A 42701-nucleotide genomic window follows, 5' to 3' on the forward strand; every position below is an offset into this window, starting at 1 on the left:
GAACAGCCAAGCCGTGCGTAATCTGGTGTCGCCGACCTATCGCGTAACGGATACGTCTGACATGGACGTGCTCGACTTCACCGTCAACCGCGAACTGTTTGACTTGCCCGGCGGTACCTCGGGCTTCGCCGGTGGCGTACAGTTCCGCCATGAAAATCAGCTGGAAGAGCCGCTCAATCCCGGTGGCATTTACCAGGGCCTGGGCGCGACGTTCATCACGGGTAACCGCAACGTCAGCGGTATTTACGGCGAATTCGACGCGCCGTTGCTCGAGAGCTTGGAAATGGACGTCTCGGGCCGCTTCGACCATTACCCGAACATCGGCAATGACTTCTCGCCAAAGGTCGGCTTGAAGTGGAAGCCGTTCGATTGGCTGGCGCTACGCGGCACCTATTCGAGGGGTTTCCGCGCTCCGCAGTTCGGTGAAAGCGCCGGCAGCTTCAGCGCGGGCTTCACCAATGATTCGGTCGCGGGTCTGGGCGCACCGGCTTCCTTCCTGAATGCTCACGGCAACGATGCGTACGTAAGCAACCCCTACGCGATCGAATTGGGTAACTCGGGTAATCCCAATCTGAAGCCAGAGAAGTCGGCCAGCTTCACGTTCGGAGTGGTGGTGCAGCCGACGAGCTGGTTGAACGCCTCGTTGGACTACTACAACATCAAGAAGAGCAACGTGATTGTGCCAGCCGACGTCGGCCCTGCCTTGGCAAACTACTTCGCCAACGGCACGGTGTTGCCAGGCTACACGATGGAGTTCGATACGCCCGATCCAGCGCATCCGGCGGCTCCGCTGCGCCCGATCTTCATCGGTGCGGACTACGTCAACGGCAACTGGCTGAAGACCACGGGTCTGGATCTGGACTTGCAGGCGCACTTCGAGTTCAGCAACGGCATCAAGTACATCAGCGACATTCAGGGCACGCAGATCTTCCAGTGGAAGGAAGATATCGGTGGCACGATCGAGAGCTACGTCGGCACGCAGGGTCCGTATGAGTTGTCCTCGGGTGCTGGTACACCCCGTACCCGTGCCAACTGGGCGAACACCGTCGAGTACGGTCCGCTCAGCCTGACGCTCACGGTGTACTTCAGCAGCAAGGAGTTTGAATCGGCTGAAGACGAAACCGGCAACGTGCTCTGCGCCGATGCGTTGGGTGCTGACGGTGGCCCGCTGGCTACCAACTGTACGATGGCCTCGTTCACCTACGGCAATCTGGTGGGTAGCTACAAGATCAACGATCACATCACGGTGACTGCGTCGGTCGATAACGTAACGGACAAGAAACCGCCGCTCGACCCGCTGAACTATGCGGCCAACCTCTACAACCCGACCTACGATTACGCCGGCATCGTCGGCCGCTTCTGGAATGTGGGTGTGAAGGTGAAGTTCTAAGTTTCCGTTCTGTACATGCAGAAAAGCGCGGCGCGTCGAGTCATCGACGCGCCGTTTTCTTTACAGCATCTGGCGACGAATGACGTTGTCGCTCAGAATGACGGCATGCCTTATCGCATCGATTCGGATCAACACGCATGCTGAGCCGCCTGTGGTTCGGTTTTTTTCTCGCCGCCACAGTGGCCGCGTTAGTGCGCTGGCTGATCGGCGGTGACGAAACGGTTTTTGCAACGATCGTGAGTGCGCTGTTCGAGATGGCCGATCTTTCGGTCAAGCTCATGCTGATGCTATTCGGCACATTGACGTTGTGGCTGGGTTTTCTCGCCATCGCCGAACGCGCGGGACTTGTCGATGCTCTGGCGCGCATGCTCGGCCCGCTGTTTGCACGATTGATGCCGGAAGTACCGCGTGGTCATCCGGCCATTGGCCTGATCACACTGAATTTCGCCGCGAATGCGCTTGGCCTGGATAACGCGGCCACGCCGATTGGCTTGCGTGCGATGCGTGAACTGCAAACGCTCAATCCTTCGGGCAACACTGCCAGCAACGCACAAATTCTTTTCCTGGTGCTTAACGCATCCTCGCTCACCTTGTTGCCGGTGATGGTTTTCATGTACCGCGCGCAAGCCGGTGCACACGATCCCACGCTAGTTCTTCTTCCCATCCTGATTGCGCACTTCGCCTCCAATCTCACGGGACTTTTGTCGGTGGCCTACATGCAGCGCCTGCGATTATGGGATCCGGTGGTGCTGGCCTGGCTGGGCGGTGGCGGGCTGATATTGGCTGCGTTTCTGGCCTTTCTCGCATCGCTCAGTGCGGTGGCGTTAGCTTCGTTGTCATCCTTGCTCGGTAATCTGGCGCTGTTCGGCGTCATTGTCGTTTTCCTGTGTGCCGGCGCTTACAAACGCGTACCATTGTTTGAAAGCTTCATCGACGGCGCGAAACAGGGTTTCGAGGTATCGAAAGAGTTGTTGCCATACCTTGTCGCCATGCTGTGCATGGTGGGTGTGCTGCGCGCTTCGGGTGCGCTCGATTTCGCATTGGATGGCATACGCTGGCTGGCGCAACATGTTGGGATCGATACGAGATTTGTCGATGCGTTGCCGACCGCATTGGTAAAACCTTTTTCCGGTAGCGCTGCACGCGCGATGCTGATCGAGACCATGCATCACTCGGGTGTGGACAGTTTTCCGGCGCTGGTCGCAGCAACCGTGCAAGGAAGTACGGAAACGACTTTCTATGTGGTCGCGGTGTATTTCGGTGCGGTGGGCATACAGCGTGTGCGACATACCGTTGGGTGCGCACTTCTGGCCGATCTTGCAGGAGTCATCGCATCGATCGCGGTGTGTTACTGGTTCTTCGGGTAATTCGTCTTATCAAGGAAACGTTTCATGCGCATCGGTCTAGCCGCCAACACGCGTCATCACGATCACAACGACGCGGCGTTGTTTCATTGGTTGAAGGATTGCCATCAGGGCATCCGTGAGCTGGACATACATTTGCATGCGGTCGGCCGCACCTACGATGCGATCGTCCGCGAAGGCTGGTTGGCCGACTATCCGGGGCTCGTGCGTTATCCGTATGGCCACGAAGGCGGCTTGATGAAGCTGGTGGCGGAAATCGTAGGCTTGCCGGAGTCGGGGCGCGTGCTCGATGGCGCTATCTACCTGATGAATCCGGTCACGCCGTCATCCACGTTTCCCGAAGCCGTTGCACTAAAGCGCCAGTGTGTGATTCATCAGAAGCCGTTTATCTCAACCGTTGCATCGGCGCGCGACTGGATTGAAGCAGAGCGCATGCACAAGCGTCTCGCGCCCGATCCAGGCGCCGATGCACTGTATGCGCTGGAAGTGCAGACGATCGCCATGATTGCCCACGACGCCATGAAACCGCAAATGATGGCCTACGCCTCCGATCACTTCGATCTGCTTTCCCGCTTTGCACGTCGCGTGGGCACAGGCACGACGGGTCAGCAACTCAACGAGTTGGCGTGGAGTCGCGGCTGGCCGCAAGACAAACTTTGGGTGCATCGCTACCAGAGCGGACCGATGGGTGGCGACGCACAGATTGCCGATCTCGTGCTGGAGCGCCGTTGCCAGCGCGCGATTTTTTTCGAGGATCCGCATGTGGCACGCCAGCACGAAGCCGATATTCAGTTGCTGGAACGTGCCGTGACGACCGTGACGGACGCTGCCGTGTGTATGACATCGCCTCGCGTGGCGACGCGTTGGGCAGAAGCAGCACGCCGGCGCGAATCGCTTCGCAAATGTTGAGGACACGTGTATGTGCCTGATCGCCTTCGCTTGGCATATTCACCCGCGCTGGCGGCTTTTGCTTGCCGGTAACCGCGACGAATTCCACGCCAGACCAAGCGCGCCGCTCGCACATTGGGCCGACTCACCCATCACCGGCGGTCGCGATTTGGAGGCGGGCGGCACGTGGTTGGGCGCGACCGCTGCGGGACGGTGTTGCGTCGTGACCAATGTGCGCGATCCACGCGATCCACAACACGGCGCATCACGCGGTTTACTCGCGACGGACTATCTTCATGGATCGGACGATGCCGTGGCGCACGCGCGGAAACTGCTCGATGCAGCATCCGATTATCGTCCCTTCAATCTGCTGACGTTCGACGCTGCACATGGTTTTTATATCGGCAACCGCCCACAGGCGCGCGCGCAACCCATTGAGCCGGGTATTCATGGCCTTTCCAATGCCGACTTCAATACGCCGTGGCCCAAGACGCGCGCCTTGATGCAGCGACTCAAGCATTGGATGGATGCGGGTCATGAAGACGATTTCGCGCCCCTATTCGACGCCATGGCCAACGAACGCCAGGCACCGGATGAGACGCTGCCCGATACTGGTGTCGGTCTGGAGCGCGAGCGCTGGTTATCGTCGGCGTTCATTCGCGGCGAGCAGTACGGCACGCGTGCCAGCACAATCGTTGCGATCGACTACGAAGGGAAAGGTCGTATGATTGAACGCCGTTTCGGACCGAACGCGCGATTCGATGGCGAGAGCGAGCTGATCATTCGCTAACGGGTCGCGAATATCTCAGCCGTCCGGAAAGCGGCCGTCCAGGTAATACCAGCAGCCGCCCTCGCGAACGAAACGACTGATCTCGTGCATGCGTTGTGCCTTGCCGCCGCTGTAGCGCAGGCGCGCGACGAACTCGACCGTAGCGTGTTCACTGTCCTCTTCGTGATATTTCACGTCCAGCCCCAGCCAGGTTGGCGAAGGCTGCTGCGTTGCAAGCTTCAGATGCGCCGGTCGCGTGCTGGGGTGCCACGTGGCGAGCAAATAATCCTCGCGCTTGAGCACGTACGCGCTGTAGCGCGAACGCATCAACAGCTCGGCGGACGGCGCGACAGCGCCATCGTGCAGAGGGCCGCAACAGCGCGCATAGCCCGCGACATTGCCGCAGGGGCAGGGTGTCAGGGTATCGATGGCTTGCAAGGTGCGAAATCCTACGAAAGAACCCGCTGCCATCCTCCCTCAGTGAGCTGCAAATGCAAGGGGGACGTAGGCGGAAAGTCATGCATGGGTTTATGACAGGATCGCGTAAAGTCAGAAGGCTGCCGGGAGAGCAGCATTCCTGACATCGATGGCATATGCCGCCAGGGCTTTGGGCGGCCGTTGCGGAGATTCCCATGCGCCCCATTCGTTCCCTGCTTTCGTTCACTGCGCTCGCGGTGGCCCTTTCTGCTGCCTGCGTCCATGCGCAAACCGCGCCGATGACGCCGGATATTCCGGCTGGCTTCAAAGCGCCAACGGACTCCTACGACTACATCAAGCGCGACGTGATGATCCCGATGCGCGACGGCGTGAAGCTGCACACGGTGATCGTGATTCCGAAGGGTGCACATGGCGCGCCGATTTTGCTAACGCGCACGCCGTACAACGCCAGCATGCGCGCGCAGCGCACGCTCTCCACGCACATGCTCGACATCCTGCCGCAGGGTGATGAGGTGTTCGTGAAAGCCGGTTATATCCGCGTATTCCAGGATATCCGAGGCAAATACGGTTCCGAAGGCGATTACGTGATGACGTTGCCGCTGCGCGGCCCGCTCAACGACACCAAGATCGACGAATCCACCGACGCTTACGACACCATCGACTGGCTGTCCAAGAACATTGCCGAATCGAACGGCAAAGTTGGCATGCTCGGTTCGTCGTATGAAGGCTTCACGGTGGTGATGGCGCTGGTGAATCCGAACCCGGCGCTGAAAGTCGCTGCACCGGAAAGCCCGATGGTCGACGGCTGGATGGGCGACGACTGGTTCCACTACGGCGCGTTCCGTCAAAACAACCTCGACTACATCACTTTCCAGACTACGCAGAAAGGCACGGGTTACATGATCCCGCGCGAGAATCTGGACGATTACACCAACTACTTGCGTGCCGGATCGGCCGGTGATTACGCGCGTGCGAACGGCCTGGATGCGTTGCCTTTCTGGCGCAAGGTTCATGAACACCCGGCCTACGATCTGTTCTGGTCGGCGCAGGCGCTCGACAAGGTGATGGCGCAACAGCCGCTGAAAGTGCCGGTGATGTGGGAGCAGGGCCTGTGGGATCAGGAAGATATGTGGGGTGCAATCCACAGTTACAAAGCGATTGAGTCGAAGGACAAGACCAACACCATGAACCATCTGGTGATGGGTCCCTGGCGCCACAGCCAGGTGAATTACGACGGCAGCGAACTAGGCCCGATGAAATGGGACGGCGATACCGCGCTGCAATTTCGTCGCGACGTGTTGTTGCCGTTCTTCAATCAATATCTGAAAGATGGCGCGCCGAAGGCGAACACGCCGCCGGTATTCATCTACAACACCGGCGAAAATCACTGGGATCGCTACACGCATTGGCCGCTGTCATGCGAGAAGGGTTGCGCATCCAAGCCCAAGCCGCTCTATCTTGAGGCCGATGGCCGTTTGTCGTTCGACGCGCCGGGTGCAAGCGATGCGAAGTACGACGAGTACATCTCCGATCCGGCCAAGCCTGTGCCTTACATACCGCGTCCCGTCGTCGCGACCGATCACGAAGCGTGGACACACTGGTTGCTGGACGATCAGCGTTTCGTCGATGGGCGTCCGGACGTGATGACGTATGTCAGCGAACCGCTCACTGCGCCGATGCATCTGGGCGGTGCGCCGCAAGTGAATCTGGTGGCGTCGACCAGCGGTACGGATAGCGACTGGGTGGTGAAGGTTATCGACGTGTATCCCGACACCGTGCCGTCGAATCCATCGATGGGCGGTTACGAGCTGCCGATTTCGCTCGACATCTTCCGCGGTCGTTATCGCACCAGCTTCGAGCATCCGCAGGCGCTTACGCCGAATGAACCGTTGCTCTACACCTTCGGTCTACCCACGGTGAATCACGTGTTCCAGCCGGGTCATCGCATCATGGTGCAAGTGCAGTCGACGCTGTTCCCGCTGTATGACCGCAACCCGCAGACGTTCGTCGACAACATCTTCGACGCCAAGCCGAGCGATTACGTGAAAGCCACGCAGCGCATCTGGCACACGCCCGATCACGCAAGCTTCATCAGCTTGCCGGTGGTGTCGGGTCAATAAGTAAGATGGAACGGCGCCGGACGATTACATCCGGCGCCGTTTCCACAAGCGCAGTCGATTGTTCGCCGGCATCGCAATGTCGTCGGCGAGATCGAAACCCGCTTTCGCTGCAAGCGCATCGACATCGGCCACATCGCGTATACCCATGTGTGCATCGCGCATTTTCAGATCGCGGTCGAACGATGCGTTGCTTTCGCTGGTAAAGCGGCCATCGATATTGAACGGACCATAGATGGCGACGCATGCATCGTTTGTCGTGATGGCAGGAAGTCCGGCAAACATCTGGATTACTTCATGCCACGCCATGATGTGCAAGGTATTGGCGCTGAATACGGCGTCATAACGCGTTGTTGGCCAATCGCCTGTCACATCCAGTTGCAAGGGTGACGGCGTATTGGGTAATTCGGCTTCATCGAGCCACAAGCGTATGCCGGACAAATGCTCCGCGCGATCCGAACATTGCCAGACAAGCTGCGGCATGGCTGCCGCGAAATGCACCGCGTGTTGACCTGTGCCGCTGCCGATCTCCAGTACCTTCGTGCGATCGGCAAACCAGTCGCGCAAGACCGTCAAAATGGGGTCGCGGTTGCGTTCGCTGGCCCCCGAAAAGGGTTTTCCAGGCATCACGGCGCGCGTGCCGACGGTGCGTGAAAAATCAGACGGGTCGGCCGCGCAAGACGCGCGCAGGCAACATCAATATCGCGCCAAGCAATTCAAAAACTGCCGTGACAGTAATGCCCACCAGTCGGAACGGCAGCAACAGCAGCCACACGATGGGATACAGCACCAGCGCCAGCAGAGCCAGCGGCCAGCAGAAGATCAGCAGCACCAACCAGAGCAGAAAGCCGACCATAGTGTTTTACCCGGTGGAGGGAACTGCCCGAACTCTAGCTCAGGCAGCCCGGCAAGCGAAGATGACTGCTGGCACCCCGTTCAGATCATGGGATTCACGCCAATCAGCAGGGTGTGCAGCCAGAAGGCGAACAAGGCCCAGACCACCAGCCCAATCACCACGACCAGCACATCGCCCTTGACCGTTCCAGGGGGATAAACCTTGCCTTCGCGCCGGTCGCGTCGACGCGATACGGCATAGAGTGCGATGGACCAGACCAGAAAGGGCAGGAATAGCACTACGTCGTGCAGCATGCCTATCGCAAGAAGATGGCCAAACGACCAGATCTTTACAGCGAGCGTTTGCGGATGGCCAAACTTTGCCTTGATGTGATTGTTCGGTACGCGTGCTGCGAAGAAAAAAATGAACGCGATTAGGGTAAACAGTGCATTGAGATGCGCAAGCCACACTGGCGGTGCGTAAAGCAGCACGGGGTGCTCTCGCGCCAACCCAAAGCCCCAGACGATCAACACGAAACCGACAATGGCGAAGAGGGAGTGGATGCCTTTCCAGCGCTTCGCACCGTGCCTTGCGATGAATTGCGTGCGCCAGTTGTCGGCAAGCATGCGCACCGAATGGATGCCGATAAAAAGAATCAAACCGAGGACTAGCACGAGCATGACGGCTACCTCATTAAGTTGGCTTGCGAGTTTTGCCCGTCATTCCGACGCAGGCCGGAATCCAGCGGCGATAACTTGTAGACAAAGCGCGAGCGTGCAGCCTGAGTACACTGGATTCCGGCGTGCGCCGGAATGACGAGCGAAGAAGCGGCGGCGTCAGAAAATACAACCTAAACGCCACATGCCCTAATTTCCGCGCACTTCCACCCGCGCGACAAGTGCCAAGGCATGCAAATCGAGTGTGACACGATCCGTCTGCCGGACGGGAAGCCACGCCTCGCCAGGTTGCAGGCGTCCTTCTGATGTGTCGACATGTCCTTGCACGCAGAAGATTAACGCCACGGCATCGTCGACAACCTGACGACAGGGCCCTTCCCAGACCACCAGCTCACCGCGTGCGCGTTCGCGACGGATCATCAGATTGAAATCGCGCGTTGGACCGTTGGTAAGGCTCACCGAAACATGCGCTTCGCCAGGAAACGCAAAAGGTGTGAGTGGCGTCGTGAGTTCATGCACTCGGCCATCGTCAAGCGTCATCGTAAAACCAGCACCTTCAAGCAGTGCGATGTGACGATCGATGCCCGGAAACGCGGAGAACGGCGATGCGCTATCCACTTCCGCGACACTGACGCGCCAAATGAAATCATCAGTGCGTGCGCCGGCAGGATGAATCGCAAGTTCGCGCGTACGCCCCATCCCGTTCTTCCACGGCACGGAGTGGCATTCGCGCAACCGGATGATGCTCATGAAGTACGCTCGATCACACGCTGGAAGGGTGGTAGAGCTTTTAGCATCTGGCTGCCGTAATGTCGCGTGACCACCCGGCGATCCAACAATACGATGCGGCCGCGATCGGTTTCGCTGCGAATCAGGCGCCCGCAGTACTGCGTCAGCAATCGCGTCGCTTCCGGTACGGACACTTCCAGGAATGGATTGCGGCCGCGCGATTCCAGCCATTCGGCATACGTTGCACCCACCGGATCTGTCGGCACGGCGAATGGCAGTTGTGTGATAACTACGGTCTCGCAAAGTTTGCCGGGAAGATCGAGACCCTCGCCGAAAGACGCAAGGCCGAATAGCGTGCTGCCTTTACCTGACTCCACGGCGGCGACATGCTCGGCAATCAGTTGCGTTTTGCCGAGCGAACCTTGTGCACGCACTTTGCGCACTTTGTCGATGGGCAATCGTTGCAGCACGCGTTCCAGTTTTGCGCGTGAAGTGAACAACACAAGATTGCCTGCATCCCAGTCCAGATGCTCGGCAAGCCAATCCGTGACAGCTTGCGCGTGTTGTTCGCGCTCGTCCGGCAACGCGGACAGTGCAGGTACTTCCAGACGTGCCTGCGCGCTGAGATCGAAAGGCGAGGGCAGGCTGATCGTTATGGCATCGTCCGGCAAACCCACCGCATCGGCGAAGCCACGAAAGTTTCCTCCGGCACTGAGCGTGGCCGATGTCATGATCGCGGCACTGGCGTTGTCCCAGAGAATGGCACGCAACAATGCGCCTGCGGATACAGCCGACGCATGACAAACGAATTGTTGATCGCGCGAGAGCGTTACCCAGCGCGCCAACGGCGGCGCATGCTCGGGATCGTCGCTGGACCATGCGCGCCATGTGCGTACCTGGCGGTCCATGCGTTCCAGCGCGATCCCCAACTCGCGTGACAAGGCTTCCTGCGTCGGGCCACCTTCGCTCATTTCGGTGACCGTACGACGCACGGCCGTCAACCAACGGTGCACTTCCGACGTCAGAATGTAGAGCGATGTCGCATGTTGCACCCAGGTATCGGGAAGCTGGCCCAGTGAACCGCGATACATAGGTTCGGTTTCTGCCGGATCGGGTAGCCAGGACAGTTTGATTTCGCGTTCGAGATCTTCCAGGGCGTCGCTCAACTCTTGCAGTTTTGCATCGCCAGCGTCGAGTGTGAGTTTGGCGATCACTTCCTTGTCGGTCAGCGAATAGGCCGCATGCACCTGCCGCCCCAGGCGGCTGATCTGACGCACAGCAACGCCGAGCGGCACGTCGGATGCGCCACGATCGATCGTCTTGTTCGGCATGTGATGCGCTTCGTCGAACACGTAAAGCGTGTCGTCGGGCTTGGGAAGAATGACGCCACCCCAGTTGTCATCATCACCGGCCATGGTGAGGTCGGAGAGCACCAGATCTTGATTGGCAACGATGATGTCGGCGTCGGCCACGGCGCGGCGGGCGGCAAAAAAAGGACATGCCATGAATTGCGCGCAGCGTCGTCCGGTGCAGCCGCCTGCGCTTGTCGTGATCATCGCGCGCAACATATCGCCGGGTGTTTCCGGCGCGGCATCCATGTCGCCGTTCCATTCATGGCGATCGAATGCTTCGGTGAGCCTGTGTAGAACCGTTTTGTCGCGCTCTGCGGGTGGCTTGCTCCACATCGCGAGATCGGCGTCGAAACCCAAGCCCATTTGTCCGCTATCGACGAGACTGTTAGCGGCCATGCGCAAGTTGCGCGGGCATAGGTAGCGGCCACGACCCTTTGCCAAGGCGACCTTGGCATCGCTGCCGTTGAGTCTCAGATAAAGCGGAATGTCGCGCTCTACCAGCTGTTCCTGCAGCGCAATGGTGGCGGTGGCGATCAACAGTTTCTTTTTCTGTGCGCGCGCCACTTCCACGCCCGCGATCAGATAGGCCATCGATTTACCTGTGCCGGTCGGCGCCTCGATCACCGCTGCACCGCCCGCATGCGACAGCGCGCGCGCCACTTCCGCAATCATGCGCGTTTGGGCGGAACGTGACCGGAAGCCGGGAAGTCCATCTTTGATGCGCGCATACGCATCGCGGATAACGGTTTTTAGCTCGTCAGTGAGCATGTGCTGCCTGATGCATCGCAGCGATGCTTAATGCAACGGCTTCGGCGACGCGAATGCCGTCGACGCCGGCAGAAAGAATGCCACCTGCATAACCCGCGCCTTCGCCGGCGGGAAACAGTCCACGCGTGTTGAGGCTTTGATAGTCATCGTCGTTGCGTCGCACGCGAACAGGCGAGGATGTGCGCGTCTCGACGCCAGTAAAAATAGCATCGTGTCGTGCGAAGCCTTTGAGCTTTCGATCAAAGGCACCCATCGCTTCGCGAATGGCTTCCACCGCGTAATCGGGAATCGCGTGAGCGAGGTCGGTCAGATGTACGCCCGGTTTGTAGGAAGGCTGCACTTCGCCGAACGACGAGGAAGCGCGGCCGGCGATGAAATCGCCTACCAACTGTCCAGGCGCTTCATATGTGCCGCCGCCCAGTTCGAAAGCGCGACTTTCCCAGTAACGTTGTAACGCAATGCCAGCGAGGGGGCTGCCGCTGCCATCGTACAAAGTGAAATCGCTCGGCTCGACGCCGACCACAATCGCTGCATTCGCATTGCGTTCGTTGCGCGAGTACTGGCTCATGCCATTCGTGACGACACGGCCCGGTTCGCTTGCTGCGGCTACGACGGTGCCGCCCGGACACATGCAGAAGCTGTAAACAGAACGGCCGTTGCGGCAGTGATGCACAAGCTTGTAATCCGCCGCGCCGAGCAAAGGGTGTCCCGCTTGCGGACCGAAGCGCGCGTTATCGACCATCGATTGCGGGTGCTCCACGCGAAAACCAATCGAGAACGGTTTGGCTTCCAGATACACGCCGCGCTTGTGCAACATCTCGAACGTGTCGCGTGCGCTGTGTCCCAGTGCCAACACGACATGATCGGTGCGAATCTGCTCGCCGTTGGCCAGCACTACGCCGCGCACATGGCGCACACCTTCGGAATCCGCTTCGACGTTGATGTCGTCAACGCGATGCTGGAACCGAATCTCCCCGCCCAGCGATTCGATGGTGTTGCGCATGTTTTCCACCATCGTCACCAACCGAAAGGTGCCGATGTGCGGTTTGCTGACGTAGATGATTTCTTCCGGCGCACCGGCTTTCACAAATTCGACCAGCACTTTGCGGCCATAGTGATGCGGATCGGAAATCTGGCTATAGAGTTTGCCGTCGGAAAACGTGCCTGCGCCGCCTTCGCCGAATTGCACGTTCGATTCCGGATGCAGCTTGCGCTTTCGCCACAGGTCCCAGGTATCTTTGGTACGTTCGCGCACCGCTTTGCCGCGCTCAAGAATGATCGGGCGAAAGCCCATCTGCGCCAGGATCAATCCGGCGAACAAGCCGCAAGGACCCAGGCCAATCACGACGGGGCGATGTATCAGCGCCGCAGGCGCCTGCGTGACGAACTTGTAGTTCGTGTCGGGCGTGGGGCGCACATGCTGATCGTCTGCAAAGCGCTGCAGCAACTTCGCTTCATCCACTACGTCGACATCCAGCGTATAAATCAGCTGGATCGCACCACGCTTGCGTGCATCGTGGCCACGACGAAACACCGTGTAGCTACGGATAGCCTGTTTGCCGACATGCAGCCGGTCGCGGATGGCCGCCGCCAGCGCCTCCTCGGCGTGGTCCAGCGGTAGCTTGATATCAGTGAGTCGGAGCATCTAGGGCAGAGCGGAACGGGACGACGCATTGTCTCACGTCGCCCGTCGCCTGCCGCAGATCGTTACCTCAGCTTTCGGAAGCGATCTGTCGCAAGGTCTGCTCGAAGACTTCCGGCGGCTGGCCGCCCTGGATTAGGTAGCGCCCGTTCACGATCACAGACGGGACCGCGCGGATGCCTTGTTCCTGGAAGAAGCGCTCCTGCGCACGAACCTCGTCCGCATAGCGCCCGCTATCGAGCACCTCGCGGGCTTTGGCGGCATCCAGGCCCACCTCGCCGGCCACCCGGGCCAGCACGTCGTGCGAGCTCACGTCTTCACCTTTTGTGAAATACGCCTCCAGCAAGGCGAGCTTCAGCGCATGCTGCTTGCCTTCCAGCTCGGCCCAATGCAGCAGACGGTGCGCATCGAAGGTGTTGTAGATGCGGCCGCGCTTGTCCATGTCGAAGGTAAAGCCCAGCGAAGCGCCACGCTGCCGTATACCTTCCCGGTTCTGGGCCATCTGCTCAGGCGTACTGCCGTACTTGTGTGCCAGATGTTCGGCCACGTCTTCGCCTTCCGGTGCCATTTGCGGATTCAGCTCGAACGGCTGGAAGTGCAGGTCCGCCGAAACGCTCCCGTCGAGCTTTTGAAGCGCCTGTTCGAGCGACTTCAGGCCAATGGCGCACCACGGGCAGACGACGTCGGAGACGAAGTCGATTTTCAGGTGAGTCGGATTGGTCATGCCGATGACCCTCGCACATAGTGGTTGCTGATTTGGCTTTGATGGGGTTCCGTAGGGCGGAATCAATAGGTGCCCTGTGGATGCCGGCTTACAAACAGGCAAAAAAAAGGTCCTGCATACGATGCAGGGCCTGAAGGCTGGTGAAGCTGGCTTACTTGCCAAACGTGTAGTTGGCTTCCAAGAAAAACGTGCGCCCAAACACGTTGTAGTTGTATTGGTTGTACGGCGCGTATGACGTGCCTGGATAGCTGTTGTCCCTGGGCGGCATCGTATTGAACAGGTTGTCAACGACGAAGGACAGCTTAAGGTTGGAGATCGGGCTGTAGGAAACGCTGGCGTTGTACATAACCCATGCCGGTAGCTTGCCCTCGCCCGGTTGCTGGTAAGGGGTCGCCAGATCCAGGGTTGCCAGATAGTTGGGCGTTTGGCCGTAGCGCGTGGCGTACAGCGTGGCGCTCCAATTGTCCCGTTTCCAGGTCAACGAGGCGTCGAGCTTGGTCTTGAAGTCCGTGCTGTAGTACGGCGAGCGCAACAGGTCGACGTATGGGTCACCTGCATACAACTGCTGCTTGTGCTGCAGGATATCGGTATAGCCGAGAGTGGTATTAAGTTCGCCGAAACGACCAATGCCAAACGTATAGTTGAAACCCGCGCTGATCGCGTCGAGCGTTTCGTTGGATACGTTCACTTTGGGAGTGTAAATCTCGGTGATGTCGCCCTTCGCATTTCGCGTGACCTGGCTGATGGCAGCGGCGCAGGTTGGCGAGTTGATATCAAGCTGGCCAAGTCGGCATGCAGCTTCCTGTAGCAGAACCTGATCGGCGTCCTGGATATTGACCTCGTCTTTGATGTTCCAGTGGAAGAAGTCCATCGACAAAGCCATTCGCGACACTGGCGAAAACACCAGGCCGGCGCTCCAGTTGGTGGAGGAGATCGGCTTCAAGTCAGGATTGCCCGATTGGACGCCGATGACCGAGGCTCCGTTGTATTTCTGCGGGCACTGAATGGGAGCGACAGCAGCGTCGTAACCCAATTTTGCGCAGTTGTAGTAGTCGGTCGGCGTGGCGTAGTAGGTGCTTTCGCCCTGAAACTCGTCGGCCAGCGTCGGCACTTTGAACGATGTGCCATAGCGCGCGCGCAGAAGCAGCATGTCGAACGGACGATACTCAAGTCCCACGCTGTACGTAGGCTTGCTCACCGTGAATCCGCCAACGTTGAATGCGTCGTAGCGAGCCGATGCGCTCAACGTAAGTTGCGACAGCAGCGGCAGTCTCCATTCCGTTGCTGCAGCGTAGCGGGAGCGATGGCCCGCACCTTGTACGGCAGAGGAGCCCCATACGTCGCCACTCAGCAGGCGAGGATCGGGAGAGTAGTCCCAGCCTTCGTTGCCACCTTCCATGAGAAAAGCGACACCTGCATCCCCACCCGGCATCTGAAAGAGCGACGGATTGGTCAGTGTCACTTGCCCAGTGTTTTGCCACGTCTTGCTGTGGGTGGAGGTGTAGCCTGTGAAACTCTGGAAATCTGAATTGGAAATCGGCGTATAGAACGCTCCGTAGTTTGGCGAGAACGTGCTGAAACCATATCCATAAGGGTCTGGACCCAGATTAGGACCGAGTACCCGGTTAGCGAAGAAGGCTTCCATCGGCTCGGCAAAGCGAGCGAAGTTCATCTCGTTGAGCTTGTCCTCCGCGTGCATGACGAAGGCGTCGTATTCCCAGTTGGAGGCGCCGATCCCGCCCTTGGCGCCGAACGTAAACGTGTAGTTACGCTCATAGGTCTTGTACATGACGTTCTGGAATCCACCCGCTTCCTCGGGGCTGAAAGCCTTCTGGAGATTGATGAAGTCATCGAGGTTTGGGTCGTAGAGATAGCCATACTTCGCGCCGGTTCCCCACCAGAGCACTGACGCTCCCGGGCTATATTTCTCTCGATCGAAGTTCAGCATGACATCGCTGTAGAGCTGAACGTTATCGTTGACATCAAACGTCGCGTGCGTATAGACATTAGCCGTTTTGCTGCCATTCGATAGTGTGGACTGGCCGGGGGAGTTGAAAGAACCGCAATATTCACCGAACTTTGCGCGATTGCGCAGACCTTCGGTGCCGTTGAATTGACCGGTAGTCAATGCGCAACGGTTCGGATCCATCATCAAGTAATTGTTTCTCGCGTCGCTGTTGTAGACGAGGTAGTCGCGGCTCGCGGTGGCCGGAGACGTGCCGTTTTCGAAGAAGTGAGATGTAAGCGAGCGGTCCCGGGACCAAATGGGCTGCGTATTTTCAAACTGCGCGCCAACCAGCAGGTTGAGCTTGCCGAAGTTGAAACCGTCGACAAGGCTGATGTGACGGCTGGCGCCACCGCCTTGCTGATCCCAGCCGTAGCGCACATCGATCACCGGCGCATCGACTTTCTTTTTCATCACAATGTTGACGACGCCTGCAATGGCATCCGAACCGTACAGAGTGGACTGACCACCGGGAAGGATGTCGATATGGTCGACGAGATCGGTCGGAATGGTATTGAGATTGGTGAAGACGTCGGTGCTGTTGTAAAGCGCCGAGAAGCTCGACATCGGGCGCCCGTCGATCAGGTATTTTACGTAGCCCACGGGTAGACCAAACAGGCTGAGAGTTTTTGCGCCCGGCGTAAAACTGTTGGTTGTCTGCGAGTTCTGAATGCTGCCGGTTGAAAATGTCATTTGCTGAAGCGCGTCAGCAACCGACGAAAAACCTCTTGCCTTGAGTTCTTGAGAGGTGATGGTGGTCGTCGGCGTGAAGGTTTCCACTTCAGTCTGGGGGATCAAGGACCCTGTGACGGTAACTGCCTCAAGTTTCCTTGGATTTGAAGCATTTGAGTCCGATGTGTTGTCTTGGGCAAATACGCTCGTGCTCGCCAGCGCAGCTGCACATGCCAACGCCAGTAACGAGTAATTAAAAGTACTTCCTGCTTTCAAGGTGCTCTCCCTGGAGTCACCGTTCGCTACTTAGCGGTACAACGAACGGCGGATGACAAAAGCGAAAGTCACCCTCGGCCATGACATATGGCTATCGAAGTGACCATCGCGGAATCACGGCTCGCTCCCTAATGGAAAATTTTTTACAAACCGTAACGATCAAATAAGCGACCGACGTTTTTGCAACAATCGGACAGCGCCTAATTTGATGAAGGGTGACTGCCCGGGAACAGGAAAGAGGCAAAAGGCGACCGCCACTGCGTGATGCAGTACGGACGAGTACGAGATTGGAGGTGTTTGATGCGGGCCGAGTTGCCCAATGTGCCCGTTGCGGGCGACAGCATCAGCGGATGCTATGCAGGGCGAATAGCTCGCCCTGCACGCGAAAGAAAAACCTTACTGCTTACCGATGAAGTCCGTCTTGCCGATGTTCGTGCCGGCCACGCGCAGAATGTTGTAGGCGGTGGTGCAATGGAAGAACACGTTCGGCAGCACAAAGTGAAGCAAATAAGCCTGACCTTCGAACTTCGTTTCGCCATTGCGTGATGGAACGATGATGGCGCGCGTTTCGCTGCCGTCGATCTGCTCGGCCTTGAAACTCTTGATGTAATCGACGGCGCGGTCGATGCGCGAAAGCAGTTCATCGAACGTGGTTTCGTTGTCGTCGAACTTCAGCGGGTCGACGCCTGCCAAGCGCGCGGCAGCGTTCTTGGCCATGTCGGTGGCGATCTGCACTTGCTTGACCAGCGGCAACATGTCGGCGATCAGACGGCTTTGCAGCATCACCGAATCTTCTACTTTCTTTTCCTTGGCGTGCGCCTGACCCTGCTCCAGCACATGCTTGAGGTTGCCGAGTGCGCGCAGGAAGACAGGTACAGCGGTCTGATACATCGAAATACTCATGGGGACGACTCCGTTTGATCGGTGTGGAGAGATTCGCCGGCAACTTCACCGGCCAGTGGCGAGAGTTCGCACGCCATGGCCGCGGAAGGTTCCGTCGAGGGTGTGGGATGGGAAGGATGCACGTGATGGATCGCATAGAAGGCGATGATCGCCGCGATCACCAGCAACGATGCTGCGAGCACAAAGGAAATGCCCGGCAAATGGATCGGTGCGTGGTCGCTGATAAACAGCGCGAAAAGATTGGCGAACAGTGCGGGACCAAAAATGCCGGCAAGACTCGCAAGACTGGTCAGTGCACCTTGCAAGCGACCCTGCTCGTGCGGATCGACCTGCTGCGTCATCAATGCCTGCGCAGGCGGTCCGGAAAGACCGCCCAGGCAAAGGAACGGAATGCCGAGCAGGAAAACCCATGCCACCGACGAGAGGCCGAAGAACAGATAGCCAACCACACATAGCGGCAGACCAATCATGATCAGGCGCTTTTCGCCGAGCGTGGGCATCAACTTGCGCACCAGCACGGCCTGCACGAGACCGCTACACAGACCCACTAACGCCAGCGTGAAACCCACGGCCTGTGGGCCCCAGCCGTAGCGATAGTCCGTGTACAACACGTAGGTGGAGTTGAGCGAGAACTGCGCCAGGTTGATCAGGAAAAACACCGAGGCCAGCGCGAACACCTGCGGATAGCGGCGCAGCAATACGAGCGCGCCGAACGGGTTGGCATGGCTCCAGTCAAATCGCTTCGAGCGCTTTTCCGGCGGCAGCGATTCGGGCAACACGAAGAAGCCGTAGCAGAAGTTGGCCAGCGACAGCACGGCCGCCGCCCAGAACGGCAAGCGCAGGCTGAAGTTCCCGAGGAAGCCGCCTAGCGCAGGTCCGACGATGAAACCGACACCGAACGCAGCACCCAGCGCACCAAATGCTGCCGCGCGTTTTTCCTTCGGCACGATATCGGCGATATAGGCATTCGCCGTCGAGAAACTCGCCGCGCAAATGCCGGAAATACCGCGACCGATAAAAAGTAGCCACAGCACCGGCGTAATCGCCATCACGATGAAGTCGATGCCAAGGCCGAAGCTGGAAATCAGGATCACCGTGCGCCGGCCGAAGCGATCGGAAAGCGTGCCTTGCACCGGTGAGAACACGAACTGCATCAGCATGTACAACGTGCCGAAGAAGCTCGTCCACACGGCCGCGTGCGCGATGCTGCCGCCGCTCAATTGCACGACCAGATGCGGAAGGACCGGAATGATGATGCCGAAGGCCAGCATGTCTAGCATCACCGTCACGAAGATGAAGGACAGCGCGGCGTTATGGCGACGGGTGACGGTAGTCGGTGCGGAGTCCATGCAATGGCGCGAACGGAAAGGTGGAGCGCGAACGATAGCCGATGGGACCAGCCTTGGCATGGGCTGAAAGTGTGCGAAACGACGCAGGGAAGCCTGCCGCGACGGTTACATCGGCGGCTGGGCCAGTTCCCGCGGGCTGAGGTAGCCATCGTGGTTGCGGTCGAGCTTGTGAAATTCGCGTCGCAGGTTGTCCTGCCACTGCTTGAGCGTGACCGGGCCACCGCGGCCGCCGGGTAGCTCGTCAGATTCGAGAATGTTGTCGTGGTTGCGATCCAGGCGGTAGAAGCCCTGGCTCATGTACACCACGTATTCGTCTTCGCTGATCCGGCCGTCGCCATTGGTATCCATGGTGTGGAAAAGGTCCGATGCCGTGCCCTGGGCCAGCACAGCGAGCGGCAGGAACAACAGCGCGGCGACCAACGCGCGCATCAGCGACGGCCGCCGTGGATGCCGATGAAATCCAGAAACTCCGCGCGCGTGCGTGCATCGTCGCGGAAGCTGCCGAGCATCTGACTGGTAATCATCGACACGCCGCGTTTATGCACGCCACGTGTGGTCATGCATTCGTGGCTGGCATCGACCACCACCGCCACGCCGCTCGGGTGGAGGTTGTCGTGGATGCAGCGGGCGATCTCTGCCGTCATCTTCTCCTGCACCTGAAAGCGCCGCGCGTAGGCATCGACAACGCGCGCGAGCTTGCTGATGCCGACCACGCGATTGGTGGGCAGGTAACCCACGTGGGCGCGGCCGATGATCGGCGCCATGTGGTGTTCGCAATGACTTTCGAATTCGATGTCGCGCAGCACCACCATCTCGTCGTAGCCGGCCACTTCCTTGAAGGTGCGGCGCAGGTATTCGCCCGGATCGATCTCGTAACCGCTGAACCAGTCTTTATAGGCTTTGACGACGCGCCGGGGCGTATCGATCAGACCCTCGCGGGAGGGGTCCTCGCCCGCCCAGCGCAGCAAAACGCGCACGGCTTCTTCGGCTTCGTCGCGGGTAACCCCGTTGGATGTGTTGTGCTCGCTCATGCGGCTTCCTTGAAACGTGCTCAGGCGGGTAAGTGTAGCGCTGGCGTCAAGCCTGCCGGGTTCGGATGGTTCACCGGCTGGCCTGGCAGGGTGGGTATGCTTGACGGGTTCGCTGGACATTCGGGCCGTTTTGGCCGGTTTCAATGGCGGACCTTGCCGACTAACCCAGGGCCTGTGAAATGCCTCGATCGATCAACCGTGACACCCAGCTTTGCATGTCCCTGTCCGGACGCCCGGGCAACTTCGGAACGCGCTTTCAGAATTTTCTGTATGAGGCGCTGGATCTGAATTTTGTCTACAAGGCCTTTACGACGAAGGATTTGCCTGCGGCGATTGCGGGTATTCGTGCGTTGGGGATTCGCGGTTGCGCGGTCTCGATGCCGTTCAAGGAGGCGTGCATTCCACTGGTGGATGAGATCGATGCGTCGGCGCAGGCGATTGCGTCGATCAATACGATCGTCAATGACGATGGTTTTTTGCGTGCGTACAACACGGATTACATCGCGATACGCAAGTTGATCGAGCGTCATCGTATTTCGCCGCAAACGCGTGTGGTGTTGCGCGGTAGTGGCGGGATGGCGAAGGCGGTGGCGTGCGCGTTTGGTGATGCTGGGTTTGCGTTGGGGCATATTGTTGCGCGTAATGAAGAAGCGGGGCGCCGATTGGCTGATGTTTGCGGGTATGCGTGGGCGGCCGATACGTCTGGTTTGAATGCGGAGTTGTTGGTGAATGTGACGCCGATTGGGATGGAAGGTGGTGTTGAGGCGGGTGCGTTGGCGTTTAGCCGAGAGGAAGTCGAATCGGCGCGAATGGTCTTTGATGTGGTGGCGTTGCCGGTTCTGACACCTGTTGTTCGGTTGGCGCAGTCGCTTGGGAAATCAGTTATTACGGGGGGCGAGGTGATTGTGTTGCAGGCGGTGGAGCAGTTTGTGCTTTACACGGGTGTTAGGCCGGATGATGCGCTGATTGAGAAAGCTGCCGCGCATGCGTTGAATTGAGCCCGCTCAGCTCAACTTGCCTCAACGTTTATCCCGTCATTCCTGCGCAGGCAGGAGGCGCTTCACAACAGCGAAGCTGGTCATCCAGTGACGTCATTTTTCATTTGTGCGTGGGCGCCAGGTTGCTCGCCTGCGCGGCGGGCGTTTCGTCCGTCTACCGACGGCCGAGTCACTTTTCTTTGCGTGCCCACGCACACGCAGGAGCGTGTGCGAACAGCGAATCTGGCCCGAAGGGCGCGGGGCATGGATGCCCAGAGTCAAGAAAAGTAATCCAGAGAAAGGGCATCCCGTATGCGGTGTTCTCTGGGCTGCGCCCTCCGAGACGTAAGGCGGGGCCGGGCTTTTCGACAGGGCTCCTACCCTGGCGAAAAGGAATCGGCATCCATGCCGATTCCCCTGCGGGCCTTTTCGTCCCCGCCTCACTCACCGCATAAGGGAACTGAAGAGCAAGAGCGGTGCGCTTCGCGCACTCTATGAAAAGCAAAGGGCAGAAAGCCAAGGCCGGAGAGCCAAGGCCGGAGAGCCAAGGCAACGGCGGGTGACTTGCTAGTCTTCGCTTGCTTCGTCTTCGTTTGCCGCGGAATCACCCAGCAGTTGCTGGGTCTGTTCGCCGGGAAGCAATTCCACGTCGCGCAGTTTGCGTTCGATGGCGCGTGTGCGAGTGGTGGTGGTATCGAGATGTTTGCCGGCTTCGTCGAGTTTTTTGCGCACGGTTTTCAGCACGTCGCCAAATTTGCCGAATTCGTTTTTCACCGCGCCGAGCAATTGCCACACTTCGCTGCTGCGTTGTTGGATGGCGAGTGTGCGGAAGCCCATTTGCAGGCTGTTGAGGAGTGCAGAGAGTGTCGTGGGGCCGGCGATGGTGACGCGTTGCTCGCGTTGCAGGCTTTCGAACAGGCCTGGACGGCGGATGATTTCGGCGTAAAGGCCTTCGGTGGGCAGGAAGAGGATGGCGAAGTCGGTGGTGTGCGGCACGGCGATGTATTTGCTGCGGATGGTTTTGGCTTCGTCGCGTATGCGGCGTTCCAGCATGTTCGCGGCGCGTTCGACGCCTTCGGCGTCGGCTAGTTGTTGTGCGTCGAGGAGGCGTTCGTAGTCTTCGCGTGGGAATTTCGCGTCGATGGGTAGCCACACTTGGCTGTCGCGGTCGCCGCCGGGCAGCTTGATGGCGAATTCGACGCGTTCGTCGGAGCCGGGAACGGTGGCGACGTTTGAGGCGTATTGCTCGGGTGTGAGCATTTGGTCGAGCAAGGCGCCCAGTTGCATTTCGCCGAGAATGCCGCGTGTTTTGACGTTGCTGAGCACGCGCTTCAGATCGCCCACGCCGCTGGCGAGCGATTGCATTTCGCCGAGGCCGCGCTGCACGGCTTCCAGTCGTTCGGAGACGAGCTTGAAGGACTGGCCAAGGCGCGTTTCGAGCGTGGATTGCAGTTTTTCATCCACGGTTGCGCGCATTTGTTCCAGCTTGGTCGCGTTGTCCTGCTGGATGGCGCCGAGCTTGGTTTCCAGGGTGGTGCGAACTTCGCCAAGACGCTTTTCGTTGTCGGCGGTGAGTTCTTTCAATTGTTGCTGTTGTTGTTCGCCAAGACGAGTGAGAGTGGTGGTGAGTTCTTCGCGGCCACGGCGCGCATCCTCGGTGAGGCGTTGGTTGAGCGCCTGGATGCTGGTATCGGTGCGTTCGGTCAGCGTATCCAGCCGTTGGCCGAATTGCAGGAGTGTTTGACTGAGTTCGCTGCGGCCGGCGCGTTGTTCTTGCGCCAGCGCTTCGCGCAAATGGCGGTTGTCGTCCTTCAGGGTATCGAGGCGGGCGTTGAGGCCCGCGTCGCCGCGGCCGCGCAGCAGGGTGATGACCTGCAAGATGAGCAGGACGATAAGTAGGATCAGCAGAATATCGATCAGAGGCATGGGTGATTCCGGGCTGTCTGGGCACAGTTTACGCGCTGGCGTATCAGTCCCTGAGATTGCGGGTAGTATCAGGCAATCCTTACGGATCGGGGGATGCTATGGCGACATCAGGCAAAGCAGTTAAGGCGATGCTTGGTTTGACGGCGGCGGTGGTATTCATCGCGCTGGCGCTCCAGTTTTACCTTTCCCTGCGTCTCGCCGAAGCGAACGGTAAAACACTTGGCTACGGGGTGGTGTTGTACTTGGGGTTTTTCACCATCACCACCAACTTTCTGGTCTTATTTGCCTCGGCATCGCCGTTGATAGCCCCGGCATCGTCGATGGGCCGATTTTTCGTAAGGCCTGTCGCCATCGGCTGGGTGGCAGCCAGCATCGCCTTTGTCAGCGTTGCGTACTTCCTGCTTTTACGGCACGTATGGAAGCCGCAAGGTTTGCAACTGATCGCCGATGTGCTGCTTCATTACGTGGTGCCGTTGCTGTACGTACTTTTCAGTTTTATCGCATTGCGTGGCACGCGGCTTCGTTGGGCGTCGCCGTTTCGGTGGAGTCTTTATCCGCTGATCTATTTCGTTTACGCCATGATTCGCGGCGCGATGATCAATGCTTATCCTTACGGGTTCATCGACGCATCGGTACTGGGCTATGCCACGACATTACGCAATGCAGTGTTCTTACTGATCGCGTTTCTTGTGCTCGCGTATTTGCTGATTTTGCTGTGGCGCGTGGGCGCCAAGCCGATCAGTCAATCCGACAAAACACTGCTTTGAGATAGCGGCTTTCCGGTACGTCGGCGCGCACCGGGTGATCGGCGCCCGCGCCGCGCGTTTCCAGTATCTGTATTTCGCGGCCGGCATTGAGTGCGACGCGGCGCAGCATCTCTAGAAAATCCGCTTCGCTGACCAGGCCGGTGCATGAACACGTCAACAGCAGGCCGCCGGGCGGAATCACGTCGAGCGCGAGGCGGTTCATGGCGAAGTATTTTTTCAGCGCATCCATCACCTTGGTGCGATCACGGGTGAGCTTGGCTGGATCGAGGATCACCGCGTCGTAGCGCTCGCCGCGCGCGACGGCCTGACGTAGCCAGTCGAAGATATCGGCCTGCTCGAAACGCACGGCGAGATTGTTCGCCGATGCATTGGTGCGAGCGATTTCCAGAATGCCCGGATCCATATCGACGCCGATCGCTTCGCTTGCGCCGCCAGCTGCGGCATGTATCGCAAAGCCGCCCGCGTTGCAGCACAGATCAAGTACGCGACGACCGCGCGCCAGTTCGGCGAAGCGCTGACGGTTTTCGCGCTGATCGGCAAAGAAGCCTGTTTTGTGACCGTACCCCGGCGCGGCGTGAAAACGCAGGCCGTGTTCATGCACTTCTACGGGAGTGGGCGCTTCCATCGCGCGGCAATCGAACGATTCCTGCTTTTGCACATGGGTTTCGGCAAACCAGTACAAGCGCGCACCCGGGAACTGACGCAGCAGCGCGGCATGAATCGCGTCGCGGAATTTCCACATGCCGGCGGCGAAATATTCGATCACCAGAATGTCGTTGTAGCGATCTACGACAAGGCCGGATAGGCCATCGCCTTCGCTGTGCACGACGCGCCATGCGTCGGTTACGCTGTCGAGCTTCAACAATTCGCGACGAAGCGTGACTGCGCGTTCGATACGCGCCGCAATCCAGTCGGCGTCAATCGATTCGTTGACGTTGGTTGTCAGCAGGCGCAACGCAATGCGTGCGTGACCATTCCAGAAACCGCGACCCACAAAACGGTTCTTCGCATCCACCACATCGACCACGCTGCCGGGTGGAAGGCGTGTTTCGGGTTTGTTGACCTGCGCCGACCACACCCAGGGATGACCTGGCGTGCGATCGGATTTGAGGCGGATAACAGGCAGATCGGTCGTGGATCTGGCGACGGGCGACGAGCTATTCATGCCGCCATGATAACCCGCCGTGCGCGAATGGACCGTTTTGGCCGGCGATCTTCAGCGAAGCTTGAGGATCAGCCAGGACAGCAGGGCCAGGAGGTTAATGCCCACATGCGCCAAAGCCGGACCAGCGAATTGCAGAATGAAGCCCTCGCTGCCGAAATGCCACCCGATATCCGGGTGAGTAGGAATATGCAGCGTGGTGTACAGGTTCACAAAACCACCGCAGTGGAACGCGTAGCTGAAGATCGACGTGGCGACCAGCGGTAACTGCAGCAGCTGCGCGACGCTGGAGAGGCGAATGCCGCGTTCGCTGTTTTCGATCAGCAACACGCCGGCCACCAGCACAAATACATACAGCGCCAACTCGATCAGGCCGATCGCTGCGGTGCGCAGCGGTCCGAATTCCAGCAGGCGCGGCAGCACTCTGGCCATGCCATAAAAACCGCCTGCAACTTCCAAAATGCCGATGAGACGAAACAAAATCTGGCGCATTCAATACCTCTATTGTCTTTATTCGAGTTCTTCCGCCTGCTCGTGCAGGTCGGTGATGTGTTGTTCCCACCAGCGTGGCTCGGCAGCAAACGGAAACGCGGCGGGAAAGGCCGGGTCCTGCCAACGCGCCGCAATCCAGCCGGCATAATGCACTTGTCGCATGGCACGTAGCGCTGGAATAAGCGCAAGTTCTGCGTGATCGAAATCACGCATCGAGCCATAGCCTTCCAGCAGCGCATCCATGGCGCGTTGGTCATGCGCAAGCATCCACAAATCCTGCACAGCCGGACCCATGCGCGCATCGTCCAGATCGACGAAGTGCGGGCCTGCATCCGTCCAAAGTACATTGCCCGGATGACAATCGCCATGCAATCGCATGGTACGCACTGGGCCCACGGCATCGAAGCGCGCGGCGACAGCGCGATCCACGCGTTCCACCGCGTCGTGATAACGATCGATCGACGTTGCGGGCAGCAGATGTGACTGAAGCACGGCCTGCATGGGCGTTTCGATCAGCGTTTCGCGGTCGATGCGGCCGCGATACACGAAAGATGCACGTGTGCCGACGGTGTGCATGCGTGCAATCAACCGGCCCAGCCATTCCAGTTGATCGGCCGATTCAAGCGATGGCGCGCGGCCGCCATGTCGTGGCGACAGCGCATAGCGATAACCGTCGTAATGCAGCAACGTCCGGCCGGTGTAAACGCTGGGCGCGACCACCGGAATCTCCGCATCGGCGAGTTCCAGTGCGAAGGCATGTTCTTCCAGAATGGCCGCGTCGCTCCATCGACCGGGCCGATAGAACTTTGCAATCACCGGCACGCTATCTTCCACGCCGACCTGCCAGACCCGGTTTTCGTAGCTGTTGAGCGCAAGCAGGCGGCCGTCGGGCCACAAGCCGCACGCATTGACGGCATCGAGCACAAGATCGGGCGTGAGGCGCGCGTACGGCGTTTCGTCAACCATCACGACGTGGCGCCCACGGGAAGGATGGCATCAACGCGAACCTACGGCGGTGGCGGGCACCACCGCCATCGTCAGGCGTGAAATGCACACGAGTTTGCCGTTTTCGTCTTCAATGCGGATTTCCCACACCTGCGTGGATCGGCCAAGATGCAGCGGACGCGCCGTACCGGTGACGGTTCCGCTGAGCACGCCGCGCACATGATTGGCGTTGATATCCAGCCCCACCGCGCGTTCCTTGGCCGCATCCAGCGTCAGCATCGCCGCCGTGCTGCCCAGCGTTTCGGCCAGCGCCACCGAGGCGCCGCCATGCAGCAGGCCGTAGGGTTGATGCGTGCGGCGGTCCACGGGCATGGTGCCCTGAAGCCAATCGTCGCCCACGGCCGTGATCTGGATGCCAATCGCCTCCATCAGCGTGTTGGTGCTCCAGCCGTTGAGGCTGGCAAGGTCGATATCCTGTTTCCAGATGCGCATGTGTTGATACTCGCCTGATCAGCCCGCATTGTCCGCCGACCACCCCAGCGGCGACAATGCGTCCCGTGTATATCGTCACTCTCTCAAGTTCCGGTCGCCGTTTCGACGTTCTGCCCGGCGAAACCGTGCTGGAAGCGGCGCAGCGCGCGGGCATCGCGCTGCCGTATTCCTGTCGCGCGGGTGTGTGCGGCAGCTGCAAGGCCACACTGATCGAAGGCCGTTGCGATTATCCGCGCAATCCTCCCACTGCGCTGGATGTGCATGACCGCTCACGTCACGCCGTCTTGCTGTGTCAGGCCGCGCCATTGACCGATCTGATCGTGGCAGTACGCGAAATCACTTCTGTCGAAGACGTGGCGCGTCGTCAACTCGATGTGCGGGTAACGCGCAAATGGCAGCTTGCCCCCGATGTCATCGGCTTGCATTTGCAACCCGTGGAAGGCGAGGCGCGATTGAACTGGTTGCCCGGCCAATATCTCGACGTGTTGCTGGACAACGGACGCCGTCGACCGTTTTCGATTGCGAATGGCCCACAGGCCGATGGCGTGATCGAACTGCACGTTCGTCACGTGGCGGGCGGTGGTTTTACGTCATGGGTGTGCGATGTGCTCAAGGAAGGCGACACGCTGCGCATCGAAGGTCCGCTCGGCACGTTCGTGCCGCGTGAAGATTCGGAGCGGCCCATGATTTTCATGGCGGGCGGTACGGGTTTTGCGCCGGTCAAAGCGATCGTCGAACATTTTCTCGCGCTCGGCACGCGCCGCACGATGAGCGTCTATTGGGGTGCGCGCAGTCCCGCAGATTTCTATCAACGTTCGCTCGCCGAACGCTGGGCGGCCGTCACACCGAATGTTCGTTTTCACGCGGTGCTTTCCGATGCGGAATTGGCACGTCGTGATGGCATGCGTGCGGGACTCGTACACGAAGCGGTGCTCGAGGATCAACCGGATCTTTCCGGTCATGATGTCTACATGAGCGGACCGCCAGCGATGATCGATGCCGGACGAAAACTGTTTACGGATGCCGGTCTGCCCGAAGACCGGCTTTATTACGATTCGTTCGATTACGCACCCGACGTGCTGGCGCAGATTCTCGCCGCACGCGCGGGCATCCACGAAGCCTGATCAGTTGCGGCCTTTCGCCGTGGGCAACTGCGCCGCCTGCCAGGCCAGTACGCCGCCACTCAAGGTGTAGACACGCGTAAAGCCCGCTTTGACCAGTCGCTGCGCCGCGCTGTCCGTATTGCGGCCGTCCTTGTCCATCACCACCACGGGCAACTCACGCGCCTTCGCCAGATCCTTGTTTTCCGGATCGAATTGGCTCATCGCGACGTGCTTGGCGCCGGGTACGTGCATTTTTTCGAAGTCGGCGCTGGCGGAAAGGTCGATCAACAGTGGCGTATCGCGATTGATCAGTTGCGTCAGGCCAGCTGGCGTCAGCTCGGTGTACTTGCGCATCCACACCATCACCTGCGTGATGAACAGCGCAACGATCAGCGCTCCCAACAACGCGACCAAAAACAAATGGTTGCCCACGAACTGGGGCAGCTTGTGCATAAAATCGTTCATGGACCGTCCACGGGCGCGGACGAACCGCGCGGTTGCAGGTAAACGGCAGATTATACCCGCAGGGAAGGTGCCGGGTTTGCCTGGCGTGGCTCAGTAGTTGGTATTGGCGGGCGCTGCCAGATCGAGATTGGGCAGCCCCGTTTCGAGCCACCACTTGTTCTTCGCCTGGTCGTACTTCCAAACTTGGTGGTCGATGATGTGGCGCTCGGCCTGGGTGTGAAGGTTGATCAGTCCGATGTCTACCGTCTGACGGACCTCATTGGGATCGCTGCCGGGAATGGGACCGTTGCCATCGTCATAGTCGCTCACGCGCAGTTGTGAGAAGCGTTGGCGATCGAAGTCGGTGATCGGGTGTGCCTCGCGGACCTTGGGGTCGACAAACTGCTGGGCCGCTTCGAAACCGTCCCAGCGCACCGCGTTGGCGTATTCCAGCAGCGTATGGCTCAGCGAATCGCTGCGTTTGTCGGTGGCACAGCCGGATAACAGCAGCACGGTGGACAGCACCAACGGACCGACGATTCGACGCATGAGACGAGCCTCCCCTCCAGGACAACCTATTCTGCCGCAGTAGTGCGACGCTTCGCCACGAACTGTGCCTCAAGGGTAGCGGCCGGTTTGCCCTCGTCACCGGGAATCTGACACGTTACGCCGATACGCGCACGACCACGTATGGCGAGCGTGGCGAAGAACGTGGTCCAGTCTGCGTGCGGCGCAGGCTGTGCTACTGCCTGGAAATCCTCCCAGACCGGACTCAGGTAGCGCACGGTCGATTCGCCCACGTACACATCGCAATCTTCGCCGCGCTGGCGCAGCGCCAATTCGACCAGGCCCCAGCCGGTCAGTGTCATCAGGCTGACGAGGCTGCCGCCGAACGCGCAGCCTTTGTCGTTGACGTTGGGCGCCAGCGGGCTGCGAAGGATCAGTCGCTCGCCGTCGTAATCCCCCAGTTCGAGTGCCATCGCCCGCGCCAGCGGAATGCCATCGTGAATAAATGCGACCAATGCCCGGGCGGCGGTATGCAGAGCGGTTTTGTCCATCGAACATCAACAGGAAGAGGAGGTGGGGCATACAGTGTAGACGCTACACTCCAGACCCAACCCGGATATCGGCGAAACAGGCGTGAGCGCGCAGTCTTCACAACACGGCAGTTCATTGGCCGGCTGTACGGTTGTGATCACCCGTCCTGCGGGTACCGGCTCGTCGCTGGCGCGGCGTGTCCGCACGCTTGGCGGTACACCGTTGCTCTTGCCGTGACTTTCCCTGCGTGCCGTGTCCGATGTCGACGCGGCACGCGCGCAATGGCAGCAGGCGCAAGGCGACGATCTACTGATTTTCACCAGCCCCGCCGCGGTGCGATATGCCACGGCGCTGACGGCGCTGGACACGCGTGCCGTTGTCGTCGCTACCGGGCAGGGCACATCGCGTGCATTGCTTCGGCATGGTGTGGATGCGCAAGTCCCCACAACACGGCAAGACAGCGAAGGCGTACTTGCACTACCGGCGCTGCAATCCTTGCAAGGTCGGCGCGTGGCGCTGATTACGGCACCGGACGGCCGCGGTCTCTTGCAGGAACAGCTCGCCAAACGCGGTGCGACGGTACGCGAGGTGCATGTCTATACCCGCGGTGCGCCGCGCTTGAACCGGCGTCACATCGATGCAGTCATGCAACTTCCCAGTACCGCGTGCGTGCTCATTTCCAGCGCCGACGCCATGCGTCATCTGCTGACATTTTTACCCGTGGCCGCGCGGGATCGTTTGCGCCGTGCGGTCGCGGTGGTGAGCAGCGACCGGATCGCGGAACTTGCCCGATTGGACGGCTTTTCCAGGGTCGAGATGGCAAGCTCCGCCCACTCGGAGGATTTGCTGGCAGCCGCCTGCAAGATCTGTTCACGTACACCCCACTAAGCCGGCCGCGCGGGCTGTTAGCATGCGCGCATGAGCCAGGACGACCTCACCCCCGAAAGCACCTCCGCCGCGCCCACGGGCGTGCCCTCCGACGCCCCGCGTGTCAGCCGACCAGCGACACCGCCGCGTTCCACCGGCGGCACGCTTGCGCTGACCCTGTTGATCGCCCTGATCGCGTTGATCGGCGTGGGTTACGTGGCGTGGAAGCAGTGGAAACTCACCCAAATCAGCACCGTCGCGCTGCGCACGACCACGGGACTTGAGAATCGCGTCACCGCCACGGAACACGCGCTTACCGCTGCCAACGGTCAGGACACTGTTTTATTGCAGCGTCTGAACGATGCCGATCAGGTCAATCATTCGCTGCGCGAGGAATTGCTCGCGCAGGATCAGCGCATGCGCGATCTGGAAGAAGCCGTCGGCCGGCTTTCCGAAAGGACACTTTCCGGCCAGGACGCGATGCGGTTGGATGAAACCGAATCCCTGTTGCGCATGGGCATGGAGCGCTACACGTTGTTCCACGATGCGCAAGGTGCCGCGCAGGCGTATGCGCTTGCATCGCAAACGTTGGCGGGCGTGAACGACAATGCGTTCAACGGTGTGCGTCAAAGCATCGATGCCGAGCACGATGCCTTGCTGAAAAGTCAGGTGGCCGATCGCGAACAGTTGCTCGATACCGTGATGCAGTTGCGCAACGATCTTCCCAACTTGCCCTTGAAGCCCCTGGACGAACCTGCCGCGAATCAGGACAACGGGGTGTGGGCGCGCATCGTGCGTGCTTTGCACAGCGTGATCCAGATTCAGCGCGATAACGGTGCGCCCGTCGATATCGCCGATGCGCGTATCGCGCGCGAACTGATTGCGCTCGATCTGGCGCAGGCGCAGGCCTCATTGCTCGCATGGGATGACAACGGTTGTACCGCGGCACTCAAGCGTGCCGATGCGGGACTGGCCACCCAATTCGATCCGCAATCGGCGGCAGTGCTGCAGGCCCGCGAGCATCTGGCCACCATGAGCAATCAGCTCAAGCCTGCCATTCCGGTCAAACTCGGCGGCGCATTGAGTGAGTTACGCAATCTGCGTGCCGTACACGCTTTGAAACCCGATAGCGGAAGCAGCACCGCCGCACCGGCAGGGAACAAGCCATGAAGCTTTGGCGCTGGATTCTGCTGCTGGTGATCGTAGCCGCGGTCGCAGCGTTCTGCTGGCACTGGGTGGCGGAAGATCCCGGTTATGTCTTGATCCGTTTTCGTGGCGTCACCGCGCAAACCAGTTTGCTCGCCGCGGTGGTGCTGCTTGTGCTCTTGTGGGCAGGGATCAACGTGTTGTGGCGTGTCGTGCGTTGGCCGTTTGGCGCCTTCTCGCGTCGTCATCGCCGCGTCAGTCAGCAACGTCTTGCAGACGGTCTTGTGGCGTTGATGGAAGGCCGTCACAGCGATGCCGAACGCGATCTCAATCGTGCGTCGCGTCTTGATACGCTGCGTGGCCCTGCGTTACTTGCTGCAGCGGAAGCGTCGTCGCGCCGCGGTGAACACGCACGTGCGCTTGAGTCGCTGGATGAGGCTGCGCAGGTTGCGCCACGTGCCGCGCGTGTTCTGCGTGCACGCGTCTTGCGTCGCGACGGCAAACCTGCGGAAGCGCTGGCACTGCTTACGTCCGAAGCCGACAGCGGCAGCCTGAGCCCAGGTGGCTGGCGCGAATACGCGCTGGCAGCGCTGGCCAACGGCGACACGCGCCGCGCGCGCGAAGCACTCGATCCATTGCAGAAAAGCGGCGTGCTCGGCACGCGCGCTTACAACGCACTCGAAACGCAGATTCTCGTCGCCAGTCTCAATGGCGCAGGTGACGGTGCCGTGCTCAACGCCTTGTGGTCGTCGTTGCCGAAATCGCAGCGGCGTGCGCCCGCAGTTGTCGACGCTTATGCCCGCAAAGCTGCGGTGTACGGACTCACGCTTCCCGCCATGGACGAAGTGGAATCGGCGCTACGCCGCGAATGGTCATCACAGCTGGTTGAGACCTACGGCACGCTCGCGGGCGACGATCTGGACGCGCGTCTGCGCCGCGCCGAAAGTTGGCTGGATGGACATCCCAACGATCCAAGCCTGTTGCTTGCCCTGGGCCGCATGTGCGTTCGCCTGAAGATATGGACCAAAGCGCGTCAGTACCTCGAGCGGTCGTTGGCGCTCGCGCCTGGCGCCAACGCGTGGGAAGCACTCGGCGATACGTATACAGGCATCGGCGATGCCGCCCTGGCGCAACGCTGCTATCGCAACGCCATCGCCATGGCTCGTGGCGATAATGCCGAACCGTTGCCCGTTGCTGATGTGGTGGGTGGGCGTCTGGACACGCGCCCCATCGCTATCGAAGAGCGCGATGTACATGGCGTGCCGCGCTTGCGCGAATAGCGCGAGTCATTGCCACGCGAATCTCGTCATTGTCCGATGAGCGTGCGACAAGGCTCGTATTTCAGCGTGGTCCGATATATCGCCGTTGCGCTTCTCCCTAAATTCCACACGTTGCTTGTCACCCTCATGGCCGGCAGCTACATGTGGAGCATTACGAACAGGGAAGTTTCTTTCGTTCGTAGCGCGCTAAGATCCTTGAGCGAGTTTGCAATGCCAGTGTCATTCCATCCCCGGTAGCACACGTTGCCGGGGATTTTTATGCGCGACGGTGTGGCAGCGTGTCGTCAGCCGCCTGGCAGAAATCGATAACCCACGCCGGGCTCGGTTTTCAGCCATCGCGGTGTCGTGGGGTCATCGCCGAGTTTTTGTCGAAGCTTGCCGAGCACGATGCGCAGGTAGTGGGTGTCCTGCACGTGCGTGCCGCCCCATATTTCGCGCAGCAATTGTTGTTGACTGACCACGCGGCCGGCATGGCGCACGAGCATCGCGAGCACCGCGTATTCCTTGCGCGTCAGTGCGAGCGGCGCACCATCGAGCATCACTTCGCGCAATCCCAGGTCGATATGCAGATGTCCATCATCGTAACGCGGCGGTGCCTCGGCATTGCCAACACGATTGCGCATCAACGCGCGCAGTCGCGCCATCAGCTCCTGAATGCCGAACGGCTTGGTCATGTAATCGTTGGCGCCCGCGTCCAGCGCCTTCACCTTTTCCTGTTCCGTGTCGCGCACGGAAAGCATCAACACGGGTACTTGCGTCCACTGACGCAGTTCGGCCAATACATCGTGCCCTTCGCGATCGGGCAGGCCGATATCCAGAATAACCACATCCGGATCGCGCGTTGCTGCCAGAGCCAGACCTTCGGCAGCATTGGCGGCAAGCAGCACGTCATAGCCCTCGGCACGCAAACCGATATCGAGAAATTTGCGGATCTGCGTCTCGTCATCGATGACCAAGGCGCACGGATTGGCAGCAGTCATGGGGTCGGCGGTGTGGGCAATGGCAGGCTGATGCGAATGGTGGTCCCAACGCCCTCACCAGGCAAGGCTTCCACGCTGCCGCCGTGTGCGCCGATCATGCCGCGGCAGATTGCCAGGCCAAGGCCGGTGCCTTGTGGCGCGCGGTCGCCGCGGGCGACGGAATAGAACATGTCGAAGATGCGCGCGCGTTCTTCTTCCGGAATGCCGGGGCCGCGATCGACGACGTCGATAAACAAACGGTCGCCTGCGACACGCACCAGCACACGCACGGCTTCGCCCGGCGGCGAGAAACGCGCGGCGTTCTCCAGAATGTTGAACAGCGCCTGCTCGATCAATGCCGGGTGCACAAACAGCAGCACGGTTTCGTTCGGCAGGATGCAATCGACACGCAATTCCGGAAACAGCTTGCGCAAACGGGTCACTGCAGAGGCAACGATCTCCTCGGCATCGGTCCAGTCGCGATTGAGCTTGAGCGTGCCATGGCCTAGGCGTGTCATGTCGAGCAGATTCTGGATATAACGATCCAGACGTTGACCTTCGCCCAGAATCGCGTCGAGCAACTCCTGCCGTTCGCCGGCGGGCAACTGTTCGCCATAACTGGAGAGCGTGCCAGCTGAGCCGATCATCGACGCTAGTGGCGAGCGCAGATCGTGCGATACGGACGAGAGCAGCGCATTGCGCAAACGCTCCGTTTCGCCTTGCACGCGTGCACCTTCCAGCTCCGACGCAAGACGCGCGCGTTCGAGCGCCTGACCGATGTCTTGCACCATCGCCAGCGCCAGACTGCGGCGTTCGATATCCGGTGCACCGCCATTTTCAAAGCGCAGCGCCACGACACCCAGGCGACGATCTTCGCTGCCGAGCGGCAGCATCCAGCAGCGCGCCGCGTTGAGCGTGTCCGTGAAGCGGCCCGCCGGTTCGGCGTGTTGTTCGCACCATTCTGCTGCAGCGAGATCCTGCGCAGTCAGTTTCAATTCGGGATTGCTGTGCGCGGCAATTTGCAAATGATGTTCGACGTCGCGCGCCAGAATCGCTGCGTCACAGCGCAAGCCGTGCGCCAGCGCAGCAGCACCCACGTCGCGCGCGCCATCCGCATCGGCACTGGCGGTCAAGCGTTGGCCCAGCGTTAGCAATGCGTGCGACTGATCGTGCGCGGCGCGCAACGATTCCACCTGGCTTGCCAGGCGCGTTGCAAGCCGGCTGCAAATCAGCGCGACCGCCAGGAATAGCGTTACTGCCAGCACATCATCGGAGTTGGAGATGGCCAGCGTGTAGCGCGGCGGCGCAAAGAAAAAGTTGTAGCCGAGGAAACACAGGATCGCGGTATACACCGCCACAGCCATGCGTGTGCGAACCGCAACGGTCATCACGGCGGTGAGGAAAATCAGCGCAAGATTGGCGACGGATAGATAGCGGTCGGCGATAAACGCCAGTCCGATGGCAATCGCTGTCACTACGGTCGCAAAAACGTATTCGTCGCGCCGTCCTCTCGCCGGCATCAAGCGTAATCGCCTGCGCGCCTGCGCGCGCTCTGTCGGTGTGGCGACGATAGTCAACTCAAGATGCGCGCCGCGACGCAGCAGCTGCTGCGTCAGCGAGCGTCCGACCATGCGCGCCAGCAGGCGCTCGCGCGTGCGGCCGAGAATGATTTGGCCGACGCCTTCGCGGTCGGCGTGCAAGAGCAGTTCGTCGGCAATCGCATGTCCGCGCAATACGGTTGCGTCGCCGCCAAGACGGCGCGCGAGGCGCATCGCGGTATCGACACGCTCCCGCCGCGTGCTGTCCAGCGTTGCCCCCGTATCGACGAAAACAACGCTCCACGGTGCACCGCGCCGCTCGGCGATACGTCGCGCAATGCGCACGAGATATTCGCTTTGCGCATGCCCGTCGATAGCCGCCATGACGCGCCTGCGCACCGGCATCGCACCGCCGCGCGCCAGCATGTGTTCGCGCAGATCGCTATCGACATGGCCAGCAACGGTATCTACTGCCAGCTCGCGTAATGCACCGAGATTGGTCGGCGAGAAGAAGGCATCGAGCGCCGCGGCAGCCGTTTCCGGCATGTAGACCTTGCCTTGGCGCAAACGTGCAATCAGTTCGCGCGGTGGAAGGTCGACCAGCACGATATCGCGCGCGCGATCGAGAAACGCATCCGGTACGGTTTCGCGCACCGTAATGCCAGTGATGCGCCGCACCTGATCGTTGAGACTTTCCAGATGCTGCACATTGAGTGCGGTGTAGACCTCGATACCTGCATCGAGCAATTCGGCGATGTCCTGCCACCGTCGTTCGTGTCGACTGCCGGGTACATTGCGGTGTGCGAGTTCGTCGACCAGCAGAATGTCTGGCTTGCGCGCGAGCGCGCCATCGACATCGAACTCGGTGAAATCGCGACCCTGATAGCTTAAAACCAGCCGCGGAAGAACTTCGAGGCCTTCGAGCAATGCCGCCGTTTCGACGCGGCCGTGCGTTTCTACGAGGCCGATTACCACATCCACGCCCTGACGCTTCAACTCGCGTGCAGCCGAAAGCATGGCGTAGGTCTTGCCTACGCCGGGTGCTGCTCCAAGGAAAATTTTCAGGCGGCGATGGCTATCTTCCTGTACGACATCGAGCAGGGCATCGGCGCGCGCTTCACGGGACGTTTCGGTCATGGGCAGTCGTTGAGTTACCGATGCCGGACATCATGCGCGCAATGGTTTGCGAATGCGACTGTCTTTCCTTCTGTCATCGCAGACGGTTGGAATCCAGTAGCGATGCAGCAGGAGCTTTTTAGAGATCACGTCAAAACACTGGACTCCGGCTTGCGCCGGAATCGTGGCAGAGGAAAGTCGCCTTCCTTGGCGTTGTGACATCGTCGGAAATGCCATCTCAATGTGCCTGCTGGCCATCCAGTGCGAGATTCAACTGCAGAACATTGACGCGCGGTTCGCCAAGCAAACCCAGCTGGCGACCCCGTGTGAACTGCGCCACCAGTGTCTGCACTTGCTGCTCGCTCAAGTGACGTATGCGCGCAACGCGTGCCACCTGATACTGCGCCGCCGCAGGGGTGATTTCGGGATCAAGACCGCTGCCCGATGCCGTGACCAGATCCGCCGGCACCGGCGCGGTATTGCCCGGATCGGCCTTACGCAGTGCATCGATGCGCTGCTGGACGGCATCGCGCAACGCAGTGTTGGTCGGGCCCAGATTCGAACCGTTCGACGCGGTGCCGTTATACGGCTGTGGCGTAGTGGCAGACGGACGACCCCAGAAATACTTGGGGTCGTCGAAGTTCTGCCCGATCAGTTCGGAACCGATCGGCTTGCCATCGCGTTCGATCAGGCTGCCGTTGGCCTGGTGCGGAAACAGCACCTGCGCCACGCCGGTGGCGACCATCGGGTAGATCAAGCCGGTGATGATGGTCATCACCACCAACATGGTTAGTGCATTGCGAATCAACCGGCTCATGCTTATCACCTCAATAGTGCAGGATCGCGTCGATCAAGGCGATCGTCTGCGAATACTTTTTGCCGTTGTTGTAAGCGGGGAAATCGTACGCGCGGTCGTAACGTATTTCCGGACGAATTTCCAGATCTGATGTCACCCAGTGCGTCAAGCCGAGAGTATGGCTGGAGTAGCGTGTGGCGAACCCGGTGCGCTGCCCCTGAGCGTCGTCGTAGAACTCGTTGCGGAACGAGATCATGTTGCTCGCGTTCAACTCGACGTTGAAATAGTTGACGATACCGTAGGCAGGATTGATGCCGATGGGAAAAGGCGGCGCATCGCCAAGGGCGTAACCTGGCACACCCTCTGGGGCACCCGGCTGGTCCTTGACGTAAATGTAGTAGGCCTCGGTGAGCATATGAATGTTTTTAGTAAACCGATGGCCCCAAGTGGTGACGAATTCTTGGAGGTTGTTGTAGGTCTGCTTGTCACCGTTGTAAGACTCGATGCAGGGGTAAAGCATGTCGTTATTGGAATTGGATACCCAGCGCACACAAGCCTGCAGGCTGGGGCGGCTGGTGCTATTCCACGGTGCCGAATCGTCACCGCCATGCACGCCTAACTGCAGCGTCCAATTGTTGTTGAGCTTGGTGGTGGTGATGATGCCGACGTTCGTATATGCGTCCACCGTGTATAGGATCGAGTGCGTCACCAGGTAATTTTCCGGTGAGAACTGCGCCTCAATATCCGGCAGCGACAGATAACGACCAGCCGTGATCTGCATGCCTTGAGCAACCCACGGGATATACAGGTCAACGTACCAGATCATCGGATCGTCGCCGTTGACCTTGCCCTGCAGGGGTTCATTCGCGGTGGGGTTGTTCAACAGCTGGTTGCTGAAGACACCCTTCATCGTGGTGTAGTGATAGTCGTATCCGTACAGGTTATCGAAATGGAAGCCCCAGTCGATATGGTCGGTCTGTACCGTGTCGGGCAGGCGCTCGATACGGAACAGGAACTGGTCTAGCTCCAGCTTGTTGGGAGTCGTGGCGTAAGACACGGGATAGTTGGTGAAGTTGGACGTGCTGAGATTGAAGGATGGATTGATCCAGCCGTACGTCTCGATGCGATTGCGCTGCATCCACTGACCCAGCTTGGTACAGCCGAGCGCTTTTTCGAGCGGATAGTTATTGTTGGTGTCGGGCACGCCAATAGGTGTGTCGACACCGCCAAGCTGCCATTCGGAGTTCGGAAAGGGCGCCGAATCGAATGGTGCATCCATCGCACGACGCGGCGGGGTTGGAGCATTCGGATCAGCGGGCTGCGCGTCTTCACGATAGGCGCTGATCAAGCGCGAGAAGAAACCGCGGCTGCAATCGCTACTTTCAGCCACGACCGGAGATGCCGGCATGTTGCTAACGGGCATGCTGCTGACGTTGGTCGATTGCGCCAACACCTGCTGCGACAGCGGCGCGGCAGCTAGCAGGATAGAGGTGACAAGAGCCTTCTTGACGTACATAACTTCCTCTCAAACGAGTCATTACTGGGCCGGCGTCGCCCAGTAGCGACACCGAATTTTTTGTCAGATGCCGGCGTAACCGCCAAGCACGTATTCGTCTTCTGCCGTCGTCGGCGCTTCGGAAGCTGTCGCGGTGCCTCCCCTGGGCTGGCCGCGTACCGGAAGTTCTATCACTACATCGCAGTCGGAATCATTTGACGTGACACGTAATTCCATTTGCGGATGATCAGCATCGGGTAACGAGACGGACAGTTTCACGGTTTGCATAACAACGCCTCCTCAGGCGAGTCCAAACAGGACCAACAGCATGTCGATTAACTTGATACCGATGAACGGCACTACGATGCCGCCCAGGCCGTAGACCAAAAGATTGCGGCGCAGCAGCGCACCGGCGCCGAGTGCGCGGTACTTCACGCCCTTGAGCGCCAACGGAATCAGGAAAATGATGATCAGTGCGTTGAAGATCACCGCCGACAGAATGGCGCTCTGCGGTGTCGCCAGCTTCATCACGTTCAGCGTGTTCAACGCCGGATAGGTGGTGGCAAACGCCGCCGGGATGATCGCGAAGTATTTGGCCACGTCATTGGAGATCGAGAAGGTGGTCAGCGAGCCGCGCGTGATCAGCATCTGCTTACCGATTTCCACCACTTCGATGAGCTTGGTCGGATTGGAATCCAGATCCACCATGTTGCCGGCTTCTTTCGCCGCCTGCGTACCGGTGTTCATCGCAACTGCAACGTCGGCTTGTGCGAGTGCAGGGGCGTCGTTGGTGCCATCGCCGCACATGGCGACCAGGCGGCTTTGTGCCTGCATGGTGCGAATCAGCTTGAGCTTCGCTTCGGGTGTGGCTTCGGCAAGGAAATCGTCGACACCGGCCTCGGCAGCGATGGCTGCAGCGGTGAGAGGATTGTCACCTGTCACCATCACGGTCTTGATGCCCATGCGGCGCAGTTCCGCGAAGCGCTCTTTGATGCCGCCCTTCACGATGTCTTTCAGCTCGATCACACCCAGTGCGCGGTCGCCTTCGGTGACGATCAACGGCGTCGCGCCGCGGCGTGCGATGTCTTCGGCCATGCGCTTCACAGGCGCCGGAAGATGACTGTTGAGACTTTCGAGATAGCGTTCCACGGCATCCAGCGCGCCTTTGCGAATGCGGCGTTCGCCCATGTTCACGCCACTCATGCGCGTTTGCGCGGTGAACGGAACGAATTCGGCGTGCAGCGATTCCAGTTCGCGCTCGCGCAGGTTGAAGCGCTCCTTCGCCAGCACTACGACGCTGCGGCCTTCCGGCGTTTCATCGGCGAGCGATGCAAGCTGTGCCGTGTCGGCCAGGCTGCGCTCTTCAATGCCCGGCGCCGGGTGGAATGCAACGGCCTGACGGTTGCCAAGCGTGATCGTGCCGGTCTTGTCCAGCAGCAACACGTCGACGTCGCCGGCGGCTTCCACCGCACGACCGGATGTCGCGATGACATTGGCGCGGATCATGCGATCCATGCCCGCAATGCCGATGGCCGAGAGCAGTGCGCCAATCGTCGTGGGAATCAGGCAAACCAGCAGCGCAACCAGCACGGTCAACGTGATCGGATTGCCCTTGCCCGCCACTTGCACGCTGTAGATGGAGTAGGGCAGCAGCGTAGCGCAGGCCAGCAAGAAGATCAGCGTGAACTTCGCCAGCAAAATGGTCAGCGCGATTTCGTTCGGCGTCTTGCGACGCGACGCGCCTTCCACCATCGCAATCATGCGATCGAGAAAGCTTTCGCCCGGGTTCTTGGTGATCTTCACCACCAGCCAGTCCGATAGGACGCGCGTACCGCCGGTCACCGCGCTGCGATCGCCACCTGCTTCGCGGATCACCGGTGCGGATTCGCCGGTGATCGCGCTTTCATCGACGCTCGCTGCACCGACGACCACTTCACCGTCGCCGGGAATTTGCTCGCCCGCTTCCACCAGCACGTAGTGGCCGGTCCGCAATTCGCTCGATGGCGTGAACACGATGGCGGCATCGCGCTTGGGTTCGGCCAACTTCTTGGCAACGACGTCCTTGCGCGAGCTGCGCAGCGCGGCGGCTTGCGCCTTGCCGCGACCTTCGGCCAATGCTTCGGCGAAGTTGGCGAACAACAGCGTGAACCACAACCAGATGCTTACCCAGAAGATGAACGCGGTCGGCGCCTCACCGTGACCGGCAAGCGCCTGCACCCACAGCAACGTAGTGAGAACGCTACAGACGAACACCACAAACATGACCGGATTGCGGAATTGCAGCCGCGGTGAAAGTTTGCGGAACGCATCCGCAACGGCTCTCCAGATCAGCGCGCGATCGAAGCTGCTAACGGCGTGTGTATTCGAAGTCATGGAATCAGAATTCCTATTCAATCAGCCCGAACGGATCAGTGCGCCGACATCAAATATTCGGCGATGGGACCGAGCGCGAGCGCAGGCAAAAAGGTGAGTGCGCCGACGATGATCACCACACTGGCCAGCAGCGTGACAAAGAGCGGCGTATGCGTAGGCAACGTGCCGGCGGATTCGGGTACATGTTTCTTGGCAGCTACGGAGCCTGCCAGCGCGAGCATGGCGATGGCCAGCGTGTAGCGTGCGAAGAACATGCACACGCTAAGCATGACGTTCCAGAAGGGAATGTTCGCGGAGAGTCCGCCGAACGAGCTGCCGTTGTTGTTGGTCGCCGACGTCACCGTGTAGAGGATTTCACTGAAGCCATGCGCCCCCGGATTGCCTACGGTGGCGGTTGCGGTGGGCGTCATCACGGCGATAGCGGTGCAGATCACGACGAGCGCGCAGGGAATCAGCACGGCAAGGCTCGCCATCTTCATCTCGTACGCTTCGATCTTCTTGCCCAGGTATTCCGGCGTGCGGCCGACCATCAGGCCCGCGATAAACACCGCGACCACCGCAAAGGCGAGCATGCCGTAAAGGCCGGAACCCACTCCGCCGAAGATCACTTCGCCCAACTGCATCAGCCACATCGGAACCAGGCCGCCGAGCGGAGTGAGCGAGTCGTGCATGTTGTTCACCGCACCGCAGGAAGCGGCCGTGGTGATTGCCGTAAACAGACTGCTCGCGGCGACACCGAAACGCGTTTCTTTGCCTTCCATATTGCCGCCGGACTGCAACGCAGAGGCGTGCTGATCGATCGACAGCGAATGCAGAATTGGATTGCCAGACTGCTCTGCTGCCGTCACGCCAATGACCAGCGGAATGAAGATCACCAGCATCGTGGCAAGAATCGCCCAGCCTTGACGCCGGTCGCCGACCATCTGGCCGAAGGTGATGCACAGACCGCCCGGGATCAGGAAGATCGCCAGCATTTCCAGGAAATTGGAGAAAGGCGTGGGGTTTTCGTACGGATGCGCGGAGTTGGCACCGAAGAAACCGCCACCGTTGGTGCCCAGCATCTTGATCGCAATCTGCGAGGCAGCCGGACCCATCGGAAGGGTCTGCGTGGTGGTCTGAGCAGGTTTTGTTTCCGGATTGCCAGAGGCATCTTTGACCGGATTGCCAGCCGCGTCAGTGACCGGTTGGGTGTACGAGCTGGTCTGCACCACTGGCACGTCCACATACGGCTTCAAGTTCTGGATCACGCCCTGCGAGACAAGCAGCATCGCCAGCAGGAACGAGAACGGCATCAGCACATACAGTGTGGTGCGCGTCAGATCGACCCAGAAGTTACCGATGCCCTTCGTCGTCTTGCGCGCAAAACCGCGCACCACGGCGATCAGCACAGCGATGCCCGTCGCTGCAGACAAGAAGTTCTGCACCGCCAGCGCGGCCATCTGCGTGAGATAGCTCATCGCCGATTCGCCGGAATAAGCCTGCCAGTTGGTGTTGGTGATGAAGCTGATGGCCGTGTTGATCGACAGATCCGGCGACAGTGCCGGGAAATGCTGCGGATTCAACGGCAGCCACTGCTGCGTGCGCTGGAAAACGTAGACGGCAACCATGCCGCACACATTGAAGACGAGCATGGCGATGGCGTACTGCTTCCAACCCATGTCTTCATCGGCTTTGACGCCGCAGATGCGATAGATGAAACGCTCCACGCCGCCGCCCAGGCGGGTGACGCGATTGGGTTGATCGGCAAACACATGGGTCATGTATATGCCCATCGGTTTGACGAGCAGCAGCAGGACAACCAGATACACGCCGAATTGGATGAAATCGTTGGCAGTCATTCGAACCACTCCGGTTTC

Annotated in this window: 40 protein-coding genes; 12 read left to right on the plus strand and 28 right to left on the minus strand. The window is 59.8% G+C overall.

Annotated features, from left to right (window positions below):
* The 4 genes from VK725_RS17375 to VK725_RS17390 form a co-directional block, all read left to right on the plus strand.
* A partial coding sequence (locus VK725_RS17375; protein WP_325319319.1) for a TonB-dependent receptor domain-containing protein occupies positions 1–1390 on the plus strand: 1390 nt, incomplete at its 5' end.
* Positions 1391–1527: 137 nt separating this feature from the next.
* The gene (locus VK725_RS17380) at positions 1528–2757 is read left to right on the plus strand and encodes a nucleoside recognition domain-containing protein (RefSeq protein WP_325319320.1); all 1230 of its coding nucleotides are present in this window, start codon (positions 1528–1530) and stop codon (positions 2755–2757) included.
* A gap of 24 nt (positions 2758–2781) precedes the next feature.
* Complete coding sequence (locus VK725_RS17385) at positions 2782–3663, plus strand: methylglyoxal synthase (RefSeq protein ID WP_325319321.1); 882 nt, start codon at positions 2782–2784, stop codon at positions 3661–3663.
* Between the two features lie 10 nt (positions 3664–3673).
* A complete protein-coding gene (locus VK725_RS17390) occupies positions 3674–4432 on the plus strand; it encodes an NRDE family protein (RefSeq protein ID WP_325319322.1) in 759 nt (252 codons plus the stop codon).
* A 15-nt stretch (positions 4433–4447) separates the two neighbouring features.
* Here VK725_RS17390 and VK725_RS17395 read toward each other — a convergent pair whose 3' ends face one another.
* Positions 4448–4882, minus strand: coding sequence for a YchJ family protein (locus tag VK725_RS17395; RefSeq protein WP_325319323.1), 435 nt, complete (start codon positions 4880–4882; stop codon positions 4448–4450).
* Between the two features lie 161 nt (positions 4883–5043).
* Here VK725_RS17395 and VK725_RS17400 point away from each other — a divergent pair, with 161 nt between their 5' ends.
* A complete protein-coding gene (locus VK725_RS17400) occupies positions 5044–6969 on the plus strand; it encodes a CocE/NonD family hydrolase (RefSeq protein WP_325319324.1) in 1926 nt (641 codons plus the stop codon).
* A 24-nt stretch (positions 6970–6993) separates the two neighbouring features.
* On the opposite strand, the gene VK725_RS17405 is transcribed toward VK725_RS17400, so the two are convergent.
* The 12 genes from VK725_RS17405 to folE form a co-directional block, all read right to left on the minus strand.
* Positions 6994–7593 (minus strand): DUF938 domain-containing protein, encoded by a 600-nt coding sequence (locus VK725_RS17405; protein WP_325319325.1) that lies wholly within the window; start codon positions 7591–7593, stop codon positions 6994–6996.
* Positions 7594–7624: 31 nt separating this feature from the next.
* Positions 7625–7822 (minus strand): hypothetical protein, encoded by a 198-nt coding sequence (locus VK725_RS17410; RefSeq protein ID WP_325319326.1) that lies wholly within the window; start codon positions 7820–7822, stop codon positions 7625–7627.
* A gap of 80 nt (positions 7823–7902) precedes the next feature.
* Entirely contained in the window at positions 7903–8481 is a 579-nt protein-coding gene (locus VK725_RS17415; RefSeq protein ID WP_325319327.1) for an NnrU family protein, read from the minus strand.
* A gap of 186 nt (positions 8482–8667) precedes the next feature.
* On the minus strand, positions 8668–9228 hold the full coding sequence (locus VK725_RS17420) for a HutD family protein (RefSeq protein WP_325319328.1): 561 nt from the start codon (positions 9226–9228) through the stop codon (positions 8668–8670).
* Positions 9225–11327, minus strand: coding sequence for an ATP-dependent DNA helicase DinG (gene dinG, locus VK725_RS17425; protein WP_325319329.1), 2103 nt, complete (start codon positions 11325–11327; stop codon positions 9225–9227). The genes VK725_RS17420 and dinG overlap by 4 nt, the downstream gene beginning before the upstream one ends.
* A complete protein-coding gene (locus VK725_RS17430; protein WP_325319330.1) occupies positions 11317–12972 on the minus strand; it encodes an NAD(P)/FAD-dependent oxidoreductase in 1656 nt (551 codons plus the stop codon). Before VK725_RS17430 ends, dinG begins: the two co-directional genes overlap by 11 nt.
* A 67-nt stretch (positions 12973–13039) precedes the next feature.
* On the minus strand, positions 13040–13693 hold the full coding sequence (locus tag VK725_RS17435) for a DsbA family oxidoreductase (RefSeq protein WP_325319331.1): 654 nt from the start codon (positions 13691–13693) through the stop codon (positions 13040–13042).
* Positions 13694–13844: 151 nt separating this feature from the next.
* Positions 13845–16646, minus strand: a complete 2802-nt coding sequence (locus VK725_RS17440; RefSeq protein ID WP_325319332.1) for a TonB-dependent receptor plug domain-containing protein — start codon at positions 16644–16646, stop codon at positions 13845–13847.
* Positions 16647–17042: 396 nt separating this feature from the next.
* Positions 17043–17549, minus strand: coding sequence for a DUF1993 domain-containing protein (locus tag VK725_RS17445; RefSeq protein ID WP_325319333.1), 507 nt, complete (start codon positions 17547–17549; stop codon positions 17043–17045).
* Positions 17546–18898 carry a TCR/Tet family MFS transporter gene (locus tag VK725_RS17450; protein ID WP_325319334.1) on the minus strand — a complete coding sequence of 451 codons (1353 nt, stop codon included), beginning with the start codon at positions 18896–18898 and terminating at the stop codon, positions 17546–17548. Before VK725_RS17450 ends, VK725_RS17445 begins: the two co-directional genes overlap by 4 nt.
* A gap of 105 nt (positions 18899–19003) precedes the next feature.
* Positions 19004–19327 (minus strand): EF-hand domain-containing protein, encoded by a 324-nt coding sequence (locus tag VK725_RS17455; RefSeq protein ID WP_325319335.1) that lies wholly within the window; start codon positions 19325–19327, stop codon positions 19004–19006.
* A complete protein-coding gene (gene folE / locus VK725_RS17460; RefSeq protein WP_325319336.1) occupies positions 19327–19929 on the minus strand; it encodes a GTP cyclohydrolase I FolE in 603 nt (200 codons plus the stop codon). The genes VK725_RS17455 and folE overlap by 1 nt, the downstream gene beginning before the upstream one ends.
* Positions 19930–20108: 179 nt before the next feature.
* Between folE and VK725_RS17465 the strand changes: the two genes are divergently transcribed.
* Positions 20109–20927 (plus strand): shikimate 5-dehydrogenase, encoded by an 819-nt coding sequence (locus VK725_RS17465; protein ID WP_325319337.1) that lies wholly within the window; start codon positions 20109–20111, stop codon positions 20925–20927.
* A 546-nt stretch (positions 20928–21473) separates the two neighbouring features.
* Here VK725_RS17465 and rmuC read toward each other — a convergent pair.
* Positions 21474–22832 carry a DNA recombination protein RmuC gene (gene rmuC, locus VK725_RS17470; RefSeq protein WP_325319338.1) on the minus strand — a complete coding sequence of 453 codons (1359 nt, stop codon included), beginning with the start codon at positions 22830–22832 and terminating at the stop codon, positions 21474–21476.
* A gap of 128 nt (positions 22833–22960) precedes the next feature.
* Between rmuC and VK725_RS17475 the strand changes: the two genes are divergently transcribed.
* Positions 22961–23599 carry a Pr6Pr family membrane protein gene (locus VK725_RS17475; protein ID WP_325319339.1) on the plus strand — a complete coding sequence of 213 codons (639 nt, stop codon included), beginning with the start codon at positions 22961–22963 and terminating at the stop codon, positions 23597–23599.
* On the opposite strand, the gene VK725_RS17480 is transcribed toward VK725_RS17475, so the two are convergent.
* The 4 genes from VK725_RS17480 to VK725_RS17495 are packed head-to-tail and all read right to left on the minus strand — an operon-like array spanning position 23571 to position 26690.
* Positions 23571–24764, minus strand: coding sequence for a class I SAM-dependent rRNA methyltransferase (locus VK725_RS17480; RefSeq protein ID WP_325319340.1), 1194 nt, complete (start codon positions 24762–24764; stop codon positions 23571–23573). The two genes, VK725_RS17475 and VK725_RS17480, sit on opposite strands and share 29 nt — an antisense overlap.
* Positions 24765–24815: 51 nt before the next feature.
* Positions 24816–25253 (minus strand): hypothetical protein, encoded by a 438-nt coding sequence (locus VK725_RS17485; protein ID WP_325319341.1) that lies wholly within the window; start codon positions 25251–25253, stop codon positions 24816–24818.
* 18 nt (positions 25254–25271) lie between these two features.
* On the minus strand, positions 25272–26219 hold the full coding sequence (locus tag VK725_RS17490) for a serine/threonine protein kinase (RefSeq protein WP_325319358.1): 948 nt from the start codon (positions 26217–26219) through the stop codon (positions 25272–25274).
* 30 nt (positions 26220–26249) lie between these two features.
* Positions 26250–26690, minus strand: coding sequence for a hotdog fold thioesterase (locus tag VK725_RS17495; protein ID WP_325319342.1), 441 nt, complete (start codon positions 26688–26690; stop codon positions 26250–26252).
* 56 nt (positions 26691–26746) lie between these two features.
* Between VK725_RS17495 and VK725_RS17500 the strand changes: the two genes are divergently transcribed.
* On the plus strand, positions 26747–27814 hold the full coding sequence (locus VK725_RS17500) for a 2Fe-2S iron-sulfur cluster-binding protein (protein WP_325319343.1): 1068 nt from the start codon (positions 26747–26749) through the stop codon (positions 27812–27814).
* Here the strand turns inward: VK725_RS17500 and VK725_RS17505 are convergent, their stop codons facing one another.
* From VK725_RS17505 to VK725_RS17515, 3 genes are all read right to left on the minus strand, one after another.
* Positions 27815–28258 (minus strand): rhodanese-like domain-containing protein, encoded by a 444-nt coding sequence (locus VK725_RS17505; protein ID WP_325319344.1) that lies wholly within the window; start codon positions 28256–28258, stop codon positions 27815–27817.
* Positions 28259–28348: 90 nt separating this feature from the next.
* A complete protein-coding gene (locus VK725_RS17510; protein WP_325319345.1) occupies positions 28349–28786 on the minus strand; it encodes a hypothetical protein in 438 nt (145 codons plus the stop codon).
* A 26-nt stretch (positions 28787–28812) separates the two neighbouring features.
* Positions 28813–29295 (minus strand): YiiD C-terminal domain-containing protein, encoded by a 483-nt coding sequence (locus tag VK725_RS17515; RefSeq protein WP_325319346.1) that lies wholly within the window; start codon positions 29293–29295, stop codon positions 28813–28815.
* Between the two features lie 82 nt (positions 29296–29377).
* Between VK725_RS17515 and VK725_RS17520 the strand changes: the two genes are divergently transcribed.
* The 4 genes from VK725_RS17520 to VK725_RS17535 are packed head-to-tail and all read left to right on the plus strand — an operon-like array spanning position 29378 to position 32568.
* On the plus strand, positions 29378–29512 hold the full coding sequence (locus VK725_RS17520) for a hypothetical protein (RefSeq protein ID WP_325319347.1): 135 nt from the start codon (positions 29378–29380) through the stop codon (positions 29510–29512).
* Positions 29513–29527: 15 nt separating this feature from the next.
* The gene (locus tag VK725_RS17525; protein ID WP_325319348.1) at positions 29528–30163 is read left to right on the plus strand and encodes a uroporphyrinogen-III synthase; all 636 of its coding nucleotides are present in this window, start codon (positions 29528–29530) and stop codon (positions 30161–30163) included.
* 30 nt (positions 30164–30193) lie between these two features.
* The gene (locus VK725_RS17530; protein WP_325319349.1) at positions 30194–31312 is read left to right on the plus strand and encodes a uroporphyrinogen-III C-methyltransferase; all 1119 of its coding nucleotides are present in this window, start codon (positions 30194–30196) and stop codon (positions 31310–31312) included.
* Entirely contained in the window at positions 31309–32568 is a 1260-nt protein-coding gene (locus VK725_RS17535; protein WP_325319350.1) for a heme biosynthesis HemY N-terminal domain-containing protein, read from the plus strand. Before VK725_RS17530 ends, VK725_RS17535 begins: the two co-directional genes overlap by 4 nt.
* A gap of 284 nt (positions 32569–32852) precedes the next feature.
* On the opposite strand, the gene VK725_RS17540 is transcribed toward VK725_RS17535, so the two are convergent.
* The 7 genes from VK725_RS17540 to kdpA all read right to left on the minus strand — a co-directional run bounded on the left by VK725_RS17540 (position 32853) and on the right by kdpA (position 42683).
* A complete protein-coding gene (locus tag VK725_RS17540; RefSeq protein WP_325319351.1) occupies positions 32853–33548 on the minus strand; it encodes a response regulator in 696 nt (231 codons plus the stop codon).
* Positions 33545–36202, minus strand: coding sequence for a sensor histidine kinase KdpD (locus VK725_RS17545; protein WP_325319352.1), 2658 nt, complete (start codon positions 36200–36202; stop codon positions 33545–33547). Before VK725_RS17545 ends, VK725_RS17540 begins: the two co-directional genes overlap by 4 nt.
* Before the next feature lie 217 nt (positions 36203–36419).
* Complete coding sequence (gene kdpC / locus VK725_RS17550; RefSeq protein ID WP_325319353.1) at positions 36420–36998, minus strand: potassium-transporting ATPase subunit KdpC; 579 nt, start codon at positions 36996–36998, stop codon at positions 36420–36422.
* A 10-nt stretch (positions 36999–37008) separates the two neighbouring features.
* Positions 37009–38493 carry an outer membrane beta-barrel protein gene (locus tag VK725_RS17555; protein ID WP_325319354.1) on the minus strand — a complete coding sequence of 495 codons (1485 nt, stop codon included), beginning with the start codon at positions 38491–38493 and terminating at the stop codon, positions 37009–37011.
* A 63-nt stretch (positions 38494–38556) separates the two neighbouring features.
* Positions 38557–38760 (minus strand): hypothetical protein, encoded by a 204-nt coding sequence (locus VK725_RS17560; protein WP_325319355.1) that lies wholly within the window; start codon positions 38758–38760, stop codon positions 38557–38559.
* A gap of 12 nt (positions 38761–38772) precedes the next feature.
* Positions 38773–40845 carry a potassium-transporting ATPase subunit KdpB gene (kdpB, locus tag VK725_RS17565; RefSeq protein WP_325319356.1) on the minus strand — a complete coding sequence of 691 codons (2073 nt, stop codon included), beginning with the start codon at positions 40843–40845 and terminating at the stop codon, positions 38773–38775.
* 35 nt (positions 40846–40880) lie between these two features.
* The gene (gene kdpA / locus VK725_RS17570; RefSeq protein WP_345786050.1) at positions 40881–42683 is read right to left on the minus strand and encodes a potassium-transporting ATPase subunit KdpA; all 1803 of its coding nucleotides are present in this window, start codon (positions 42681–42683) and stop codon (positions 40881–40883) included.
* Positions 42684–42701 lie beyond the last annotated feature (18 nt).

This window comes from Dyella sp. (assembly GCF_035486915.1).
Classification (GTDB): Bacteria; Pseudomonadota; Gammaproteobacteria; order Xanthomonadales; family Rhodanobacteraceae; genus Dyella_B.

Excerpts from the sequence above, each read along its gene's own strand:
- VK725_RS17555 (WP_325319354.1), bottom strand. The coding sequence starts at position 38,493 with ATGTACGTCAAGAAGGCTCTTGTCACCTCTATCCTGCTAGCTGCCGCG.
- kdpB (WP_325319356.1), bottom strand. The coding sequence starts at position 40,845 with ATGACTTCGAATACACACGCCGTTAGCAGCTTCGATCGCGCGCTGATC.
- VK725_RS17430 (WP_325319330.1), bottom strand. The coding sequence starts at position 12,972 with ATGCTCCGACTCACTGATATCAAGCTACCGCTGGACCACGCCGAGGAG.
- VK725_RS17480 (WP_325319340.1), bottom strand. The coding sequence starts at position 24,764 with ATGAATAGCTCGTCGCCCGTCGCCAGATCCACGACCGATCTGCCTGTT.
- VK725_RS17410 (WP_325319326.1), bottom strand. The coding sequence starts at position 7,822 with ATGGTCGGCTTTCTGCTCTGGTTGGTGCTGCTGATCTTCTGCTGGCCG.
- VK725_RS17445 (WP_325319333.1), bottom strand. The coding sequence starts at position 17,549 with ATGAGTATTTCGATGTATCAGACCGCTGTACCTGTCTTCCTGCGCGCA.
- VK725_RS17435 (WP_325319331.1), bottom strand. The coding sequence starts at position 13,693 with ATGACCAATCCGACTCACCTGAAAATCGACTTCGTCTCCGACGTCGTC.
- VK725_RS17485 (WP_325319341.1), bottom strand. The coding sequence starts at position 25,253 with ATGCGCCAGATTTTGTTTCGTCTCATCGGCATTTTGGAAGTTGCAGGC.
- VK725_RS17535 (WP_325319350.1), top strand. The coding sequence starts at position 31,309 with ATGAAGCTTTGGCGCTGGATTCTGCTGCTGGTGATCGTAGCCGCGGTC.
- VK725_RS17405 (WP_325319325.1), bottom strand. The coding sequence starts at position 7,593 with ATGCCTGGAAAACCCTTTTCGGGGGCCAGCGAACGCAACCGCGACCCC.
- VK725_RS17400 (WP_325319324.1), top strand. The coding sequence starts at position 5,044 with ATGCGCCCCATTCGTTCCCTGCTTTCGTTCACTGCGCTCGCGGTGGCC.
- VK725_RS17510 (WP_325319345.1), bottom strand. The coding sequence starts at position 28,786 with ATGCGTCGAATCGTCGGTCCGTTGGTGCTGTCCACCGTGCTGCTGTTA.
- dinG (WP_325319329.1), bottom strand. The coding sequence starts at position 11,327 with ATGCTCACTGACGAGCTAAAAACCGTTATCCGCGATGCGTATGCGCGC.
- VK725_RS17450 (WP_325319334.1), bottom strand. The coding sequence starts at position 18,898 with ATGGACTCCGCACCGACTACCGTCACCCGTCGCCATAACGCCGCGCTG.
- VK725_RS17500 (WP_325319343.1), top strand. The coding sequence starts at position 26,747 with ATGCGTCCCGTGTATATCGTCACTCTCTCAAGTTCCGGTCGCCGTTTC.
- folE (WP_325319336.1), bottom strand. The coding sequence starts at position 19,929 with ATGAGCGAGCACAACACATCCAACGGGGTTACCCGCGACGAAGCCGAA.
- VK725_RS17540 (WP_325319351.1), bottom strand. The coding sequence starts at position 33,548 with ATGACTGCTGCCAATCCGTGCGCCTTGGTCATCGATGACGAGACGCAG.
- VK725_RS17380 (WP_325319320.1), top strand. The coding sequence starts at position 1,528 with ATGCTGAGCCGCCTGTGGTTCGGTTTTTTTCTCGCCGCCACAGTGGCC.
- rmuC (WP_325319338.1), bottom strand. The coding sequence starts at position 22,832 with ATGCCTCTGATCGATATTCTGCTGATCCTACTTATCGTCCTGCTCATC.
- VK725_RS17505 (WP_325319344.1), bottom strand. The coding sequence starts at position 28,258 with ATGAACGATTTTATGCACAAGCTGCCCCAGTTCGTGGGCAACCATTTG.
- VK725_RS17545 (WP_325319352.1), bottom strand. The coding sequence starts at position 36,202 with ATGACCGAAACGTCCCGTGAAGCGCGCGCCGATGCCCTGCTCGATGTC.
- VK725_RS17390 (WP_325319322.1), top strand. The coding sequence starts at position 3,674 with ATGTGCCTGATCGCCTTCGCTTGGCATATTCACCCGCGCTGGCGGCTT.
- VK725_RS17530 (WP_325319349.1), top strand. The coding sequence starts at position 30,194 with ATGAGCCAGGACGACCTCACCCCCGAAAGCACCTCCGCCGCGCCCACG.
- VK725_RS17475 (WP_325319339.1), top strand. The coding sequence starts at position 22,961 with ATGCTTGGTTTGACGGCGGCGGTGGTATTCATCGCGCTGGCGCTCCAG.
- kdpC (WP_325319353.1), bottom strand. The coding sequence starts at position 36,998 with ATGAGCCGGTTGATTCGCAATGCACTAACCATGTTGGTGGTGATGACC.
- VK725_RS17465 (WP_325319337.1), top strand. The coding sequence starts at position 20,109 with ATGCCTCGATCGATCAACCGTGACACCCAGCTTTGCATGTCCCTGTCC.
- VK725_RS17560 (WP_325319355.1), bottom strand. The coding sequence starts at position 38,760 with ATGCAAACCGTGAAACTGTCCGTCTCGTTACCCGATGCTGATCATCCG.
- kdpA (WP_345786050.1), bottom strand. The coding sequence starts at position 42,683 with ATGACTGCCAACGATTTCATCCAATTCGGCGTGTATCTGGTTGTCCTG.
- VK725_RS17515 (WP_325319346.1), bottom strand. The coding sequence starts at position 29,295 with ATGGACAAAACCGCTCTGCATACCGCCGCCCGGGCATTGGTCGCATTT.
- VK725_RS17495 (WP_325319342.1), bottom strand. The coding sequence starts at position 26,690 with ATGCGCATCTGGAAACAGGATATCGACCTTGCCAGCCTCAACGGCTGG.
- VK725_RS17385 (WP_325319321.1), top strand. The coding sequence starts at position 2,782 with ATGCGCATCGGTCTAGCCGCCAACACGCGTCATCACGATCACAACGAC.
- VK725_RS17490 (WP_325319358.1), bottom strand. The coding sequence starts at position 26,219 with ATGGTTGACGAAACGCCGTACGCGCGCCTCACGCCCGATCTTGTGCTC.
- VK725_RS17395 (WP_325319323.1), bottom strand. The coding sequence starts at position 4,882 with ATGGCAGCGGGTTCTTTCGTAGGATTTCGCACCTTGCAAGCCATCGAT.
- VK725_RS17420 (WP_325319328.1), bottom strand. The coding sequence starts at position 9,228 with ATGAGCATCATCCGGTTGCGCGAATGCCACTCCGTGCCGTGGAAGAAC.
- VK725_RS17415 (WP_325319327.1), bottom strand. The coding sequence starts at position 8,481 with ATGCTCGTGCTAGTCCTCGGTTTGATTCTTTTTATCGGCATCCATTCG.
- VK725_RS17455 (WP_325319335.1), bottom strand. The coding sequence starts at position 19,327 with ATGCGCGCGTTGGTCGCCGCGCTGTTGTTCCTGCCGCTCGCTGTGCTG.